The organism is Mesorhizobium sp. M0778, assembly GCF_040320105.1.
Lineage (GTDB): Bacteria > Pseudomonadota > Alphaproteobacteria > Rhizobiales > Rhizobiaceae > Mesorhizobium.
This window is the reverse complement of the sequence record NZ_JAMYPA010000031.1, coordinates 1-55,776: the sequence shown is the minus strand read 5'-3', so window position 1 is coordinate 55,776 and position 55,776 is coordinate 1. Positions and strand designations below refer to the sequence as shown.

General features: G+C 64.1%; 54 protein-coding genes and 1 pseudogene (1 of these 55 only partly in view). 36 read left to right on the top strand and 19 right to left on the bottom strand.

Annotation, left to right across the window (positions count from 1 at the left end; all coding sequences use genetic code 11):
- Window positions 1–685, top strand: the 3' portion of a protein-coding gene (locus NKI22_RS28920; RefSeq protein ID WP_352484924.1) for a sulfate transporter family protein. The gene continues 11 nt to the left of window position 1, outside the view; 685 of the gene's 696 nt are visible here — the last part of the coding sequence; the start codon falls outside the window, past its left edge; its stop codon occupies window positions 683–685.
- Here NKI22_RS28920 and NKI22_RS28915 read toward each other — a convergent pair.
- From NKI22_RS28915 to NKI22_RS28900, 4 genes are all read right to left on the bottom strand, one after another.
- Window positions 682–1,680, bottom strand: coding sequence for a proline racemase family protein (locus NKI22_RS28915; protein WP_352484926.1), 999 nt, complete (start codon window positions 1,678–1,680; stop codon window positions 682–684). The two genes, NKI22_RS28920 and NKI22_RS28915, sit on opposite strands and share 4 nt — an antisense overlap.
- Before the next feature lie 14 nt (window positions 1,681–1,694).
- Complete coding sequence (locus NKI22_RS28910; protein ID WP_352484928.1) at window positions 1,695–2,498, bottom strand: isocitrate lyase/PEP mutase family protein; 804 nt, start codon at window positions 2,496–2,498, stop codon at window positions 1,695–1,697.
- Between the two features lie 77 nt (window positions 2,499–2,575).
- Window positions 2,576–3,430: a hypothetical protein gene (locus tag NKI22_RS28905; RefSeq protein WP_352791987.1), complete on the bottom strand. Its 855-nt coding sequence runs from the start codon at window positions 3,428–3,430 to the stop codon at window positions 2,576–2,578.
- Between the two features lie 75 nt (window positions 3,431–3,505).
- Window positions 3,506–3,916, bottom strand: coding sequence for an SRPBCC family protein (locus NKI22_RS28900; RefSeq protein WP_023717927.1), 411 nt, complete (start codon window positions 3,914–3,916; stop codon window positions 3,506–3,508).
- An 81-nt stretch (window positions 3,917–3,997) separates the two neighbouring features.
- Here NKI22_RS28900 and NKI22_RS28895 point away from each other — a divergent pair, with 81 nt between their 5' ends.
- Window positions 3,998–4,582, top strand: coding sequence for a TetR/AcrR family transcriptional regulator (locus NKI22_RS28895; protein WP_352938426.1), 585 nt, complete (start codon window positions 3,998–4,000; stop codon window positions 4,580–4,582).
- A 31-nt stretch (window positions 4,583–4,613) separates the two neighbouring features.
- Here NKI22_RS28895 and NKI22_RS28890 read toward each other — a convergent pair whose 3' ends face one another.
- The 3 genes from NKI22_RS28890 to NKI22_RS28880 all read right to left on the bottom strand — a co-directional run bounded on the left by NKI22_RS28890 (window position 4,614) and on the right by NKI22_RS28880 (window position 6,324).
- Window positions 4,614–5,270: an HAD family hydrolase gene (locus NKI22_RS28890; RefSeq protein ID WP_352484934.1), complete on the bottom strand. Its 657-nt coding sequence runs from the start codon at window positions 5,268–5,270 to the stop codon at window positions 4,614–4,616.
- A gap of 13 nt (window positions 5,271–5,283) precedes the next feature.
- Window positions 5,284–5,769, bottom strand: a complete 486-nt coding sequence (dut, locus tag NKI22_RS28885) for a dUTP diphosphatase (RefSeq protein WP_023717930.1) — start codon at window positions 5,767–5,769, stop codon at window positions 5,284–5,286.
- 84 nt (window positions 5,770–5,853) lie between these two features.
- Entirely contained in the window at window positions 5,854–6,324 is a 471-nt protein-coding gene (locus tag NKI22_RS28880; protein WP_023717931.1) for an Lrp/AsnC family transcriptional regulator, read from the bottom strand.
- Between the two features lie 115 nt (window positions 6,325–6,439).
- Here NKI22_RS28880 and NKI22_RS28875 point away from each other — a divergent pair, with 115 nt between their 5' ends.
- From NKI22_RS28875 to NKI22_RS28865, 3 genes are all read left to right on the top strand, one after another.
- Entirely contained in the window at window positions 6,440–6,655 is a 216-nt protein-coding gene (locus tag NKI22_RS28875) for a DUF6356 family protein (RefSeq protein ID WP_023717932.1), read from the top strand.
- 5 nt (window positions 6,656–6,660) lie between these two features.
- On the top strand, window positions 6,661–7,461 hold the full coding sequence (locus NKI22_RS28870) for a class II glutamine amidotransferase (protein ID WP_352484936.1): 801 nt from the start codon (window positions 6,661–6,663) through the stop codon (window positions 7,459–7,461).
- 156 nt (window positions 7,462–7,617) lie between these two features.
- Window positions 7,618–8,991 carry an amidase gene (locus NKI22_RS28865; RefSeq protein WP_352959330.1) on the top strand — a complete coding sequence of 458 codons (1,374 nt, stop codon included), beginning with the start codon at window positions 7,618–7,620 and terminating at the stop codon, window positions 8,989–8,991.
- Here the strand turns inward: NKI22_RS28865 and NKI22_RS28860 are convergent.
- Window positions 8,985–10,061: an NAD(P)/FAD-dependent oxidoreductase gene (locus tag NKI22_RS28860; RefSeq protein WP_352791990.1), complete on the bottom strand. Its 1,077-nt coding sequence runs from the start codon at window positions 10,059–10,061 to the stop codon at window positions 8,985–8,987. The two genes, NKI22_RS28865 and NKI22_RS28860, sit on opposite strands and share 7 nt — an antisense overlap.
- A gap of 117 nt (window positions 10,062–10,178) precedes the next feature.
- Between NKI22_RS28860 and NKI22_RS28855 the strand changes: the two genes are divergently transcribed.
- The 3 genes from NKI22_RS28855 (at window position 10,179) to NKI22_RS28845 (ending at window position 13,379) form a co-directional block, all read left to right on the top strand.
- On the top strand, window positions 10,179–10,769 hold the full coding sequence (locus NKI22_RS28855) for a TetR family transcriptional regulator C-terminal domain-containing protein (protein ID WP_352716829.1): 591 nt from the start codon (window positions 10,179–10,181) through the stop codon (window positions 10,767–10,769).
- A 4-nt stretch (window positions 10,770–10,773) separates the two neighbouring features.
- Window positions 10,774–11,700: a haloalkane dehalogenase gene (locus tag NKI22_RS28850; protein ID WP_352484940.1), complete on the top strand. Its 927-nt coding sequence runs from the start codon at window positions 10,774–10,776 to the stop codon at window positions 11,698–11,700.
- An 86-nt stretch (window positions 11,701–11,786) separates the two neighbouring features.
- Window positions 11,787–13,379 carry a peptide chain release factor 3 gene (locus tag NKI22_RS28845; RefSeq protein ID WP_352817071.1) on the top strand — a complete coding sequence of 531 codons (1,593 nt, stop codon included), beginning with the start codon at window positions 11,787–11,789 and terminating at the stop codon, window positions 13,377–13,379.
- Between the two features lie 89 nt (window positions 13,380–13,468).
- On the opposite strand, the gene NKI22_RS28840 is transcribed toward NKI22_RS28845, so the two are convergent.
- Window positions 13,469–13,942: a VOC family protein gene (locus NKI22_RS28840; RefSeq protein ID WP_023717939.1), complete on the bottom strand. Its 474-nt coding sequence runs from the start codon at window positions 13,940–13,942 to the stop codon at window positions 13,469–13,471.
- 282 nt (window positions 13,943–14,224) lie between these two features.
- Here NKI22_RS28840 and ilvD point away from each other — a divergent pair, with 282 nt between their 5' ends.
- From ilvD to NKI22_RS28825, 3 genes and pseudogenes are all read left to right on the top strand, one after another.
- Window positions 14,225–16,069 carry a dihydroxy-acid dehydratase gene (ilvD, locus tag NKI22_RS28835; RefSeq protein WP_352548904.1) on the top strand — a complete coding sequence of 615 codons (1,845 nt, stop codon included), beginning with the start codon at window positions 14,225–14,227 and terminating at the stop codon, window positions 16,067–16,069.
- 28 nt (window positions 16,070–16,097) lie between these two features.
- A complete protein-coding gene (locus NKI22_RS28830) occupies window positions 16,098–17,372 on the top strand; it encodes an amidohydrolase family protein (RefSeq protein ID WP_031193659.1) in 1,275 nt (424 codons plus the stop codon).
- Between the two features lie 114 nt (window positions 17,373–17,486).
- Window positions 17,487–18,405: pseudogene (locus tag NKI22_RS28825) on the top strand (DMT family transporter).
- Here NKI22_RS28825 and NKI22_RS28820 read toward each other — a convergent pair.
- A complete protein-coding gene (locus tag NKI22_RS28820; protein WP_023717941.1) occupies window positions 18,402–19,304 on the bottom strand; it encodes a phosphotransferase family protein in 903 nt (300 codons plus the stop codon). The pseudogene NKI22_RS28825 and the gene NKI22_RS28820 overlap by 4 nt on opposite strands.
- Window positions 19,305–19,408: 104 nt before the next feature.
- On the opposite strand from NKI22_RS28820, the gene NKI22_RS28815 reads away from it, so the two are divergent.
- Window positions 19,409–20,041: a class I SAM-dependent DNA methyltransferase gene (locus NKI22_RS28815; RefSeq protein WP_023717942.1), complete on the top strand. Its 633-nt coding sequence runs from the start codon at window positions 19,409–19,411 to the stop codon at window positions 20,039–20,041.
- 18 nt (window positions 20,042–20,059) lie between these two features.
- Here the strand turns inward: NKI22_RS28815 and NKI22_RS28810 are convergent, their stop codons facing one another.
- Both NKI22_RS28810 and NKI22_RS28805 read right to left on the bottom strand, forming a co-directional pair.
- Complete coding sequence (locus NKI22_RS28810; protein WP_023717943.1) at window positions 20,060–22,513, bottom strand: GcvT family protein; 2,454 nt, start codon at window positions 22,511–22,513, stop codon at window positions 20,060–20,062.
- The gene (locus tag NKI22_RS28805; protein ID WP_023717944.1) at window positions 22,510–23,394 is read right to left on the bottom strand and encodes a phosphotransferase family protein; all 885 of its coding nucleotides are present in this window, start codon (window positions 23,392–23,394) and stop codon (window positions 22,510–22,512) included. The genes NKI22_RS28810 and NKI22_RS28805 overlap by 4 nt, the downstream gene beginning before the upstream one ends.
- 435 nt (window positions 23,395–23,829) lie before the next feature.
- Here NKI22_RS28805 and NKI22_RS28800 point away from each other — a divergent pair, with 435 nt between their 5' ends.
- From NKI22_RS28800 to NKI22_RS28770, 7 genes are all read left to right on the top strand, one after another.
- The gene (locus NKI22_RS28800; RefSeq protein ID WP_352548939.1) at window positions 23,830–24,606 is read left to right on the top strand and encodes a DeoR/GlpR family DNA-binding transcription regulator; all 777 of its coding nucleotides are present in this window, start codon (window positions 23,830–23,832) and stop codon (window positions 24,604–24,606) included.
- 66 nt (window positions 24,607–24,672) lie between these two features.
- Complete coding sequence (locus tag NKI22_RS28795) at window positions 24,673–25,599, top strand: LysR family transcriptional regulator (protein WP_023717947.1); 927 nt, start codon at window positions 24,673–24,675, stop codon at window positions 25,597–25,599.
- Window positions 25,600–25,797: 198 nt separating this feature from the next.
- Complete coding sequence (locus NKI22_RS28790) at window positions 25,798–26,952, top strand: ABC transporter substrate-binding protein (RefSeq protein ID WP_352817067.1); 1,155 nt, start codon at window positions 25,798–25,800, stop codon at window positions 26,950–26,952.
- Window positions 26,953–27,134: 182 nt separating this feature from the next.
- Window positions 27,135–28,133 (top strand): ABC transporter ATP-binding protein, encoded by a 999-nt coding sequence (locus NKI22_RS28785; RefSeq protein WP_023717949.1) that lies wholly within the window; start codon window positions 27,135–27,137, stop codon window positions 28,131–28,133.
- Window positions 28,134–28,147: 14 nt separating this feature from the next.
- Window positions 28,148–29,098: an ABC transporter permease gene (locus NKI22_RS28780; protein ID WP_023717950.1), complete on the top strand. Its 951-nt coding sequence runs from the start codon at window positions 28,148–28,150 to the stop codon at window positions 29,096–29,098.
- Entirely contained in the window at window positions 29,088–29,903 is an 816-nt protein-coding gene (locus NKI22_RS28775) for an ABC transporter permease (protein WP_023717951.1), read from the top strand. The genes NKI22_RS28780 and NKI22_RS28775 overlap by 11 nt, the downstream gene beginning before the upstream one ends.
- A gap of 25 nt (window positions 29,904–29,928) precedes the next feature.
- Window positions 29,929–31,356 (top strand): gamma-aminobutyraldehyde dehydrogenase, encoded by a 1,428-nt coding sequence (locus tag NKI22_RS28770; RefSeq protein ID WP_352495756.1) that lies wholly within the window; start codon window positions 29,929–29,931, stop codon window positions 31,354–31,356.
- Between the two features lie 49 nt (window positions 31,357–31,405).
- Here NKI22_RS28770 and nhaA read toward each other — a convergent pair whose 3' ends face one another.
- The 5 genes from nhaA to NKI22_RS28745 form a co-directional block, all read right to left on the bottom strand.
- Entirely contained in the window at window positions 31,406–32,599 is a 1,194-nt protein-coding gene (gene nhaA / locus NKI22_RS28765) for a Na+/H+ antiporter NhaA (RefSeq protein ID WP_352959328.1), read from the bottom strand.
- A 91-nt stretch (window positions 32,600–32,690) separates the two neighbouring features.
- Window positions 32,691–33,254, bottom strand: coding sequence for an ActR/PrrA/RegA family redox response regulator transcription factor (locus NKI22_RS28760; RefSeq protein WP_023676342.1), 564 nt, complete (start codon window positions 33,252–33,254; stop codon window positions 32,691–32,693).
- A gap of 63 nt (window positions 33,255–33,317) precedes the next feature.
- Window positions 33,318–34,643, bottom strand: a complete 1,326-nt coding sequence (locus tag NKI22_RS28755) for an ActS/PrrB/RegB family redox-sensitive histidine kinase (protein ID WP_023717954.1) — start codon at window positions 34,641–34,643, stop codon at window positions 33,318–33,320.
- Window positions 34,644–34,734: 91 nt separating this feature from the next.
- Window positions 34,735–37,314: an ATP-dependent helicase HrpB gene (hrpB, locus tag NKI22_RS28750; protein WP_352548909.1), complete on the bottom strand. Its 2,580-nt coding sequence runs from the start codon at window positions 37,312–37,314 to the stop codon at window positions 34,735–34,737.
- A 75-nt stretch (window positions 37,315–37,389) separates the two neighbouring features.
- Window positions 37,390–38,280 carry a DMT family transporter gene (locus tag NKI22_RS28745; RefSeq protein WP_023717955.1) on the bottom strand — a complete coding sequence of 297 codons (891 nt, stop codon included), beginning with the start codon at window positions 38,278–38,280 and terminating at the stop codon, window positions 37,390–37,392.
- A gap of 26 nt (window positions 38,281–38,306) precedes the next feature.
- Here NKI22_RS28745 and NKI22_RS28740 point away from each other — a divergent pair, with 26 nt between their 5' ends.
- From NKI22_RS28740 to dhaK, 14 genes are all read left to right on the top strand, one after another.
- Window positions 38,307–38,996: a PIG-L deacetylase family protein gene (locus NKI22_RS28740; RefSeq protein ID WP_023717956.1), complete on the top strand. Its 690-nt coding sequence runs from the start codon at window positions 38,307–38,309 to the stop codon at window positions 38,994–38,996.
- 210 nt (window positions 38,997–39,206) lie between these two features.
- Window positions 39,207–40,538, top strand: a complete 1,332-nt coding sequence (locus NKI22_RS28735; protein WP_023717957.1) for an ABC transporter substrate-binding protein — start codon at window positions 39,207–39,209, stop codon at window positions 40,536–40,538.
- Window positions 40,539–40,660: 122 nt separating this feature from the next.
- Complete coding sequence (locus tag NKI22_RS28730) at window positions 40,661–41,608, top strand: carbohydrate ABC transporter permease (protein ID WP_031211681.1); 948 nt, start codon at window positions 40,661–40,663, stop codon at window positions 41,606–41,608.
- Window positions 41,605–42,555, top strand: coding sequence for a carbohydrate ABC transporter permease (locus NKI22_RS28725; protein WP_023717959.1), 951 nt, complete (start codon window positions 41,605–41,607; stop codon window positions 42,553–42,555). Before NKI22_RS28730 ends, NKI22_RS28725 begins: the two co-directional genes overlap by 4 nt.
- Complete coding sequence (locus NKI22_RS28720) at window positions 42,552–42,752, top strand: hypothetical protein (protein WP_352640685.1); 201 nt, start codon at window positions 42,552–42,554, stop codon at window positions 42,750–42,752. The genes NKI22_RS28725 and NKI22_RS28720 overlap by 4 nt, the downstream gene beginning before the upstream one ends.
- 3 nt (window positions 42,753–42,755) lie before the next feature.
- Window positions 42,756–43,868 carry an ABC transporter ATP-binding protein gene (locus tag NKI22_RS28715; RefSeq protein WP_352483981.1) on the top strand — a complete coding sequence of 371 codons (1,113 nt, stop codon included), beginning with the start codon at window positions 42,756–42,758 and terminating at the stop codon, window positions 43,866–43,868.
- Complete coding sequence (locus NKI22_RS28710) at window positions 43,861–44,874, top strand: ABC transporter ATP-binding protein (protein ID WP_352817060.1); 1,014 nt, start codon at window positions 43,861–43,863, stop codon at window positions 44,872–44,874. Before NKI22_RS28715 ends, NKI22_RS28710 begins: the two co-directional genes overlap by 8 nt.
- A 67-nt stretch (window positions 44,875–44,941) precedes the next feature.
- Window positions 44,942–46,585: a dihydroxyacetone kinase subunit DhaK gene (locus NKI22_RS28705; RefSeq protein ID WP_352495751.1), complete on the top strand. Its 1,644-nt coding sequence runs from the start codon at window positions 44,942–44,944 to the stop codon at window positions 46,583–46,585.
- An 81-nt stretch (window positions 46,586–46,666) separates the two neighbouring features.
- Window positions 46,667–47,269, top strand: coding sequence for a dihydroxyacetone kinase subunit DhaL (gene dhaL, locus NKI22_RS28700; protein ID WP_352938443.1), 603 nt, complete (start codon window positions 46,667–46,669; stop codon window positions 47,267–47,269).
- Complete coding sequence (gene dhaM / locus NKI22_RS28695) at window positions 47,266–47,655, top strand: dihydroxyacetone kinase phosphoryl donor subunit DhaM (protein WP_172220312.1); 390 nt, start codon at window positions 47,266–47,268, stop codon at window positions 47,653–47,655. The genes dhaL and dhaM overlap by 4 nt, the downstream gene beginning before the upstream one ends.
- 22 nt (window positions 47,656–47,677) lie before the next feature.
- Entirely contained in the window at window positions 47,678–47,980 is a 303-nt protein-coding gene (locus NKI22_RS28690; protein ID WP_023717966.1) for an HPr family phosphocarrier protein, read from the top strand.
- Complete coding sequence (gene ptsP / locus NKI22_RS28685; protein ID WP_352817057.1) at window positions 47,964–49,580, top strand: phosphoenolpyruvate--protein phosphotransferase; 1,617 nt, start codon at window positions 47,964–47,966, stop codon at window positions 49,578–49,580. The genes NKI22_RS28690 and ptsP overlap by 17 nt, the downstream gene beginning before the upstream one ends.
- A gap of 7 nt (window positions 49,581–49,587) precedes the next feature.
- Window positions 49,588–50,010 (top strand): hypothetical protein, encoded by a 423-nt coding sequence (locus NKI22_RS28680; protein WP_023717968.1) that lies wholly within the window; start codon window positions 49,588–49,590, stop codon window positions 50,008–50,010.
- A 26-nt stretch (window positions 50,011–50,036) separates the two neighbouring features.
- Window positions 50,037–51,023: a dihydroxyacetone kinase subunit DhaK gene (dhaK, locus tag NKI22_RS28675; protein WP_352483976.1), complete on the top strand. Its 987-nt coding sequence runs from the start codon at window positions 50,037–50,039 to the stop codon at window positions 51,021–51,023.
- Window positions 51,024–51,305: 282 nt separating this feature from the next.
- Here dhaK and NKI22_RS28670 read toward each other — a convergent pair whose 3' ends face one another.
- Complete coding sequence (locus tag NKI22_RS28670) at window positions 51,306–52,103, bottom strand: DUF2259 domain-containing protein (protein ID WP_023717971.1); 798 nt, start codon at window positions 52,101–52,103, stop codon at window positions 51,306–51,308.
- A 171-nt stretch (window positions 52,104–52,274) separates the two neighbouring features.
- On the opposite strand from NKI22_RS28670, the gene NKI22_RS28665 reads away from it, so the two are divergent.
- Both NKI22_RS28665 and NKI22_RS28660 read left to right on the top strand, forming a co-directional pair.
- A complete protein-coding gene (locus NKI22_RS28665; protein ID WP_352817051.1) occupies window positions 52,275–54,182 on the top strand; it encodes a propionyl-CoA synthetase in 1,908 nt (635 codons plus the stop codon).
- Window positions 54,183–54,310: 128 nt separating this feature from the next.
- A complete protein-coding gene (locus tag NKI22_RS28660) occupies window positions 54,311–55,075 on the top strand; it encodes a metallophosphoesterase family protein (RefSeq protein ID WP_352495745.1) in 765 nt (254 codons plus the stop codon).
- A 103-nt stretch (window positions 55,076–55,178) separates the two neighbouring features.
- On the opposite strand, the gene NKI22_RS28655 is transcribed toward NKI22_RS28660, so the two are convergent.
- Complete coding sequence (locus tag NKI22_RS28655) at window positions 55,179–55,346, bottom strand: Thivi_2564 family membrane protein (RefSeq protein ID WP_352817048.1); 168 nt, start codon at window positions 55,344–55,346, stop codon at window positions 55,179–55,181.
- A gap of 111 nt (window positions 55,347–55,457) precedes the next feature.
- On the opposite strand from NKI22_RS28655, the gene NKI22_RS28650 reads away from it, so the two are divergent.
- Window positions 55,458–55,715 (top strand): hypothetical protein, encoded by a 258-nt coding sequence (locus NKI22_RS28650; RefSeq protein WP_352959324.1) that lies wholly within the window; start codon window positions 55,458–55,460, stop codon window positions 55,713–55,715.
- The last annotated feature ends 61 nt before the right edge of the window (window positions 55,716–55,776 follow it).

The following is a 55,776-nucleotide window of genomic DNA, read 5'->3' as shown; positions in this document are numbered from 1 at the left end:
CGCCGCCCGCGCCGCCTTGAGCCGGCTGTTCTCGCCCGAATTCCGTTCCGTGTTCGTGAAGACGCTGGGGCTGACCTTGCTGACGCTGGCGGCACTTTGGTTCGGGATCAAGGGCCTGTTCGACTGGCTGGCCTGGCCATGGATCGATGCATGGCTGCCCAGCCTGCCCTCCTGGGCCGGATGGCTGGGCGCCGTCGTCGCCGGCATCGGCCTTGCGCTGGGCTTGGCGCTGCTCATCGCGCCGGTGACGGCGATCATCGCTGGCCTGTTCCTCGACGACGTCGCCGAAGTCGTCGAGCGCACCGACTATCCCAACGATCCGCCCGGCCGCGCAGTGCCGGCGCTGCGCTCGCTGGTGCTGGCGATCAGGTTCTTCGGCGTCGTCATCCTCGGCAACATCGTCGCCCTGCTGCTTCTGCTGGTGCCAGGCATCAATATCGCCGCCTTCTTCGTCGTCAACGGTTATCTGCTCGGGCGCGAGTTCTTCGAGTTCGCCGCCATGCGTTTTCGCCCGGAGGCCGAGGCCAAGGCGCTGCGCAGGAAGCACGCGGTCACCGTGTTCCTGGCCGGGCTGGTTGTCGCCGCCTTCCTCGCCGTGCCGCTGCTCAACCTTCTGACGCCGCTGTTCGCCGCCGCCATGATGGTGCACCTGCACAAGGCGATCTCGGCGCGGGATGATGCTTAGCGCAGCAGAAAGCCGCGCCCCAGTTCGTCGTCGTCCTCGACAATGAATTCGGCCCGCCCTGAGTAGTAAGCGCGGCCGCCGACGCGGGCGATGATGGCGTCATGCGGCCCGGCTTTGGCCGTGCGCACGACCGCGCCGGAAAAGCGCGAGCCGGCGATGCTCTCGAACAGCCGTGTCCGGCCAATCTCGATCTGGCCCTTGGCGTGCATGGCCGCCAGCCGCGCGGTGACGCCCGAGCCGGTCGGCGAACGGTCGACCTCGGCTTCGGCGAAAACGCAGATGTTTTTGGTCGGCGTATCGGAGATCGCATCCTGTCCGTCGGTCAGGATGGTGCCGTAGAGAAAGGCGAGATCGGCATGGTCGGGATGCGACAGCGGCAATTCGGCCTTGAGCTTATTGGTCAGCGCCGTCGCTGCATCGACGAAATCGCGCACCCGGTTCCTGCCGAATTCCAGCCCGAACTGGCGGCAGTCGGCCAGCGCATAGAAGGCGCCGCCATAGGCGATGTCGAAGCCGACTGCGCCGTAGCCCGGCAGCTCGATCCGCTGGTCGCGGGCAAACAGAAACGCCGGCACGCTTTCGAATGACACCGCACCGGCCTTGCCATCCCTTACCTCGACCGCAGCCGAAATCAGCCCGCATGGCGCCTCGATATTGACCGTCGTCATCGGCTCGCGTGGCGCCACCAGCCGCTCGTCGACGGCATAGCGGCCGAGCGCGACGATGGCGTGGCCGCACATCGTCGAATAGCCTTCATTGTGCATGAACAGCACCGCGAGGTCGGCGCCCGGCAGGTCAGGCTCCACCAGCAGCGCGCCATACATGTCGTAATGGCCGCGCGGCTCGAACATCAGGATCTTTCTGAGATGATCGAGATGGTCGCGCACATAGGCACGCCTTTCGAGAATCGTGCCCTTGGGAATGTCGGGGTAGCCGCCGGTGACGATCCGCAGTGGCTCGCCGCCGGTGTGCATGTCGACGACGGTGAGCGTCATTCGCCGGGGCCTACCTAGGCTGAAGATTTGGCAAACAGCGCCTGCAGCTTGCCGAATGGCATGGCGGCGCGGGTGAAGCCGAACGTGCCGTCCTGCTGGATCTCGCGCGCCGCGGTCTCCAGCATGCCGAAGGCGAAATTGGTGAGCCATGGGCCGAGCGAGACGCGCTTTACCCCCGCCATGGCCAGGTCGGCGATGGTGAAGCCAGGCCGGGCCATGACGTTGACCGGCCTGGTCAGCGCCGAGCAGACGGTCCGCACCGTCTCGATGTCGCTCAGCCCTGGTGCATAGAGCACGTCGGCGCCGGCTTTCTCGAACGCCTGCAGCCTCTTGATCGTATCGTCGAGGTCGGGCTTGCCCCACAGGAAATTCTCGGCCCGCGCGGTGAAGACGAAATCGCGTTTCAGCGCCCGTGCCGCTTCCGCCGCCGCCGCGACGCGCTCGACCGCATGCGAAAAATCATAGATCGGCTTGTCGGGCTCGCCGGTATGGTCCTCGATCGAGCAGCCGGCGAGGCCAGCCGCCTCGGCGGCGAAGATCGTCTCGCCGGCACTTGTCGCGCTGTCGCCCTTGCCCTTTTCGAGATCCGCCGAAACCGGCAGCCCGGTCGCCGCCGACACTTCACGGCAATGGTGGATCATCGCCTCGAACGTCACCGCGCCATCGGGCAGGCCGCGCGAAAAGGCAAAACCGGCGCTGGTCGTCGCCAGCGCCTTGAAGCCGAACGAGGCCAAAAGCTTGGTCGTGCCGACGTCCCAGGAATTGGCCATCACGAAGATCGAGGCATGCAGGTCGCGAAAAATCTTGCCCTTATCCATGGATGCTCCCCTCCAGTGCAGAATGTGAGGCAAATTCTAGCCCGGCGGAACGCGCCGGGCAAACAAATGCGGTTGGCTCAGAAGCGTTTGGCGTTCTCTTCTGCCAATCGGTCCAGCGCGTCGGAATCCTTGACGTAGTGCGAAGCGTTTTTGTCCCAATGATAGGTGACGGAAATGTTGCGCGAAGACGCCGCTGGCGGCTGCTGGCCGTCGCAGCTTTCTTCGCCCGGTACCGTCGCGTCGGTCACCGTAACCTTGATGGCTGCATAGGGCTGGCCGTCAGCAATCGCCTGGAACGCCGCATTCTGCGTCCTTCGGTTGGTGCAGAGGTTTTCGTCGAACGTATAGATCATGTCGATCAGCTCGAACCTCTCGCTGCGGACCATGATCAGCGGCGTGATCCCATAGCCCTGACTCGAATTGAAATGCGTGCTCATGCTGATGATGGCGTCGTCACCAGGCCCGATCGGCAGCTTGCCCGGATCGCGAAGATAGGTGATGCGGTCGACAGCGACATTGACCGCGTCGAGCAGGGCCGGCTTGCCGGTGATGTCGTAGAGTGCCAGCACCGCATAGCCCTCGGCACTGTCAGGCGAGTCGCCGAGGTCGAACAGCATGGTCAGCCGCTCCTTGCCGCCGGCCTTGATGCCGAGCACGCCGGCGTTGGAAAGACCCGACGTCGCCGGCGGCGAGCCGTCGTAGTCCGGACCAGCGATGTGGCGCATCTCGATCGGCATCGAACCCCGGAAAAAGCCGTCCTTGTCCGCGGCCAGATCGGGAATGACCATCCTGGCGAGATCGAGATAGGTGACATCGCCGTGGCCAGGGACGGCGCTGCCGAGCTCCGGCAAGCTGACGGCCTCCGCTCTGCCCGTCCAAAGACAAGGCAGCAGCAGGCAGGCAAAGATGAAACGAAGCAGGGAGAAGGTCATGCGCGCGCTCGTTATGTCGGGCGCGCGCAAGCTAGAGCATTTTGCGGCCAAGGGGAAACACCTGGCGTTGCCTCACTATGTTGGCTTGGCTTCGGTCGCCAGGGTCTGCTGGAAAACCGGCACCAGGTGATCCATGGCGGCTGCGAGCCACGCGCCGAGTTCGTCGGGCAGAGTGTCGTGGATCCAGACCAGGCGGCTCCGGCCCTCGCCCTCGGCAAAGACCTGCATGGAAGTGTTATCGTGGGTGACCTCGTCGCCGAGCCATCCCCACACGATCCGCCGGCTCTGCTCGTCGCGAGCGATGAGCCGCTCTCGCACAATCTTGCCGTCGGCGAACATAAGGGCCCGCACGTCGCCCTCCTCCACCCGGCAGTCGACGAAAACGCCTGGGGCTATCCGTTGGGCGCCGCCGGCGAAGTCGCCGACCGTCGCCCATACGCTTTCCGGTGGAGCATCTACGATGATTTCCCTGACTATCGAAGCCATGTTCACTTTTCCTCCGCTGGTGGGTAGACCTGTCTGTCTACATGTGTAGATATACAGACCTGTCTGCTATACAGTCAAGGCATGTCCACAGCCCGAATCAACGATCGCCCCGAAAGCCTTGCGCGCCGCCGCATCCTCGATACGGCGACCGCGCTGTTTTGTCTGGAGGGGGTCCGTGCAGTCGGCATCGACCGCATTATCGCCGAAGCCGGCGTTGCCAAGGCGACGTTCTATCATCACTTCGCGGCCAAGGACGACCTCGTCCGCGCCTACATCGAGGAGGTCAGCAAGGGAGGATGGGCGGCCATCGCGAGACTTGGCCGGCGGCCACCTCGCCAGATGATCCTTGCCATATTCGATCTCATCGCCGATGCGGCGGATCAGCCGGGCTACCGCGGCTGCCCGTTCCAGAATGCCGCTGCCGAATACCCCGATCCCAGCAGCCCGGTTCGCCAGGCGATCGATAAGCATCGTCACTGGAAGTGGGGCATCCTAAGGGATCTGCTGATCGCGGACGCAAATTCCCATCCGGACCGCACCGCGGACGCGCTAACGGTGGCGGCGGACGGACTCCTTGTCGTCAGTCATCTCGACAGGCCGGCCAATCTGCGCAGTCTTATACGCGACACGGTCGACCGAGTACTTGGAGCGTCACGCCCGGTCTGAGATCGAGCGCGTACAGCCTGCGCAAAGGCGATTAGTGGATCGGCACCAGCCCGGCCAGTTCACGCATGTCGTCGAACAGGATGCCGCCGGCTTCGCTCAGTCCGTCGCGGTCGGAAAGCGGGTCGCCGTGGTAGGAATAGACGCGCATGCCGGCGGCGATGCCGGCTGCCGTCCCGGCGACGCTGTCCTCGATGACGATGCAATCGGCGGGCGCGAAGCCCATCGTCGCTGCCGCATGCAGGAAGAGGTCGGGGAACGGCTTGCCACGCGAGACCATGGTCGAGCTGAACAGCGCATGCTCAAACAGCGGCAGCAGCCCGGTCTGACCGAGTGTGATGTGCATTTTCGATACCCGTGCCGACGAGGCGACGCAGGTGGCGATGCCGGCGGCGTGCACGGTTTCGATGAACTCGCGAACGTAGGGGATGGCCTCGACGCCATGCGCGAACAGGTCCGGCAGGCCGGCGTTCCAGCGCTCGACAAAATCGGCGCCGAGGCTGACGCCGGTCGCCTCGACTTCCTTCTGCACCGAGACCATGCTGCGGCCGGAGAAATTCTTGCGGCAATATTCGAAGCTGGCCGGAAAGCCTGCCGCGCTCAACCATTCGGCGAGGCGCCGGTTGGCCAGGTTCTCGGTGTCGACCAGAACCCCGTCGCAATCGAAGATGACGAGCTTGGGGATCTTCATTTCGCCGCGCTCATCAGGCCGTGCCGGTCGATCCGAAGCCACCGGAGCCGCGCGTTGTGCCGCCGGCCAATGTGCGCTCCTCGACGGTCGCCTGCGTCACCGGGGCGAAGACGATCTGGGCAATCCGCATGCCGCGCGTTACCGCGAAATCCTCGTCGCCGAGATTGATCAGCAGCACCTTGACCTCGCCGCGATAGTCGCTGTCGATGGTGCCGGGCGTGTTGAGGCAGGTGAGCCCGTGCTTGAAGGCGAGGCCCGAACGCGGCCGGACCTGGCCTTCGACGCCCTCGGGAATTTCCAGGACCAGGCCGGTCGGCACCAGTGCGCGCTTCCCCGGCAGGATCAAGAGCGGCCTGTCGTCCGGGACGGCGGCGCGCAGGTCCATGCCGGCGGCGCCCGAGCTCTCATAGGCGGGAAGCGGCAATCCCTCGCCATGCGGCAGCCTGACGAAGCCGACAGCCGGACCGATGACGGAGGTGGGATAAAGTGCTGCGCGCATAAGGCTGATCCTATCGTCGCGAACGCCGGTCCAGTCAACTCGGCGACAATGCTATCAACGGCTTTCTTTCAGCGCAGTTCCGCCTCAGCGCAGTTCCATCGGAACGATCGTGGTCTCCTTGATCTCTTCCATGACGAACGAGGCCGAAACGTCCGACAACGCCACCTTGGCGATCAACCGCTGATAGAGCCGGTCATAGGCTTTGACGTCGGCGACACGGGCGCGCAAGACATAGTCGAGATCGCCGGACATGCGGTAGGCGCCGGTGATCTCGGCAAAGCCGGTCACCGCCGCCCGGAATTTTTGCAGCCAGTCGGGATCGTGATTCGAGGTGCGGATCAGGATGAACACGGAAAGGCCGAGCCCGAGCTTGTCGGCGTCGACCAGCGCCACGCGGCCGGTGATGACGCCGTCTTCCTCCAGCCGCTTGACCCGGCGCCAGCAGGCATTGCGCGACAGCGATATTCTTGCCGAGAGCTGGTCGACGGACAGCGTGCCGTCGCGCTGCAGCTCGGCCAGCAATCTCCGGTCTATTTCGTCGATTTCCGGCGTCATGTGGGATGTTTGTCCCAAAATTCAGCCTTTCACAAGGACAATTTGGGACCGATGAACCGAACACCCATGCCAGGATATTCATCGTCGGCTCTTCATGCCGGCAGGAGGGATCGACATGACCGCACGGCTCGCAAGACTTTTCACCTCTCACCCGGCCGCGGTCGGCGAGAGTTATTTCGGCCATATGGCTTTCGCCGCATGGTTCTCGTCGCGATTGTTCATGGCGGCTTTTGCCGCGCTCATTCATGCTTTCTTGCCGTTTCTGTTCGAGACCACGGCAAGCGGCATCATCCGTGAGCTCTACGAGCGGACGCATAACAGGGGACGTTAGGCGCTATGTGCCGGTGGGCCGCCTATCTCGGCGAAGCCGTCTTTCTCGAAGACATCGTCACGGCGCCCTGCCACTCGCTGATCGCCCAGAGCCACTGCGCCCAGGAAGCCAAATCGCCGACCAATGGCGATGGTTTTGGCTTGGCCTGGTATGGCGACCGACCGGAGCCCGGCCTCTATCGCGACATCCTGCCGGCCTGGTCGGACCCCAATCTGAAAAGCCTGTGCCGGCAGATCAAGTCAGGCCTGTTCCTCGCCCATATCCGGGCTTCGACCGGTGGCGCCACCAGCCGCATGAACTGTCATCCGTTCATTTCGGGCCGCTGGTCGTTCATGCACAATGGCCAGATCGGCGGCTTCGAAAAGATCCGTCGCGCGCTGGAGAATTCGCTCTCCGACGCCGCCTTCGACCAGCGTGAGGGCGCCACGGATTCGGAACTGTTCTTTCTGATGATGACCGAAGAGGACCTGGCAGGTGATCCGCAGGGCGCCGTATCGCGCGCCACCAGCCGCGTCATCGACGCCTCGCGCCGCGGCGGCTTCGAGCCGGCGCTGAAATTGACGGCGGCTTTTTCCGACGGACAATCGCTTTACGCGGTGCGCTATACGAGCGACGGCCACGCGCCGACGCTCTACACGTCCGCCTTCCGCAATGGCGGAGGCCGTTGCGTCGTGTCGGAACCCTTCGACCGCGACGGCAGCGACTGGCAGGCGATTCCGCCCTCGAGCTTCGTCACCATCGGCAGAGACGGCATGAGCATTCGTCCGTTTGTGCCCGCCGCGGCAAAGCTGGCGCTGGCCGTGTAGATTCCTCGCTACGCGTCGCAGGACAGCGCCGATTGCAGCAGGCAGCGCAATTCCGATCAAGCACCGCCTGTCCTCGAATGCTGAACTCGGCTTGAAGACGCGCCGTTGCCCGCCATTTGGTGAGGCTGGCGCCGCTGGCAAGCCGGAGTATTGGTCATGGACCTCGCCTTTTCCTCCGCCACAGAATTGGTTGCCGCCATTCGTGACCGCAAGATTTCCGCTGTGGAAGCGCTGGACGCGCATCTGGCGCAGATCGACAGGCACAATGAGGCGGTCAATGCCGTCGTAACCCTCGATCGGGAAGGTGCGCGGCAGCGCGCCGGCAAGGCCGACGAAGCGCAGGCGCGCGGCGAAGCCCTTGGGCCGCTGCACGGCGTGCCGTTCACACTGAAGGACACGCACGAAACCGCGGGCATGAGAACCACTGTCGGCTTCCCGGCCTTCGCCGACTATGCCGCGAGGGCAGACAGTCCAGTCGTTGCACGGCTGAAGGCGGCAGGCGGCATATTGGTGGGCAAGACGAACGTGGCGACAATGCTTAGTGACTGGCAGTCGAGCAATCCGCTGTTCGGCCGTACCGGCAATCCTTGGGACCTCCAGCGCACCGCCGGCGGCTCCAGTGGCGGTGCGGCGGCGGCGCTCAGCGCTGGAATGACGCCGTTCGAGGTCGGCACCGACATGCAGGATTCGATCCGGCTGCCCGCTGCCTTTTGCGGCGTCTACGGCCTCAAGCCGACCGAGCACCGCGTCTCGCTCGCCGGCGCCTTCCCCGATCCAGGCGGCGCGCCGCGCAGCGTCCGGCGGATCTCCTGCCTCGGACCGATGGCGCGCAGCGTCGAAGACCTGGTACTGATCTACCGCCTCATTGCCGGGCCGGATGGAAGCGACACCGACCTTGCGCCGGTACCGGTCGAAAGCATGCCGGAGTTGGATCTCAGGAATTTGCGCATCGCCATCGCGCCGTCCTTTCCGGGCTTTCCGGTGGTCGGCGAGATCAGCGCGGTGGTCGAAAGTCTGGCAAAAGAGCTTCAGGCCGCGGGCGCCATCGTCGAGGAAGCCAAATTGCCGGAGCTCGACCTGCACGACGACCTGGAGCAGGGCGGCGTCCTGATCGGCATGATGCTGGAGGCGGCGCAGCCCGAACCACCGGAGAAGCCGACGCCGGTCTCGCGCTGGTTCGAGGCGCTCGCCCGCCGCGACCGCTCCATCCTGGCGTGGGATCGGTTCTTCGACGGTTGCGACGCCTTGCTGTGCCCGGTCGCAATGGTCACCGCCTTCCCGCATTGCGAGCCGGGAACGCCGATCGAGGTCGACGATAGCGAGCAAAGCTACTGGATGCTGCCGGCCTATGGCGCGGTGTTCAACTACAGCGGCCATCCCGCACTGTCGCTGCCCCGCGGACAGGACAGCAATGGCCTGCCCATCGGACTACAGCTTGTTGGCAAACGCTGGTCGGAGTCGCGCCTGCTCGGGATCGCCAAGGCAATCGAGCCGCTGGCCGGCGGCTTTCGCCGCCCGCCCGGTTATTGAGTAAACCGCGCCAGCCCGTAGGGATCAAGCAGCGGATCGCGATCGCCGTCGAGGATCTCGCGGGCGGCGAACAGGCCGACGGCCGGTGCCAGCGTGATGCCGGAATGCATAACGGCGACGTAGACGCCGCCCCCGCCTTCGGCGCGGCCGATGATCGGAAAGCCGTCGACCGGCGTCGGCCGGTAGCCAATGGTGTGGAAATCGAGTTCCAGCCCATCTGCGCCGCGCAGCATGGCCTTCATCGCCGCAAACAGGTCGCGGGCGGTCGCCGCGGCATCCATGCCGGGATCGGCGCCGCCGAAATCCGAGCCGGCGATGATGCGGCCTTCCGCGGTCTGGCGCATATGCAGTCGGTCGCCGATCACCAGGCCGTTGAGCAGCTTTTGGTAGGGGCGCGAATGCACGATCAGGCCGGGCGGTGTCCCGATCGGCAGTTCTATCCCGGCTGTTGCCGCTAGTGCCGGAGAGCCGGCTCCGGCCGCGATCACCACCTCGTCGGCAACAATCCGCCCGGCGGATGTGTCGACACCGGAGACCTGGCCGTTGGCCCGCACAAGCGCGGTCGCGGTAACTCCTGTCAGCAGCCGCGCGCCGCGCCGTTCGGCGTCGGCCAGCAGTGCTTGCGTGGCGGCGACCGGCTCGGCGACACCTTCCTCGGCGACATAAAGGGCGAAGTCGGGAAGTTCGGTCAGATTGGGCTCGATGCGCGCAGCTCCGGCACGGTCGACACGCTCGATGCCGTAGCCCCAGGCGGAGTGCTCGGCCGCATAGGCCTCAAGTTCGGGACGTGGCAGGTCCCAGCACAGGCCGCCGCACCATTGCAACGGGATGCCGGGCACCTCGTTCGCCAGTCGCGTCCATTCGGCCATCGACCGAATGCGCAGCCGGAAATAGGGCTCCGGATTGCCCCAGCTGGCATTGATCCAGGCAAAGGAATTCGGCGTCGCGACGCCGCCGGCGCCGCTGCCGGCAATGACCGTCACCTTTGCTCCGGCCTTGGTCAGGTGCCAAGCGATGGAGGCGCCCATGATGCCGGCGCCGGTGACAATCACTTCTTTCGCCTCTGTCATGCTTCACTCCTCGTTCCAACGCCACCACCGCGATGCCATTGCCCGTGGGTTCTGCCAAGAGCGCGCGGTATCAAATATGCTTCTTGACTTTAATACGTACGTACGTATTGTATGGATATGGCTAGACATTCACTTCGCTTAAAGCTTCTCGACGCTGGTTTCAAAACCATCTGGAATTCCGGCTATTCGTCCGCCGGCATACGCGACATCGTCGCCGCGGCCGATGCCCGCCCGGGGTCCTTCACCAATCATTTTGCCTCCAAGGAGGCGTTCACCGGCGAGGTCCTGGACCGCTATTTCGCCTATGTGAGCGGCTTGGTGGAGCAGGCCCTCACCCGGGACGGCACGGCTCCGGTCGGCCGCTTGCGCCGCTATCTCGAAATCATCACGTCGAAACTGGAGGCGCATGATTGGGCACGGGGCTGCATGATCGGCAATCTCAGCCTCGAGACGGCGGCTCACAGTGAGGCGCTGAGGCTGCAACTCGTCGCCATTTTCGAACGCTGGCGCAAGCCCTTCGCCGAATGCATCGCCGAGGGCCAGGCGGCCGGCGACATCACCGACGCGTTCGATGCCGAGGATCTCGCCGATTTCCTTTTGAGCTCCTGGCAAGGCGCGATGCTGCGCATGAAGGTGGAGCGCAGTCCCGAGCCGCTCGAGCGTTTCAAGAACATCGTCTTCAAAACAGTCTTCGCAAAAGGGAGCTGATCCGATGAACCCGAAACTCGAAAAGCAGCAATCCCGCACAATGTTGCCGCGCTCGCAAGTCGCGGTACTCGATTCCACCATCTCCTATGTCGAGGCAGGCACGGCTGGCCCGACGGTAATCTTCCTGCACGGCAACCCGACGTCATCCTACGTCTGGCGCGACATCATCCCGCATGTGGCGCCGTTCGGCCGCTGCATCGCACCCGACCTGATCGGCTATGGCCAGTCCGGCAAGCCGGACATCGACTATCGCTTCTTCGACCACGTCCGGTATCTCGATGCTTTCCTTGAGGCGCTTGGCGTCGCCGACATGGTGGTCGTCGCGCAGGACTGGGGCACCGCACTCGCCTTCCATCTCGCGGCCCGGCGGCCGCAGCGGATCCTCGGACTCGCCTTCATGGAATTCATCCGCCCCTTCGAGAGCTGGGACGATTTCCACCAGCGTCCGCAGGCGCGCGAATTGTTCAAGGCAATGCGCACGCCTGGCGTCGGTGAGAAGCTTGTCTTGGAAGACAACGTCTTCGTCGAAAGGGTGCTGCCGGCCGCTGTGCTGCGCACTATGAGCGATGAGGAAATGGCCGCCTACCGGGCGCCCTTCCCGACACCGCAATCGCGCAAGCCGGTCCTGCGGCTGCCGCGCGACCTGCCGATCGAAGGCCAGCCTGCCGATGTCACCGCCATCAGTGAGCACGACCATTGGGCGCTCCGGGCTTCCTCCTACCCGAAGCTGCTTTTCTCAGGCGATCCCGGCGCCCTCGTCTCGCCGCAGGCGGCCCGGGAATTCGCGGCTGGGCTGAAGAATTGCCGCCTGATCGATCTCGGACCCGGCGCGCATTATCTGCAGGAGGACCATGCCGACAAGATCGGCACCGCAATTGCCGAGTGGATTCCCGAGATAGCCACTGAGAGCCGTGCGACCGAACCGGCCTGACGCCGGAGCATGGCCACTGCCGCCGGAGAGGTCGACAGCTCTGCACTCCGCTGCTAGAAGCCGGCCTCACACGGAAATCCTGAAAAATGTCCGAAATGATTACAGAAGCGGTATCGCGCCGCCGCACTTTCGCGATCATCGCGCACCCCGACGCCGGCAAGACCACGCTCACCGAAAAGTTGCTTTTGTTCGGCGGCGCGATCCAGCTTGCCGGCGAGGTCAAGGCCAAGAAGGACCGTATCCAGACCCGCTCCGACTGGATGAAGATCGAGCGCGAGCGCGGCATTTCGGTGGTCACCTCGGTGATGACCTTCGAATATGAGGACACTGTCTTCAACCTGCTCGACACGCCAGGCCACGAGGATTTCGCCGACGACACCTATCGCACGCTGTCGGCGGTCGACAGTGCGGTCATGGTCATCGACGCCGCCAAGGGCATCGAGCCGCGCACGCTGAAACTGTTCGAGGTCTGTCGGCTGCGCGACATCCCGATCATCACCTTCGTCAACAAGATGGACCGCGAAAGCCGCGACCCGTTCGATATCCTCGACGAGATCGAGCAGAAGTTGGCGCTGGACACAGCACCGATCACCTGGCCGATCGGCCGCGGCAAGACCTTTTCCGGCACCTACCATCTGGCGCTGAACGCGGTGCGCAAGGGCGACGCCGAAAAGGAGCGCACGCCGGTCCACGGCCCCGATTCCAACCGCGTTGCCGGCCTGCTGCCGGAGAACGAGCGCGAGGCTTTCATCGAAGAGCTGGAGCTGGCGCGCGAAGCCTGCCGCCCGCTCGACCTCGATGCCTTCCGCGAGGGCCATCTGACGCCGGTCTATTTCGGCTCGGCGCTGCGCAATTACGGCGTGCGCGACCTGATCCAGGCGCTCGGCGCCTATGGGCCGCCGCCGCGTGCGCAGGAGGCCGACAGCCGCAAGGTCGAGGCGACCGAGGACAAGATGACGTCCTTCGTCTTCAAGATCCAGGCCAATATGGACCCCAACCACCGCGACCGCATCGCCTTCGTCCGGGTCTGCTCCGGCAAGCTCGAGCGCGGCATGAAGGCCAAGCTGGTGCGCACGGGCAAGCCGATGAGCCTGTCGGCGCCGCAATTCTTCTTCGCCCGCACCCGCGTCACCGCCGACGAGGCGTTCGCCGGCGATGTGGTCGGCATCCCCAACCACGGCACGCTGCGCATCGGCGACACGCTGACCGAGGGCGAGGAGATCCTGTTTCGCGGCGTGCCGAATTTCGCGCCTGAGATCCTGCGCCGCGTTCGCCTCGGCGACGCTATGAAAGCCAAGAAACTCAAGGAGGCGCTGCATCAGATGGCCGAGGAAGGCGTCGTGCAATTGTTCTCGCCGGAGGACGGCTCGCCGGCCATCGTCGGTGTCGTCGGCGCCTTGCAGCTCGACGTGCTAAAGGAGCGGCTGAACTTCGAATACACGCTGCCGGTCGATTTCGAGATGTCGCGCTTTTCCGTCTGCCGCTGGATATCGGCCGACGACAGGGCCGAACTCCAGCGCTTCATCGAAGCGCATCGCGGCGACATCGCCCGCGACCTCGACAATGATCCAGTGTTCCTCGCCCAGCACGCCTTCTCGCTAAACTACGAAGCCGAACGCTGGAAGGCGATCCGCTTCGCGGCGGTGAAGGATTACCAGGTCCGCGACAGAGCGGCTTGATGCGGCGCTTTCCTTCTCCCCTTGCGGACCTGTTGCGCAGTCATGAGCAACAGGTCCCTTACAGGGGGAGAAGGGAAGATCGCGTTCGTTCACGCCTTGGCCGCCTCTTCGATCTTGGCGACGTCGATCTTGGTCATCTGCATCATCGCCTGCATCACGCGGCCGGCCTTTTCCCTGTCGGGGTCCAACAGCAATTTGGGCAGCTGCTCGGGAACGACCTGCCAGGAGAGGCCGAATTTGTCCTTCAGCCAGCTGCACTGGCTGGGCTCGCCACCGCCCGCGATGAGCCTGTCCCAGAAATAGTCGACCTCTTCCTGCGTCTTGCAGTCGATGGAGAGCGAGACCGCCTCGGTGAACTTGAATTGCGGGCCGCCGTTGAGGGCCTGGAACGGAACGCCGTCGAGCTCGAATGAGACCATCAGCACCTTGCCCTCACGATCGCCGCTGCCCTTGGGCCAGCGCATCACGCTCAGCACCTTCGAATTCTTGAAGATGGAAACGTAGTGGTTCATGGCCTCCTCGGCCTGGTCGTCGAACCACAGGCAGGTGGTGATCTTTTGCATTCTCTTGCTCCTCGGGCTGGTTTGTTTGCTTTCGAAACGGCCGGCTGGTGATTGATGCCCCGCTCCTGCCGTCTGCCCAAGGACGCTCGAGCAAAACACGATCCGACAGCACCTCTGACTTTTTTGCGGTCTGGACCGGCTGCGTCGTTGGCTGGCCGCTCGTTCCGCTACCTGGGGCAGCGCAAAATTGTGGCCAGACCAGAGCGTGGCGTCTATAAGACCTGCGGCTCAATTCCGGTTTTCCGCACCTTTGGGTGCGACGCAGACAGCAAGGACAGTTCAATGCCCGCCTACCGTTCCCGCACCACCACCCATGGCCGCAACATGGCCGGCGCCCGCGGCCTGTGGCGCGCCACCGGGATGAAGGATTCGGATTTCGGCAAGCCGATCATCGCCGTGGTCAATTCCTTCACCCAGTTCGTGCCGGGCCACGTCCATCTCAAGGACCTCGGCCAGCTGGTTGCCCGCGAGATCGAGAAGGCCGGCGGCGTCGCCAAGGAATTCAACACCATCGCCGTCGACGACGGCATCGCCATGGGCCATGACGGCATGCTGTATTCGCTGCCGTCGCGCGAATTGATCGCCGATTCCGTCGAATACATGGTCAACGCGCATTGCGCAGACGCCATGGTCTGCATATCGAATTGCGACAAGATCACGCCGGGCATGCTGATGGCGTCGCTGCGCCTCAACATCCCGACTGTCTTCGTCTCCGGCGGACCGATGGAGGCCGGCAAGGTGGTGCTCGCCGGCAAGAGCCAGGCGCTCGACCTGGTCGACGCCATGGTCGCCGCCGCCGACGACAAGATCTCCGACGAGGACGTCAAGATCATCGAGCGCTCGGCCTGCCCGACCTGCGGCTCGTGCTCGGGCATGTTCACCGCCAATTCGATGAACTGCCTGACCGAGGCGCTCGGCCTCTCGCTACCCGGCAACGGCTCGACGTTGGCGACGCACGCCGACCGCAAGCGCCTGTTCGTCGAGGCCGGCCATCTGATCGTGGATCTCGCCCAGCGCTATTACGAGCAGGACGACGACACCGCGCTGCCGCGCAGCATCGCCTCGAAGGGCGCCTTCGAGAACGCCATGACGCTCGACATCGCCATGGGCGGTTCGACCAACACCGTGCTGCATATCCTTGCCGCAGCACATGAGGGCGAGGTCGACTTCACCATGGAGGACATCGACCGGCTGTCGCGGCGGGTACCGGTGCTTTGCAAGGTGGCTCCGGCCAAGGCCGACGTCCACATGGAGGATGTCCACCGCGCCGGCGGCATCATGGCGATCCTCGGCCAGCTGGATAGCGCCGGGCTGATCAACCGCGACCTGCCGACGGTGCACACCGCGAGCCTCGGCGAAGCGCTCGACCATTGGGATATCTCGCGCACCACCAGCCAGAATGTCCGCGATTTCTTCCTGGCGGCACCCGGCGGCGTGCCGACGCAAGTCGCGTTCAGCCAGGACCGCCGCTGGGATGATCTCGATCTCGACCGCGAGAAAGGTGTCATCCGCTCGGCCGAACATCCTTTCTCAAGGGATGGTGGCCTCGCCGTGCTGAAAGGCAATCTCGCATTCGACGGCTGCATCGTGAAGACTGCCGGCGTCGATGAATCGATCCTGAAATTCACCGGTCCGGCAAGAGTGTTCGAAAGCCAGGACGCCAGCGTCAAGGCGATCCTGTCGAACGAGGTCAAGGCCGGCGATGTCGTCGTCATCCGCTATGAAGGGCCGCGCGGCGGCCCCGGCATGCAGGAAATGCTCTATCCGACCAGCTATCTTAAATCGAAGGGTCTCGGCAAAGCCTGCGCACTGATCACCGACGGGCGTTTTTCCGGCGGCACCTCCGGCCTGTCGATCGGCCACGTCTCGCCGGAAGCGGCGGAAGGCGGGCTGATCGGGCTGGTCAGGGAAGGCGACACGATCGAGATCGACATCCCCAACCGCACCATCCGGCTGGCTGTCGACGACGCGGAACTCATCGCCCGTCGCGCGGCGATGGAGGCGAAGGGAACGGCTGCCTGGAAGCCCGAGGAAAAGCGCAAGCGCAAGGTGACGATGGCCTTGCGCGCCTATGCGGCGATGGCAACCAGTGCTGCCAAGGGTGCGGTGCGGTACGTGCCGGAATAGGCATCATTCTTCAACGAGGTGGCGATAAATGGATTTCGACCTTGTGGTGCGCGGCGGGACGCTGCCCGACGGCAGGATCGCCGATATCGGCATCGTCGGCGAGACGATCGCGGCGATCGAGCCTGAGCTCAACATCAGCGCCGGCACGGCGATCGATGCCCATGGCAATCTGGTCTCGCCGCCTTTCGTCGATCCGCATTTCCATATGGACGCCACGCTTTCGCTCGGCATTCCCCGCATCAATGTCTCGGGCACGTTGCTCGAAGGCATTTCTCTGTGGGGCGAGCTGAAGCCGCTTCTGACCCACGAGGCGGTGCGCGACCGTGCGCTTGCCTATTGCGACTGGGCGGTGTCGATGGGCCTGCTCGCCATCCGCACCCATGTCGATGTCTGCGACGATCGCCTGCTGGCGGTGGAAGCGCTGCTCGACGTGAAGAAGACGGTTGCGCCGTATATCGACCTGCAATTGGTCGCCTTCCCGCAGGACGGGTTTTACCGCTCGCCGACGGCGCGCGACAACACCACCCGCGCGCTCGACATGGGCGTCGATGTCGTCGGCGGCATCCCGCATTTCGAGCGCACCATGGCCGACGGTACGCGCTCCGTCACCGAGCTCTGCGAGATCGCGGCCGAGCGCGGCCTGATGGTCGACCTGCATTGCGACGAGACCGACGATCCGCTGTCGCGCCACGTCGAGCAGCTTGCCTATGAGACGCAGCGGCTTGGATTGCAGGGCAGAGTGGCCGGCTCGCACCTCACCTCGATGCATTCGATGGATAATTACTACGTCTCGAAGCTGTTGCCGCTGATCGCCGAGGCCGGCGTTTCGGCGATCCCCAATCCGCTGATCAACATCATGCTGCAGGGCCGCCACGACACCTTTCCCAAGCGCCGCGGCTTGACGCGGGTCAAGGAAATGCTGGCGCACGGGATCCGCGTCGGCTGGGGCCAGGATTGCGTGCTCGACCCCTGGTATTCGCTGGGCACCGCAGACATGCTCGACGTCGCCTTCATGGGCCTGCATGTCGCGCAGATGTCGAGCCCGGCCGAGATGGCGTGCTGTTTCGACATGGTCACCAACGTCAATGCCGCCATCATGGGCCTCGACCACCTTGGCCTGGCCGTCGGCAAGCGCGCCAGCCTGATCGTTCTCGATGCCGGCAACCCGGTCGAGGCGCTGCGCCTGCGCCCCGAGCGTCTCTGGGTCATTGCCAGGGGCAAGGTGGTGGCCGAGCGCAGCCGGCAGGACACGCGGCTTTCGATCGCCGGAAGGCCGGGCACCGTGAACCGGCGCCACGCTTAGTCCAGCCGATTTCCGGCGCTGGTCTTACCGAATTCTCGATTTTCGCCTCGTCACGGCCGCTGCTAGCGACTACGACGCGGGTCACCGTATCCACGGCGAGGAACCGGTAACGGAATGGCGCAGCCTGCAGCCCAGAATTCGACGATCAGGAACGTGCTGCTGGCCGGCATCCTGCTGATGCTCGCCGGCGATTTCCTGTTTGCGCTGAACGACGCGATGGGCAAGTGGCTGGTCGCCAGTTTTTCCGTCGGCCAGGTCGTGCTGATCCGCTCGATCGGCGCATTTTTCATACTCGGGCGATGATTGCACATCAGGGTGCGGCCAAGCTGTTTCGCATGGAGCGGCCGGAGCTGCAGCTGCTGCGCGTGGTGATGACGACGCTCGACACGGCGCTGTTCTACGCGGCAGTCGTCTATCTGCCGCTCGCCGATGTGATGAGCTTCTACATGGCCGGGCCGATCTACGTCGCGGCGCTGTCGCACTTTTTACTCGGCGAAAGGGTCGGCTGGCGCCGCTGGGCGGCTATCCTGGTCGGCTTCTGCGGCGTGCTGATCATGCTGAAGCCGCTTCGGCGGCGTTGTCGCTGTCGTCGATGTTCGCGCTCGCCGGCAGCATTTCCTTTGCCTTCGCCATCATCCTCAACCGGCGACTGCGCGGCACCAGCGACACCTCGCTGGTCACCTGGCAAACCATCGGCACGCTGCTGGTCGGCGCTGCGTTGACCATCGGCAGTTGGAAGACGCCGTCCTCGCTCGATTTCGGCGCCATGCTGCTTCTGGGCATTGTCTCCTGCGGCGCGCATCTGATGATCACCAGGGCATTGAAGCTTGCGCCTGCCTCGACCTTGGCGCCGCTGCATTACAGCCTGCTGTTGTGGGCAGTGGTCTTCGGCTCGGCCTTCTTCGGCGATGTGCCTGGGCCACGCATCCTGGTCGGCTCGGCCATTGTCGTGCTGGCCGGCCTGTTCATCTTCCACCGCCAGAAGGTGGTCGACACGGTGCCGCCCGAAAACGTGCCGAAGGGTGTGAACTAACCCTGGCGCACCGCCGCGAGATGCCGTGAAAATTCCGGCGTCTCCATCAGTGCCTTGCAGCGCGCGAAGCGGCCGTCGGCGTAGGCGCGGAAATCGTCGACCGGATTGCCGTTGGCAAGCTGGATCAAGCCCCACAGCGTCCACAACAGGTCGCACATCGCCTTGTAGATGACGATGCGGGCGCGCTCCGCCGGTCTCGGCTCGCCGCCGAAATAGGCCAGCATCATCTCCTCGTCCTGCCCGGCGTCGAATTGCCCTTCGACGCTGAGGTCGCCGAGATCCCAGAGCGGATCGTTCATCCCGGAATATTCCCAGTCGACGATCCACATCCTGTCGCCCGTATCGAGAAAGTTTTCGCAGAGCGGATCGCAGTGGCAGGCGACGATTGGCAGAGGATGAGCCGCAAGTGCCGAGCGCACGGTTTCCGCTTCGCGGACCCCATCGTGGTAGCCGGCAGGCAGGGCGACGTCCTTGGTCGACAGCACTTTCAGATAATCATCGATCATCGCAAACAGTTCAAAGCGGAAGGGGAACACCGCGCCGGATGTGTGCAGTTTGCGAAAGGCCTTGCCGGCGCGTGCCGGGCTGCCCGGTCGGGTCTTGAATTTTTCCGGCGACATCGTCTCGGCGCCGGCGATGAAGCGGGTCACCAGCACGCCGGTCTCGGCATCGACATGCAGCACTTCCGGGCTGACGCCGGCCTTCGCCGCTTCCCGCGCCGCCACTGCCTCGTTGGCGCGGTTGATGTATTCCTCGGTACCCTTGCCGGGGATACGCAGGCAGAAATCCTTACCCCTGAAGACGAGGTTGGTCAGGCCGCCGAGCCGTTCCAGCGGGCCGTCATAACCGGCCAGCATCGGAATGGCCGCAAGTGCGGCGCGTGCCTGGTCGTCCGCCATGGCTTTCGCTCCTTTTCCAGTCTTTATTGTCGCGACGACGGTTCCACAGTTTTCGCCGTTTGGCTATGATCGCGTCGCAGATCGATACCAGGCGACGGAAAGCGATGACGGACAGCAAACAGCAGAGCGCGCTCGCCGCAGCCTATGCGGCGAAGCGACCGGAAGACGTCGCGGCGCTCTACGACAGCTGGGCCGGCACCTATGACGCCGACATGTCGGCGGCCGGCTATCGCCATCCGACCATCTGCCTTGCCTTGCTGGCCCGCCATCTGCCGCGCGGCGCCGCTCCTCTCCTCGATGCTGGCGCAGGCACCGGGCTCATCGGCGAATGGCTTGCCATCACCGGTTATCCGCAGGTCGAGGCGCTCGACATTTCGGAAGGCATGCTGGCGCAAGCCGCGCGCAAAGGCGTCTATTCGGCCCTTCATTGCCTGGCGCTTGGCGCGCCGCTGCCTTTCGTGGACGATGCCTATGCCGGGATCATCTCAGCCGGCGTCTTCACGTCCGGCCATGTCGGGGCCGAGGGTCTGGACGAGCTGATCCGCATCTGCCGGCCGGGCGGGGTGATCGTGCTGACGGTGAAGAACACGCTGTGGGATGCGGGTTTTGCCGCGCGGATCGCCGAGCTCGAGGCGCAAGGCACCGTCACCCGCGCCGAGGAGACGCCGCCCTATGTCTCGATGCCAGGCGAGGCCGATACGGTGCCCAGCCGGGGGCTGGTGCTCATCGTGAACTGAGGCTGAAACCGGAAGGCTCTAGGCCTTCACCTTTGCTCCCGCCGGATCGTAAAGCGGCTCGAGGTGGATTTTAGCCGGCGTCCGTTCCATCGCCACCACCAGCTCGTAATCGCCGGAGGTGAGGAAATCATCGCCGACGCCATCGGCATTGCGCACATAGCCGTAGCCGATGTTCTTGCCGACGGTGTAGCCATAGCCGCCGCTGGTGAGATAACCGACGGCCTCGCCATTGCGCAGGATGGTCTCACGCCCGAGCAGCACGATATCCGGATCATCGACTGTGAAGCCGGCAAAACGTTTCCTGAGCGCCGCGCCGTCGAGCTTTTCAAGCGCCCGCCGGCCGAGGAAATCGGTGTTCTTCCTGAGCTTCACCGCCCAGCCGAGGCCGGCCTCCTGCGGCGTGTCGTTGGGCGTGATATCGGCGCCCCAGGCGCGGTAACCTTTTTCCAGCCGCAGCGATTCCAGCGCCCGATAGCCGACCGGGCGAATGTCGTGGACAGCGCCCGCCGTCATCAGCGCGTCGAAAACCTCGCCCGTCGCCGCGATCGGCGCATGCAGCTCCCAGCCGAGCTCGCCGACATAGGTGACGCGCAGTGCCCGAATGACGTGGCCGGCAATGGCGATCTCGCGAACATGGCCGAACGGAAAGGCGGCGTTCGAGACGTCGGCATCGGTCACCGCTGACAGCACGTCGCGGGCGCGCGGCCCCATCAGCGACAATGTGCCGAACTCCTCGGTGACGTCGGTCAGCGTCACGTCGAACTCGCTGCCGATATGATCGGCAATCCAGGAGAAATCATGCGTGCGGAAACCGGTGCCGGTGACGATGTAGAATTTCTCCTCATCGAGCCTCGCCACGGTCAAATCGGCCTCGATGCCGCCGCGCGTGTTGAGGAGCTGCGTGTAGGTCAGCCGGCCGACCGGCTTGGCAACGTCGTTGGCGCAGATCCAGTCCAGCGCCTTCAGCGCGTCGGCACCGGTCATTTCGTATTTGGCGAAAGACGACTGGTCGAAAATGCCGATCTTTTCGCGCACGTGGCGGTGCTCGTCGCCGACGGGTGAAAACCAGTTCTGCCGGCCCATCGAATAGAGGTCCTTCGGCTCGATGCCTTCCGGCGCGAACCAGTTCGGCCGCTCCCAGCCAAGTTTCGAGCCGAACACGGCGCGATGTTTTTGCAGCCGTTCGTATAAAGGCGAAACGATGCGTGGCCGGCCGCTGACATATTCCTCGTGCGGGAAGCCGATCGTGTAGTGCTTGCCGTAGGCTTCCAGCGTGCGGTCTCGGACCCATTGCCGGTCGCGGTGCAGATCGGAAAAGCGGCGGATGTCGACCACCCACAGATCGAGCGGCGCCTCGCCGTCGACCACCCATTGCGCCAGCACCCAGCCGGCGCCGCCGCCGGATGCAATGCCGAAGGCGTTGAAGCCGGCGCCGACGAACATATTGGGGCATTCCGGCGCCACACCGAGGATGAAATTGCCGTCCGGCGTAAAGCTCTCCGGACCGTTGATCATCTGCTTGACGCCGACATTGGTGAGCGCCGGGACACGCTCGATCGCCTGGCTCATATGCTGCTCGAAATGATCGTAATCATCGTCGAACAGCCGGAACTCCCAATCGTCCGGCACATCGCCGCCGGGCAGACCGGTCGTCCAGGCCTGCGGGTTCGGCTCGTAGCCGCCCATCACCAACCCGCCGACCTCCTCCTTGAAATAGGTGCGGCGATCGGGGTCGCGAATCGTCGGCGCATCGGTCGCCAAGCCGTCGATCCTCCCGGTGATGATGTACTGGTGCTTCACCGGCTGCAGCGGCACGTTTATGCCGGCGAGCGCACCCACCTGCCGCGCCCATTGCCCGGCGCAGTTCACCACCTTGTCGCAGGCGATATCGCCCTTGCTGGTCTTCACCGCGGTGATGCGGCCGTCTCTCATTTCGAAGCCGGTGACCCGCACCTCCTCGAACAATTTTGCGCCGTGCATGCGCGCGCCCTTGGCCAGCGACTGGGTGATGTCGGAAGGGCTTGCCTGACCGTCGCTGGGCAGCCAAGAAGCGCCGACGAGGTCGCCGGTTTCCAGCAGCGGCCACATTTCCTTGACCTCGGCCGGCGACAGCAGATGCATATCCATGCCGAAGCTCTTTGCCGTCGTTGCCAGCCGCTTATACTCGGTCAAGCGGTCGGCATTGGTGGCTAGCCGCAGGCAGCCGGTCTTCTTCCAGCCGGTGGCAAGGCCGGTTTCGGCTTCCAGCCCTTTGTAGAGATCGACCGAATATTTGAGCACCCGCGTGATCGACGCCGACGAGCGCAGTTGACCGACCAGCCCGGCAGCATGCCAGGTCGAGCCCGAGGTCAGCTTGCCCTGTTCGAGCAGCACGATTTCGGCCTTGTGGTCGCGCGCCAGATGATAGGCCGTCGAACAGCCGATGATGCCACCGCCGATGACGACGATGCCGGCGTGGGCGGGCAAGGTCATGGCCGCATCCCGTATTTTGTCCTGTAGTTTTCCAGGGCGGCTTCGAGCCGCGCCAGGTTTTCGTCGGCGTAGGCGGCGTAGTCGACGCCGGGCGCATCGAGGTAGAGCTCGGAAACCATGCCCCACATCGCCTCGCGCAGCAGCGACGCGCATTGCATGGCGGCGTGCGAGCGCCGTATCGCTTCGTCCGGCTCCTTCATGAAGTAGGCGGTCAGGAAGGCGAAGGATTCCTCGTCGCTCATGCCGGCATTGGAAGCCGCGCCGGCAAGGTCGAACATCGCGGTGTTGAAGCCGGCATATTCGAAATCGATGAGCCATAGCCTGTGACCGTCATCGATTATGTTAGCCGGCAGAAGATCGTTGTGGCCGAAGACGATCGGCAGCAGTTTTTGCGCGCGCTCGAGCTCGTCCGCCAGCGTCAGCAGGCGTGGCAATTCGCCCAGCTTGCGGCTGCCGCCTTCCTCCAGCGTGCGCGCATAGTCGCGAATGACGTGGAATACCCAGAACATGAAGCCAGCGCCGGAGACATGACCGGGCATCTCCCGGTGGAAACCGCGCAGCAACGCGGCGACGCGGCCGAGATCGGCGCGCACGTCTTGCGCGACATAGGCCTTGGCGCCGAGATACTCCGTCACCATGACGCCGGGTCCGGTGTAGCGGACGGCCGGAGCGAAGCCTGCCGCGTGTGCTGCCCGCGCGGTCATCATCTCGCGCTCGCGAAAGACATGGTGGAACGGATAGTCCTGCCCGATGCGCACGACGTGCCGCCCGGCCGCGTCCTTGACCAGGTAATTGGCATTGCTCAACCCGCCCGGCAGCGGCGCAATGTCGATGCTGCCGGTCCAGCAAGGCAGCGCGCGGATGCGGTCTTCGACAGTCACGATCTCGTCCAACATTGGGTCAATTTTCCACGCATGTCATGGCTGGCCAGCGATGACAATCGGACGGAGGAATGGAGGCAACGCGAAGATCTCGTCGGTGCAGATCTCGGGATCGGTATCCCGCACCGCACCGACGAGCCCCTTTGTGCCGGGTTCTTCGACGCCGGCATCCGCCCCCGCGGATCCTAATTTTCGGTTCCCTCGCACCCGAGGATTTCCCAGGCGTTCAGGCAGGCAATTTTTCGTGCGGCTCAGCCGTCGGCCTCCGTTCCGAGCTTGTCACAGCGATAATGTCGCGCCAGGCTGGAGACGTTGTCAACGCGAAATTGTGGTGTTTTCTGCTTTTTTGCCCGAATTTTGCGAAATATCTTGGAGTAAGTGGCATTTATGCCGTAGAAACGGTCAATGGTGCAACAATTCGACCGGTTGGAACCGATGGGCCACTCGAAGCGGCATGGCGAAATCCTGCGCCTCCTCAAGGAGGAAGGCACCGTCACCATTGCCAGCCTGGCTGACCGGCTGGGCGTCTCGCTGGAGACGGTACGCCGCGATGTCAAGCCACTGACCAGCGATGGTTCCATCCTCAAGATGCATGGCGCCGTCGGCCTGCCGTCGATTGCCGGCGAAGCGCCGTTCGAGCGGCGCATGCGTGAGAACGCCGATGCCAAGCGGGCAATTGCCCGCATGGTCGCTGCCACCATCCGCGACGGCGAGTCGATCATGCTCGACACCGGCACGACCACGAGCTTCCTGGCCCGCGAGCTGCTCGGCCACCGGCGGCTGACGGTCGTCACCAATTCCTCCGACATCGCCCGCACGCTGGCCACCGTCAACGGCAACAAGGTCTATATGGCCGGCGGCGAGCTGCGCAGCGATTCCGGTGCTGCTTTCGGCGTCTCAGCCATCGAATTCGTCAGCCGCTTCTCCGTCAGCCACGCGGTGATTTCGACCGGCGCGGTCGATGCCATCACGGGTGTCATGGACTATGACCTCGAAGAGGCTGAGTTCGCCCGCATGGTGCTGTCGCGCGGCCAGCGTTCGCTTGTCGTCACCGACCACAGCAAATTCGGCCGGCAGGGTCTGGTTCAGGTCTGCGGCTTCGACGGCTTTTCCGAACTCGCGACCGACCGTCCGCCGCCGCATGACATCGCCGCCGCCCTTGCCCAGGCCGGCGCGCGGCTCAGCATTGCGGATGGCGGAAGCGAGGACTGAGCTCTATCGGGAGAACGGCACCAGCACCCACTTCCCAGCGCCGCCTCTGCCGTGTTTAGTCCGGCCATGGCTTTCACCATCCGCCAATTGCAGTTCTTCATCGCCGTCGCCGAGCAAGGCACGGTGTCGGGCGCCGCCCAGAATCTGTCGATCTCGCAATCCTCGGTCACCGAGGCGATCAAGGAGCTGGAGCACGATCTCGGCGTCGAGCTGTTCGAGCGCCACCCGCGCGGGCTGAACATCACCCACAAGGGCCACCAGTTCCTGCGCCATGCGAGGAAGATCCTTGCCGACGTTTCCGATGCGCGCCGCGCGTTCTTCGGCGAACAGATCGCGGCAAGCGGGCGGCTGCAACTTGGCGTCACCTCGCTGGTCGCCGGCTATGTGCTGTCCGATCTTCTTGCCCGCTACCGCCGCGCCTATCCGGGTGTCGAGGTCTCGGCGATCGAGGACAATGGCGACTATCTCGAGCACCTGTTGATCGGCGGCAAGCTCGACATTGCGGTCATGGTCACCTCGAACCTGCGCGACCGCACCGCGCTGCAGTCCGAAATCCTCGAAGTCTCGGCCTACCGGCTGTGGCTGCCGCTCGGCCATCCGTTGGCCGGTGCCGACATCATCGGCATCGGCGATATCGCCTCGGAACCGCTGATCATGCTGACCGTCGACGAGATCGAGGAGAATACCGGAAAGCTGCTGACGGCGATCGGCGCCAAACCGCACGTCGCATTCCGCACCCGCTCGGTCGAAGCGGTGCGCAGTCTCGTCGCCACCGGCGCCGGCGTGGCGCTGCTGCCGGACCTCGTCTACCGGCCATGGTCGCTGGAAGGCGACCGCATCGAATCGCGCGATATTTCGGGATCGTTGCCGGTCGTCCAGGTCGGCATGGTCTGGCGGCGCGGCTCCGGCCTGCCGCAGGCGGCGCGCGACTTCATCGGACTTGCCCAGTCGCAGCGCATGGTGCGCCAACGGCCCGAGAAGATCGGCCGGTGATGTATCGGAAAAACCGATATCGGCTTTCTGATAAATGAATTTGCGAAACCGGAAATTTCGCAGCACTTTTGAGCCAGGGAACAAAGCTGCCGCAGGAGCACGGCCCCTTAGAGCCGCGCATCCAACGTTTGAACGGGCGCATGACCTTTTCCGAAAACCGAAACCGGTTTCGAGGTCATGCAAAATGGGAGATCGACGATGAATTCATTGCTGAAATCATGCACTGCCTTGACGGTCGCGCTGACCTTCTCCGGCCAGGCCATCGCCCAGGTCAAGGAGCTGGGCAAGGGTGAAGGCGAGGTCAATATCGTCGCCTGGCCGGGCTATATCGAGCGCGGCGAAACCGACAAGGGCTATGATTGGGTCACCTCGTTCGAGAAGGAAACCGGCTGCAAGGTCAACGTCAAGACCGCCAACACCTCCGACGAGATGGTTTCGTTGATGAACGAAGGCGGTTTCGACCTTGTCACTGCCTCGGGCGACGCCTCGCTGCGCCTGGTTGCGGGCAAGCGCGTCCAGCCGATCAACACCGACCTCATCCCGAGCTGGAAGACGGTCGACGACCGGCTGAAGGATGCGCCCTGGTTCACCGTCGGCGGTGTCCATTACGGCGTGCCGTACCAATGGGGGCCGAATGTGCTGATGTACAACACCGAAGTGTTCAAGGAGGCGCCGAAGAGCTGGAACATCGTGTTCGAGGAAATGAAGCTACCCGACGGCAAGTCGAACAAGGGCCGCGTCCAGGCCTATGACGGGCCGATCCACATTGCTGATGCCGCCAACTACCTGATGGCCCACAAGCCGGAGCTCGGCATCAAGGATCCGTACGAACTGACTGAGGACCAGTACAAGGCTGCGCTCGACCTGCTGCGCGTCCAGCGTACGCTGGTCGGACGCTACTGGCATGACGCTGCCATCCAGGTCGACGATTTCCAGAACGAAGGCGTCGTCGCCTCCGGTTCATGGCCCTATCAGGTCAACACGCTGATCGCGGCAAAGAAGCCGGTCGCCTCGACCATTCCCGAGGAGGGCGTCACCGGCTGGGCCGACACCACCATGATGGAGGCCGATGCGGCCCACCCGAACTGCGCCTACATGTGGATTGAGCATTCGCTGTCGCCGAAAGTGCAGGGCGACGTCTCCGCCTGGTTCGGCTCGCTGCCGGTGGTGCCCGCCGCCTGCAAGGGCAACGAACTGCTCGGCGAAGAGGGCTGCAAGACCAACGGCTACGACAATTTCGACAAGATCAACTTCTGGAAGACGCCGGTCTCGAAATGCGCCACCCAGAACGACCAGTGCGTGCCCTATTACCGCTGGGTGTCGGACTATATCGGCGTCATCGGCGGACGGTGAGTTCGTCTCACCTACGAAGCTCGGCGCTGCCCCTCACCCTTACCCTCTCCCCGTGAAGAACGGGGGGTCGCCAGCGTTGGAGCGCCTCCCTTCTCCCCGTCCACTACGGGAGAAGGTGCCGGCAGGCGGATGAGGGGCAGCGCTACCCTGAATTTGATGAGCCTGACAGATCAGGACAACCCATGACCTTCGCCGTTTCTTTCCAAAAAGTCTCCCGCCATTTCGGCAGCGTGCGTGCCGTCGACGCGGTCGATCTCGACATCGTGCCGGGCGAGTTCTTCGCCATGCTCGGGCCTTCCGGCTCGGGCAAGACGACGTGCCTGCGCCTCATCGCCGGGTTCGAGCAGCCGACGGCGGGCTCGATCTCGATCTTCGGCGAACGCGCCGAGGGCGTGCCGCCCTATCGCCGCAACGTCAACACCGTGTTCCAGGATTATGCGCTGTTCCCGCATCTCAACGTGCTCGACAACGTCGCCTATGGGCTGATGGTCAAGGGCGTCGGCAGACCGGAGCGGCAAAAGGCGGCGGAAGAAGCGCTGGCGCTGGTGCGGCTTCCCGGCTACGGCGCGCGTCGCCCTGGCCAGCTTTCCGGCGGCCAGCGCCAGCGCGTCGCGCTCGCCCGTGCGCTGGTCAACCAGCCCAAGGTGCTGTTGCTCGACGAGCCGCTCGGCGCGCTCGACCTCAAGCTTCGCGAGAACATGCAGGAGGAGTTGAAATCGCTGCAGAAGGCGCTCGGCATCACCTTCGTGTTCGTCACCCATGACCAGGGCGAGGCGCTGTCGATGGCCGATCGCGTCGCCGTCTTCAACGACGGCAAGATCATGCAGATCGGCACGCCGGAAGACATCTACCAGCGCCCCAAGACCCGCTTCGTCGCCGATTTCGTCGGCTCGTCCAACGTACTGCCGCCGGATTTCGTCCAGCGCTATGCCGGCCAGCATCGCTGGGGCAGCCTGCGCCCTGAATCCATTCGCATCGGCCGGGCGGCCAAGGGCGACGGCGTTGCGGCTCGCCTGGTGTCGACCAACTATCTCGGCGCGACGATAAGACTGGCGCTCGATGCCGAAGGCTTGCGGCTGCATGCCATCGTGCCGGCGGGTGCTGCCTTGCCCAGGGAAGGCGAGGCGGTGGTGCTCACCTTCAACCGCGAGCATTTGCATCTGATGGACGAGCTGGGATGAGCCTGGACGCCGCCATGCCGCGGGCCACGACCCCCGCCATCCTGCCGGGAAGCGGCGGCCTGCGCGGCGCGCTCTCCGACCTCTTCTGGCGCCGGCCCCAACTCCTGCTTCTGCTCATGCTGCTGCCGCCGGTTCTTTGGCTCGGCATCGTCTATATCGGCTCGCTGTTCGCGCTGCTTTTGCAGAGCTTCTTCTCGATCGACGAGTTCTCCGGCCTCATCAACCGCGAGTTCACGCTGAAGACTTATGGCGACCTGCTGCAGGCCGCCAATCTCGACATCATCCTGCGCACGGTGACGATGGCGGCGCTGGTGACGTTTGCGTCGGCGGTCATTGCCTTTCCCATCGCCTATTACGCGGCGCGCTATGCGCGCGGCCGTTGGAAGGCGTTGTTTTATCTCGGCGTCATGCTGCCGCTGTGGTCGAGCTACCTGGTCAAGATCTATGCCTGGAAGCTGATCCTCGCCAAGGAAGGCATCCTGACGTGGCTGCTGGCCAAATTGCATCTTCTGTGGCTGCTTGATGCCTGGCTGTCGCTGCCGATCGTCGGCGGCAACTCGCTGTCGGTATCGTCCACCGGCACCTTCATCGTCTTTGTCTATGTCTGGCTGCCGTTCATGATCCTGCCGGTGCAGGCGGCCCTCGAGCGCGTGCCGGGCAATCTGGTCGAGGCTTCTTCCGATCTCGGCGCGTCACCCGGCCAGACCTTCCGCAACGTGCTGTTCCCGCTGGCATTGCCGGGTATCGTCGCCGGTTCGATCTTCACCTTCTCGCTGACGCTCGGCGACTACATCATTCCGCAGATCATCGGCACCTCGCGGCTGTTCATCGGCCAGGCCGTCTATTCGCAGCAGGGCACCGCCGGCAACATCCCGCTCGCCGCCGCCTTCACTGTGGTGCCGATCGTCATCATGGGCTTCTATCTCTGGGGCGCCAAGCGCATGGGGGCCTTCGATGCGCTCTGACCGCGGCCAATCCGCGCCGATCGGCCTGAAGCTCGCTGCCACCGGGGGCCTGCTTTTCCTGCATTTGCCGATTCTGCTGATCTTCGTCTATGCCTTCACCACCGAGGAGAAGAGCTTCGTCTGGCCGCCGCCGGGCCTGACCACGCAATGGTTCGCCATCACCTGGAACCGCCCCGACGTCTGGCAGGCGCTGTCGCTGTCTGTACGGGTCGCGGCGATCTCGACCGCCATCGCGCTGGTCCTCGGCACGCTGTGCGCCGCCGCCGTGTCCCGCACAAAATTCTTCGGCCGCGAAACCATCTCGCTGCTGGTGATCCTGCCGATCGCGCTGCCCGGCATCATCACCGGCATCGCGCTGCGCTCGGCGTTCGCGCTGGCCGAAATCCCGTTCTCGTTCTGGACGATCGTGCTCGGCCACGCCACCTTCTGCGTGGTCGTCGTCTACAACAATGCGGTCGCCCGTTTCCGCCGCACGTCCGGCTCGATGATCGAGGCGTCGATGGACCTCGGCGCCGACGGTTTCCAGACCTTTCGGCATGTCGTGCTGCCCAACATCGCAACCGCGCTGCTGGCCGGCGGCATGCTGGCCTTTGCGCTGTCCTTCGACGAGGTCATCGTCACCACCTTCACCGCCGGCCAGCAGCAAACGGTGCCGATCTGGATGCTCGAAGAGTTGATCCGTCCGCGCCAGCGTCCGGTCACCAATGTCGTGGCGATGGTCGTGGTGCTGGTGACGCTGCTTCCCATCCTCGCTGCCTATTACCTGACCCGCGACGGCGACCAGATCGCCGGTTCGGGCAAATGATCTCGTTCATAAGGGAGAGACTTCCATGGACACGCAGATGCTGATCGGCTCGAAATTCGAAAAAGGCACCGAGACCGAGGAACCGATCCTCAACCCGAAGACCGGGGCGACCATCGTCAACCTGCCCGAGGCCAGCCCGGCGCAGATCGAGGCAGCAGTGCTTGCCGCGGAAAAAGCGTTCGTCACCTGGTCCCGCACAACACCGGCGCAGCGCGCCGGCTATCTCCTGAAGATCGCCGATCGCATCGAGGCCGCGGCAAAGGATTTCGCGACGCTCGAGGCGCTGAACTGCGGCAAGCCGATCAATGCCGTGCTCAATGACGAGATCCCGGCGATCGTCGACTGCTACCGCTTCTTTGCCGGTGCGGTCCGCTCGATGCCCGGCCAGGTCGCCGGCGAATACATTCCCGGCCACACCTCGATGGTCCGCCGCGACGCCATCGGCGTTGTCGCGTCGATCGCGCCGTGGAACTATCCGCTGATGATGATGGCCTGGAAGCTGGCGCCGGCGATTGCCGGCGGCAACACCGTCGTCTTCAAGCCGTCGGAACAGACGCCGCTGACCGCGCTGAAGCTGGCGAAAATCCTTGCCGATATCCTGCCGGAAGGCGTCGTCAACGTCGTGCTCGGCCGCGGCGACAGTGTCGGCAACACGCTGATCAACCACCCGAAGGTCAACATGATCTCGATCACCGGTGACGTCGCCACCGGCAAGAAGGTGCTGCAGGCCGCCGCCAAATCGGTCAAGCGCACACATCTCGAGCTCGGCGGCAAGGCGCCGGTCATCGTCTTCGATGACGCCGATCTCGGTGCGGTGGTCAACGGCCTGCGCGCCTTCGGCTATTACAATGCCGGCCAGGACTGCACCGCCGCCTGCCGCATCTACGCCGGCAAGAAGATCTACGACAAGCTTGTCGCCGACCTCTCCGCTGCGGTCTCGACCATCAAGTATGATCGCCCCGACGATACCGAGAACGAGATCGGCCCGCTGATTTCGCGTCGCCAGCGTGATCGCGTCTCGAGCTTCGTCGAGCGCGCCTCTGAGCTCAAGCATATCGAGATTACCACGGGCGGCAAGCCGGGCGAGGGCTCCGGCTTCTTCTACCAGCCGACCGTCGTCGCCGGCGCGCTGCAGGAAGACGAGATCGTGCGCCGCGAAGTGTTCGGCCCGGTGGTCTCGGTCACCCGTTTTTCCGAAGTCGACGAGGCGGTGAACTGGGCCAATGACTCTGACTATGGCCTGGCGTCATCGGTGTGGACCAAGGACGTTTCGCGCGCCATGGCGACGGCCGCCCGCCTGCAATATGGCTGCACCTGGATTAACACCCACTTCATGCTGACAAACGAGATGCCGCATGGCGGGTTGAAACAATCCGGCTACGGCAAGGACATGTCGCTCTATGCGCTGGAGGATTACACAGCCGTCCGCCACGTCATGATTGCGCACGGGTAGGGTCCAGATGCGGGAGAAGGTGGCCTGAAGGCCGGAAGTGGCGGCGCGACTATTCTTCCGCCTCGTCCGTCCCGTCCGCCGCCGGCGCCACCAGCAGCACGGTGGCGCCGAGGAGCGCGGCGATGAAGGAGCCGGCGAGGATGCCGACCTTGACCGCGTCCTGCAGAGCGACGTCGCTGGCGAAGGCGAGCAGGCCGATGAACAGGCTCATGGTGAAGCCGATGCCGCAGAGCAGCGAAATGCCGATCATGTGCAGCCAGCCGGCATTGACCGGCAGATCGGCGAAGCCGAGCCGGATGGCAAGCGCAGAAGACCCGAACACGCCGACCAGCTTGCCGGCGACGAGGCCGGCGGCGACGCCGAGCGTCAGCGGCTCGGCCAGGGCGGCAGCGCTGAGACCGCCGAGCGAGACGCCGGCGTTGGCAAAGCCGAAAATCGGGATGACGAAAAAGGCGACGACTTTGTGCAGGCCGTGTTCGAGCCGGTGCAGCGGCGAATGGTCGAGATCGTGGCCGCTGCCCGGCGATATCTTCAATGGAATGGTGAGGGCCAGCGCGACGCCGGCAAGCGTCGCATGGACGCCCGATTTGAGCACCAAAACCCACAGAACGATGCCGAGCAAGACGTACGGCAGCAACGTCAGCACCCGCATGCGGTTGAGCACCACCAGCCGCGCGATGACGGCGAAGGCGGCGCCGAGATAGGCGAGCGACAGCCCGCTGGTATAAAACACCGCGATGATGAGCACGGCGCCGAGATCGTCGATGATGGCGAGCGCGGTGAGGAATATCTTCAGCGAGCCCGGCACGCGGCCGCCAAGCAGCGACAGCACGCCGAGCGCAAAGGCGATATCGGTGGCGGTCGGGATCGCCCAGCCGGACAGAGCGGCTTCATTGTTGCGGTTGATGGCGACGTAGACCAGTGCCGGCACCGCCATGCCGCCGGCGGCGGCGATGCCGGGCAGCACGCGGCGCGGCCAGGTCGAGAGCTGGCCGTCGAGCATCTCGCGCTTGATCTCGAGGCCGACCAGCAGGAAGAACACCGCCATCAGGCCGTCATTGATCCAGTGCGAGACGCTGAGCGGTCCGAGATAGGCGTGGAGGGCGGAGAAATAAGCCTCGCCCAGCGGCGAATTGGCGACGATCAGGGCCAGGGCCGCCGCAGCCATCAGGATGAGGCCGCCGGCCGCCTCGCTGTCGAGGAATTCGCGCAGCATGGAGACCAGCCGCTTTTCGTCCTGCATGTCGCCTCCGTCGTATCAGCGGCAAGGTCCGACACCGCCAAGCGATGATGCGCAAACAGCGCTGGCCGGGCAAGCCTGCAGTCAGAGCCTTTTAGCGCGGCGCGCGCTTGGCGAGGATACGCTGCAGCGTGCGGCGATGCATGTTCAGCCGGCGCGCGGTTTCCGAGACGTTGCGGTCGCACATTTCATAGACGCGCTGGATGTGCTCCCAGCGTACCCGGTCGGCCGACATCGGATTTTCGGGCGGTGCTGCGCGTTCGCCCGCCGTGCGGGTCAGGGCTGCAAAGATGTCGTCGGCGTCGGCCGGCTTCGACAGATAGTCGATAGCGCCGAGCTTCACCGCCGTCACCGCGGTGGCGATGTTGCCGTAGCCGGTGAGGATGATGGCGCGGGCATCGTCGCGCTTCTCGCGGATCGCGGCGACGACGTCGAGGCCGTTGCCGTCGGCCAGCCGCATGTCGACCACCGCATAGGCCGGCGGATTGGCGCGCGCCTTGGCAACCGCTTCCTCGACGCTCTCTGCCGTCTCGACGACAAAACCCCTGGTTTCCATGGCGCGGGCAAGCCGCGTCAGGAAGGGCTTGTCGTCGTCGACGATCAGCAGCGAGGTGTCCTCGCCTTCGACCATTGCGCCAATCGTTTCGTCAGTACTCATCGTGCTGAAAATCCTGCTGCCTGATTTTTACGCAAATATAGTTTCGCAACGCTATTGTCCAATTTAGGCCGTGTCGAACATGGTGGCCGAAGCCTGCTCGGGATTGAGGAAGACGCTGCGCGGCCACGATATCTGCACGATAGCGCCCTCGCCGGGCTCGCTCGAATTGCGGAAATCGAGCGTCGCGCCGGAGCGTTCGAGCAAGGTCTTGGCGATGAATAGGCCGAGGCCGAGGCCGCCGCCGGCTTCGGTGCCTTGTCGCGTTGACATATAGGGTTCGCCGATGCGGTCGATGATCTCGGGCGGAAAGCCCGGCCCGTCGTCGATGATCGTGAAGCTGACAACGGCCTCGTTCCAGCTCCAGCGCACGGTGACATTCTTGCGGGCGAAGTCGACGGCGTTCTCGACCAGATTGCCGAGGCCGTAGATGACGCCGGGATTGCGCCGGCCCACCGGTTCCGGGCCGATGCGCTCGCCTGGCCGAAGCTTAATCGAGATGCCGAAATCGCGGTGCGGTGCCGTCACTTCCTCGACCAGTGAGGTCAGCGGCAGGCGCGAGAGATGCACCTCGCTCTCGGAGGACAGGCTGGTCAGGCGCTTCAGGATTTCGCGGCAGCGCTCGCTCTGCGAACGCAGCAGCTTCACGTCCTCGCCGTATTTGGGATCTTCGCCAAGCGCCTTCTCCATCTCCTTGGCGACAAGCGCGATCGTGGCGAGCGGCGTGCCGAGCTCGTGCGCGGCGGCGGCGGCGAGGCCGTCGAGGGCCGAGAGATGTTGCTCTCGCTGCAGCACCAGTTCGGTGGCGGCAAGCGCGTTGGCAAGCAGCCGCGCCTCCTCGGCCACCCGGAAGGCATAGATCGCGGTAAAGGCGATGGAGCAGAACACCGCCATCCACATGCCGGCGACATAAATGAACGGCATCGCCAATGGCGCGCCCTCATGCCAGGGCAGCGGCAGGTGGTAAAAGACCAGCAGCGTCGCCGCCACGATCACCAGCGCGCCGAGCATGGCGGTCAGCCGTAGCGGCAGCGACGTCGCCGAGACGACGACGGGCACGGTCATCAGCAGCGAAAACGGATTGGTGAGGCCGCCGGTCATGTAGAGCAGGCCGGCAAGCTGCAGGCTGTCGAAGGTCAGGATGGCAAAGGCCGAGGGCGGGGTAAGCCGATGCGCCGCCGGATAGCGGAAGGTCAGCAAAAGGTTCATCCAGGCCGAACAAGCGATCAGCGCAAAACACATGCTGACCGGCAGCGGAAATTTCAGCCCGTAAGCGACGACAAGCACGGTCAGGCTCTGGCCGACGATGGCAAGCCAGCGCAACCTGATCAGCGTGTTGAGGCGCAGCCGCTGGCTTTGCTGGAAGTCGGGTGCGTGCAGGATGTTTATCATGGCCAATGATTATAGAGGGGAAACAGCCGGAGGTCTTTTCCGAAAAAGCGCCGAAGCTGGCCTTCCGTTCGGGATAACAGTCCGGGAATCATTAGGTACCGCGCGGTTTGGCGCGGCTCGTGGCGGCGGCGAGAAGCGGGTTCTCCGGCCAGACATGCCTGGGATAGCGGCCGCGCATGTCTGTCCGCACATCGGCCCAGGAGCCGCGCCAGAATCCGGGCAGGTCGCGCGTCGTCTGGATCGGCCGGCGCGCCGGTGACAGCAATTCGAGCGTCAGCGGCACAGTGCCGTTGGCGATCGCGGGATGCCGGTCGAGGCCGAACAGCTCCTGCACGCGGATTGCCAGTACCGGCCATTCGCCGTCATAGCGGATCGGCAGCCGACTGCCCGACGGCGCGTCGAAATGGGTCGGCGCCAATGTGTCGATCTTGCGCTGCAATTCGTGCGGTACCAGCGTCATCAGGCCTTGCGAAAGCACGCTGGGATCGATCGCGGCAAAGGATGCGGCACCGGAAAGGAACGGCAGCAGCCAGTCGTCGAGGCGCTCGACGAGCGCCGCATCGGAGACATCGGGCCATGGCGCACCGAGGCCGCGATGCAGCCAGCCGAGCCGCTGCCGCAACGTCTCCGCTTCCCTGCTCCACGGCAGCAGCGACAGGCCGTGTTCGCGCAAGGCGTCGAGAATGGCGCTGTCTGCGTCGGCACCGGTCGGCGCCGGCAGCATGCGTTCGGACAACGTGATGGCGCCGAGCCGAACCGTTTCGCGCACCCGCACCGCGCGCCTATCGCGGTCGAAGCTCACCTCGCGGCGAGTCTCGATCTTTTCCGCCAGCGCGGTGCGGATGTCGGCCTCGTCGAGCGCCGCCGCCGCGGTGATGCGGGCGTTCTGCGCCTTACCCTGCAGATCGGCGACGACGAGCCAGGTCTCGCCGGCCAGCGGGTCGGAGGCGTCGAGCATGGCGCCGGAGCCGTTGGCAAGCACGAAGCGGCCACGCTCGCCGCGAGCTTTAGCGACCCGGTCCGGCCAGGCATGGATGAGGAGAGCGCCGGCGGTGCTGCCCTCTCCCTTGAGGGGAGGGTCGATCCGCGTAGCGGACCGGGGTGGGGTCGGTTCGGGCACGCCATCGGCGACCCCGCGTCTCCCTCGTCTCGCTGCGCTCGGCTCGCTCGCCGACCCTCCCGTCGAGGGGGAGGGTGAAGCCTGCTTTGCCAACCTCTCGGCCAGCTGCCGGGCAGCGGTGGCACGCGGCGATCTTTCGGCATGAAAGCGCATCAGCCGCCGTTCGAGATCGGCACCATCGCCGCCAAGGCCGCGCTCGGTGAGCAGCATGGCCAGCATCGCCGCCTCGAGCGCCTGGCCGGTCCTTGCCGCCTCGGCGACCATGTGGGCGAGCCGGACCGGCAGAGCCAGCTTGCGCATCGCGGCACCGGCCTCCGTCAAGCGCCCTGCCGCATCGACGGCATCGAGCGCGCGCAGCAGCGCCCTTGCCTCGTTGAGCGCCGGAGCCGGCGGGGGGTCGAGGAAGGACAGGCTCGTCGGATCGGCAACGCCGAACGCCGCGCAATCGAGCAACAGGCCGGAGAGATCGGCTTCGAGGATTTCCGGTGGCGTGAAGGCCGGCAGTGCCGCTGTCTGCTCGGCCCGCCACAGCCGGATAGCGACGCCCGGCTGTGTGCGCCCGGCCCGGCCGGCGCGCTGGTCGGCGGAAGCGCGGGAAGCACGCACCGTCTCCAGCCGCGTCAGGCCGCTGGCCGGCTCATAGCGCGGCAGCCGCGACAGGCCGGAATCGATGACGACCCGCACGCCGTCGATGGTGATGGAGGTTTCGGCGATCGACGTCGCCAGCACGACCTTGCGACGGCCGGGCGGCGCCGGCTTGATCGCTGCGTCCTGCGTCCTGTTGTCGAGCATGCCGTAGAGCGGCACGATGTCGGTGTCGGCGCCGACCTTGCCCGCCAGCCGCTCGGCGGTGCGCTCGATCTCGCGCTGGCCGGGCAGGAAGACAAGCACGCTGCCCTCCTCCCCGGCAAGCGCCGAGCGGATCACCCTGGCCATGGCATCCTCGATGGTGACGCCGGCCGGCCGCTCGTCATAGCGGATGTCGACCGGAAAGGCGCGGCCTGCGCTCTCGATCACCGGCGCGCCGGAAAGCAATTTTGCGACACGCGCGCCATCGAGCGTCGCTGACATGACCAGCAATCTGAGGTCGGGCCTCAGCGCACCCTGCACGTCGAGCGCCAGCGCCAGCCCGAAATCACCGTCGAGCGAACGTTCGTGGAACTCGTCGAACAACACCGCCGAGACACCAGGCAGCTCGGGATCGTCGAGGATCATGCGGGACAACACGCCTTCGGTGACGACGACGATCCTGGTCTTCGCGGAAGTCCGGTTTTCCATGCGCATGGCATAGCCGACGGTTTCACCGGGCTCTTCGCCAAGCAGTTCGGCCATGCGGCGGGCGGCAGCGCGGGCGGCGAGGCGGCGCGGCTCGAGCAGGATGATCTTTCCGGCGCCGAGCCATTGCGCATCGAGCAGCGTCAGCGGAACCAGCGTCGTCTTGCCGGCGCCGGGCGGAGCCACCAGCACGGCGCTGTTATCATGGCTCAGCGCTTCATTGAGCGCCGGCAAGACCGCGGAGACCGGCAGGTCCGGCAAAGGTTTTGTCGTCATTGTCCTATGATGTGCAGCCAGTTGGCAGCGATCGCATATCAGCGGTGGCGGTCGCCGCGCAAGCTTGGTACCAGCTCAAAGTCGGGTCCGCGCAAACGGGTTCCAGCGCACCGTGCCGAGCCGCACCTCCTCGCGCACTATCGTCAGCAGACCGGAACCGCCGACCACGGCAAGCCCGACCAGCGACAGAAAATCCGGATATTCCCTGAAGAACAGTGCGCCTAGAACCACCGCCCAGACGATCTGCGAATAATGCGTTGGCGCGATGCGGTTGGCCGGCGCGTATTTGACCGCCAGCAGATGCAGCAACTGACCGCCGGCGGTAAAGGCGCCGGCCAGCACCAGCCACGCCCATTGCCTGCCATCCGGCAGCGAGAACGAGGTAGCCGCCGCACCGACGCCGTTGAAGAGCAGGCCGTAGCCGATCAGCACGCCGAGCATCGTCGTGCGCTTTTCCTGCGCGGCGAGCGAACGCATCAGGATGACATTGGTGGCGGCCAGGAAGGCGATGATGAACGCCGCCAGATGACCAAGATGCAACTCGCGAAACCCAGGCCTGACGACCAGCATCACCCCGGCAAAGCCAGCGACGACCGCCAGCCACCGCCATGGGCCGACCTTCTCTTTGAGGACGAGCGTGGCCAGGATGGTGACGAACAGCGGCGCCAGGAAGATCAGCGCATAGACTTCCGCCAGCGGGATGGTGGTGAAGGCGTAGACGCTGAGCACGCCGGAGGCGATGCCGGCCCAGGCGCGGGCCTGTACCGCCCAAGGCCGTGTCGTGCGCCAGAAATCGCGCCAACGCTCGCTTGGCGGCCTGGCAAAGAGCAGAAAGCAGCCGGCAAACAATGTCGAGAAGAAGCCGATCTCGAAGACGTTGAACTGCCCGCCCAGGCTTTTGACAACCGCGTCGCTGCACGAATAGCTTGCATAGGCGATGAGAGCGAGCAGAATTCCGTTGGGCACGTTTTCCATTTCCGGGAGGGATGAGAGTGAAGATATTGGCGCTTGGCGCGCATCCGGACGACATCGAGATCTTCATGTTCGGTACGATGGCCGCCTATGCCGCGCAAGGCGCAGAACTCTTTTTTGCCGTAGCCACGGATGGCGCCAGGGGCGGCTACGGCGATCCGGCCGCGCTTGCCCGCACGCGCCGCAAAGAGGCGACGGCGGCGGCCGGTCTGCTTGGCGTGACGCCGCGCTTCATCGATTTTCCCGATGGCGCGCTGGTGGCGGACGCCGCCCTGATCGCGGCGCTGAAAGCACTGATCGGCGAGATAGGGCCGGATCTGGCGATCACCCATGCGCCGAACGACTATCATGGCGACCACCGCGCGCTATCGGATAGCGTGCGCATCGCAGCGTCATTCTCGGTGCCGGTGCTGCATGCCGACACGCTCGGCGGCACCGGGTTTTCGCCAACGCATTACGTCGATACCTCCAGGCATTTCGATCTCAAGGCGGAGGCGATCCGGGCGCATCAGTCGCAGGATCCCGAGCGTTTCGTCAATGCGGCGCGCACGCTGAACGCCTTTCGCGCCGGCCAGTGCAACGGCCCAGCCGGAGCGTTCGCGGAGGCCTTCCGCTTCGAGCCGATCTTCCCCTTCGCCGACATCCGCGCCCTGCTGCCGCCGCCCCCAGCGATCCGTCCGGTGACGGTCAGCAACAAGACGGTGACCTAGGCGGGCGCCGCAACTCCGACATTGCTCCCCGATTCGACATGCTGCGGTGCAGCAACGAATTCGCTTGCCTTGTTTAGTAAAAATTGCATCACTAAACAAATTACTAAACATCCGACGTGTTGCCGCGCCGTTGTGTTTAGGCCCCGGAGGAGGGGTTTAGCGGGCTCTTGAAACCGTCATCCGGACGCGTTTCGCAAATGGGAGGAAGGCATGAAATCGACCTTGAAACTGGCGTTGGGACTGGCATCGACACTCCTCGCGTCGACAGCCGTTTCGAACGTCGCGCAGGCAGAAGATCTGACGCTTTGCTGGGCAGCCTGGGACCCGGCTAACGCGCTCGTGGAATTGTCCAAGGACTTCACCAAGGAAACCGGCATCGGCATGAAATTCGAATTCGTGCCGTGGACCAACTATGCCGACCGCTTTCTCAACGAGCTGAATTCGCACGGCAAGCTGTGCGACATGATCATCGGCGACAGCCAGTGGATCGGCGGCGCCGCCGAGAACGGCCATTACGTCAAGCTGAACGACTTCTTCGACAAGGAGAAGATCAGCATGGACGATTTCGTGCCGGCGACTGTCGTCGGCTACTCGGAATGGCCGAAGAACTCGCCGAATTACTGGGCGCTGCCGGCTATGGGCGACGTCGTCGGCTGGACCTATCGCAAGGACTGGTTCTCCAAGCCGGAACTGCAGAAGGAATTCAAGGAGAAATACGGTTGGGATCTCGGCCCGCCGACAACCTTCGACCAGCTGAGGCAGATCGCCGAATTCTTCCAGAAGCGCGAGATCGACGGCAAGACCGTCTATGGCGCGTCGATCTACACCGAGCGCGGCTCGGAAGGTATCACCATGGGTGCCATGGACGTACTCTACAGCTTCGGCTTTCAGTATGAAAATCCGAAAAAGCCCTACGAGATGGAAGGTTTCGTCAACTCCGATAAATCGGTGAAGGGCTTGGAGTTCTACAAGGCGCTCTATGATTGCTGCACCCCTCCCGGCGCCTCGAACAGCTACATGGGCGAAGGCGTCGACGCCTTCAAATCCGGCCAGGTGGCGATGCACATGAACTTCGCCTTCACCTGGCCAGGCCTGCAGAAGGACGAAAATGTCGGCGGCGACAAGATCGGCTATTTCGTCAATCCCAAGGGTCCCGACGGCGACCAGTTCGCCCAGCTCGGCGGCCAGGGCATCTCGGTGGTCTCCTATTCCGACAAGCAGGAAGCCGCGCTCAAATACATCAAATGGTTCGCCAACAAGGACGTGCAGTCCAAATGGTGGTCGCTCGGCGGCTATTCCTGCCTCAACGCGGTCGTCAAGGACCCGGGCTTCCCGGCCAGCCAGCCTTATGCGCAGACCTTCCTCGACTCTATGGCCATCGTGAAGGATTTCTGGGCCGAGCCGAGCTACGCACCGCTGCTGCAGGCATCGCAGAAGCGCTTCCACGACTATGTCGTTGCCGGGCAAGGCTCGGCCAAGGACGCGCTCGACGGCCTCGTCAAGGACTGGACCGAGGTCTTCCAGGACGATGGCAAGATGTAATCGGATGTAACCGGCTCCTCCCGAGCCCATGACCGAACCGTCCCGTGCCGCCCTTGGCACGGGACACAGTTCAGATAAATTCCATTCTCGAGACGATCCAAGTGACCGAAGCAGGACTGACTATGCTCAATCGGACGGCAGACAGCGTTGCCCGGGCTACGCCTGAGCCGTTGGCCCGCAAGGTCCGGGGCATCAGCGACAAGGGCCTCGCCTGGCTGTTCATCTCGCCGACGATCCTGTTGCTTCTCGCCATCAATATCTTCCCGCTGTTCTGGGCGATCTATCTGTCCTTCACCAACTTTCGCGCCAATCGCCCCAACGAGGTGGTGAAGAACCTTGGGCTGGCCAACTACAAGCGCATCCTCGCTGACCAGGACATCTGGATCGCCATGCAGACGACGGCGCATTTCGTGTTCTGGACCATCCTGCTGCAGACGCTGATCGGCTTTACGCTGGCCTGGCTGATCGACCGCAAGTTCCGCGGGCACGCCTTCTGGACGACGATCATCCTGGTGCCGATGATGCTGTCGCCGGCGGTGGTCGGTAATTTCTGGCGCTTCCTGTACGAGCCGCAGATCGGGCTGTTCGCCTACGCCGTTTCGTTCGTCACCGGCATTCCGGCAACCGAGATCAGCATGCTGTCCAACGTGTCGCTGGCGCCATGGTCGATCATCATCGTCGATACCTGGATGTGGACGCCTTACGTGATGCTGATCTGCCTCGCCGGCCTGCGCTCGATCCCCGAATACATCTACGAAGCGGCCGAGGTCGACCGCGCCTCCAACTGGCGGCAGTTCTGGTCGATCACGCTGCCGATGGCGCTGCCCTTCATCATGCTGGCGGTGCTGTTTCGCGGAATCGAAAACTTCAAGATGTTCGACATGGTCAATTTGCTCACCGGCGGCGGGCCGGGATCGACCACCGAAGTGGCCTCGATCACGCTGAAGCGGCAGGCCTTCGAAAGCTGGCGGACGGGCTATTCCTCGGCCTTCGCCATCATCCTGTTCGTCGCGGTGTTCGGCTTGGCTAACATCTACGTCAAGGCGCTCAACAAGGTGAAGCAGAGATGAGCCTGACGTCAGCCCATTCCGTTGTCGCACCCTCGGCCACGTCGAAGCGCGTCGCCGGCACGATCATCGTCGCCTACGCGCTGATCTCGATCGTGCCGCTGCTGTGGATCTTCGCCACCAGCTTCAAGACGCCGCCGGATTCGATCGCCTATCCGCCGAAGATCCTGTTCCAGCCCAGCGTTGAGGGCTACTGCAACCTGTTCACGACGCGGACAAGGCAGACGCCGGAATACATCAACTCGCTGGGGCCGGCGACGGGCCTTTGCGACGAGACGGTGCGCAAGCGCAACATGGTGATCGCCGGCCCCTCGAACTTCATGCCGCGCTTCGTCAATTCGCTGATCATCGCCTTCGGCTCAACCTTTTGCGCAGTGTTCCTCGGCACGCTGTCGGCCTACGGTTTTTCGCGCTTCAAGGTGCCGCTCGCCGACGACCTTTTGTTCTTCATCCTGTCGACGCGGATGATGCCGCCGATCGCTGTCGCCATCCCAATCTACCTGATGTATCGCGAGCTTGGCCTGTCGGACACGGCTCTCGGCATGATCCTGCTCTATACGGCGGTTAACGTGTCGTTGGCAGTGTGGCTGCTGAAAGGCTTCATCGACGAGATCCCGCGCGAATATGAAGAAGCGGCGATGATCGACGGCTACACCAGGCTGCAGGCGTTCTGGCGCACGGTACTGCCGCAGGCGACCACCGGTATTGCCGCAACCGCCATTTTCTGTCTGATCTTTGCCTGGAACGAATATGCCTTCGCTGCGCTACTGACCTCGGGCACGGCGCAGACCGCGCCGCCCTTCATCCCGACCATCATCGGCGAAGGCGGCCAGGACTGGCCGGCGGTCGCGGCCGGCACAACGATCTTCCTGGTGCCGATCCTGGTCTTCACCATCCTGCTTCGCAAGCAATTGCTGCGCGGCATCACCTTCGGCGCGGTGCGCAAATGAGCATGACCGCAAAACGCAAATCGCGCTGGCCCGTTTGGGCCAGGCGCGGGCTGATGGAAAACGTCGCCACGGCGATCATCGCCATCGGCTTCCTGATGCTGTTCCAGCCCTTCGCGCTGGCGCTCTACACCTATTCCTTCATCACCATGCTGGCCGGCACGGCGATGTTCATCATCGTCTCGAAATTTCCGGAGTAGACGATGGCCGAGATCAGGGTCGAACATCTGAGAAAGGCATTCGGCGATTTCGTCGCCGTGAAGGATTCCAACTTCGTCGTCGAGGACGGCGAATTCTTCGTCATGCTAGGGCCGTCGGGCTGCGGCAAGACGACGACGCTTCGTATGATCGCCGGGCTCGAACTGCCGACCGGCGGCAAGATCCTGCTTGGCGGCGAGGACGTCACCATGCGGCGTGCCCGCGAGCGCGACATCGCCTTCGTATTCCAGCTGTTCGCGCTCTATCCGCACATGAATGTGAGGAAGAACATCGGCTTTCCGTTGCTGGCGCAAGGCATGCCAGGCGCTGAAATCCGGGCCAGGGTGGAAGAGACGGCGAAGCTTTTGCGGATCGACCATCTGCTCAACAAATCCGTCTCCGGGCTTGCCGGCGGCGACCGCCAGCGCGTAGCGCTCGGCCGCGCCATCGTGCGGCGGCCAAAGTGTTTCCTGATGGACGAGCCGCTCGGCACGCTCGACACCGAATTCCGCGACCTGATGGTCCATGAGCTGCGCGAACTGCACAACCGCATCCACGCGACCACCGTCTATGTCACGCATGACCAGATGGAAGCGATGTCGATGGCCGACAAGATCGCGGTGATGAACCATGGCGTCATCGAGCAGTTCGGCACGCCGCGCGAAATCTACGACCGGCCGGCAACGATGTTCGTCGCCGACTTCATCGGCTCGCCGCCGATGAATTTCCTCGGCTTCGGCGGCGGCCTTTCAAAGGGCGCCAGGGAAATTGTTGTGCAAGGCGCGAAGGTGGCCGTGCCGGAGGTGCGGGAGGATATTGCGCCGGCCGAGATGGCGCTTGGCATCCGGCCGGAGCACATCCGTTTCGATGACGCTTCGAAGCTGCGCGGCGCCATTTATGGCACCGAATATCTCGGCACCACGCAGATTGTGGCAGTGGAGACGGCAGACGGCATCATCAAGGCCAGGGTACCGGCCGAAATCCGGCTCAATCCGGGCGATCATGTCGGCCTGGCGCTGAGCAGCGCGCGGCTGTCGCTGTTCGCAAAAGGATCCGGCCGTGCGGTGCGCACCGAAATCCATGACTCGGCTTCGCAGGGGAGAGCGCATCGTGGCTGACGTTCACATCAAGGGGGTGACCAAGGCCTTCGGCGAGCAAATCGCCATCGACAATCTCGACCTGCATATAGCCGACGGGGAATTCGTCGTGCTGCTCGGGCCGACCGGCGCCGGCAAGACGACGACGCTCAGGCTGATCGCCGGGCTGGAGCGGCCGGAAGCGGGCTCGATCCATATTGCCGGCCACGACACGACGACGCTGTCGCCGGCCGAGCGCGACACCGCTTTCGTCTTCCAGCAATATTCGCTCTATCCGCATCTGTCGGTCTACGACAACCTCGCCTTTCCACTGCGCTCGCCGGCGCGGAAAATGCCGGAGGACCAGATCCGCCGCCGCGTCGAGGAAGTGGCCAAGATGGTACGCATCCACCACAAGCTGAATAATCGCTCGATCAAACTGTCGGGCGGCGAGATGCAGCGCGTCGCCATCGGCCGCGCCTTGGTGCGCAAGCCGTCGATCTACCTGATGGACGAGCCGCTGTCGTCGCTCGACGCCAAACTGCGCGCCGATCTCAGGCTCGAGCTGAAGCGCATCCAGGCCGAACTCGGCGCCACAATGCTCTACGTCACCCACGACCAGATCGAAGCGATGACCATGGCCGACCGCATCGGCATTCTCGCCGACGGCGTGCTGGTGCAGATCGGTTCGCCGCGCACGATCTATTCTGAGCCGGCAAACCTTCACGTCGCGGCAAGGCTCGGCCAACCGGCAATCAATTTGTTGCCGGTCGGCTTGCTGCCGGATGGCGGCGCGCCGGCGGGAACCAAGACGATCGGTGCGCGTACCGAACATCTTTCGATCGAGAAGGCGGCGAACGGCCATGCCGACGGCGTCGTCGACTGGATCGAGCATCTCGGCGACCAGAACCACCTGCATGTGACGGTCGGGGGCAGGAAACTGGTGACGCTGACCGACCCCGACACCGACCTGGCGCAGGGCGACAGGATCATGATCCGCTATCGCTCGCCGCTGTATTTCGGCGCCGATGGGCGACGGCTGATGTGAGCGCTGCGCGAGTGTTTTCCTGGCACCTTTCAACCGGCAATTTCGGGCACCGGACTGGACCAATTCGATGAAGCATTTTTTCAATCGCAGGGATACGATCGTAACTGAGGCACTGGACGGCTTTCTCGGCACGACCGGCGCCGGCGATCTCGCTCGCCTCGACGGCTATCCCGAAATCAAGGTCGTCCTCCGTGCGGACTGGGATAAGAGCAAGGTCAGCATCATCTCCGGCGGCGGGGCCGGGCACGAACCCGCGCATGCCGGCTTCGTCGGCGTGGGCATGCTGACGGCGGCAGTATCAGGCGAGATCTTTGCTTCGCCGAGCGTGGAAGCAGTATTGGCCGCCATCCGCGCGGTAACCGGTCCCGCCGGGTGCCTGCTGATCGTCAAGAACTACACCGGTGATCGCCTCAACTTCGGCTTGGCAGCCGAGAAGGCGCGCGCCGAAGGCTTCCGCGTCGAGATGGTGATCGTCGCCGACGACATTGCCCTGCCGGATATTGCCCAGCCGCGTGGCGTTGCCGGCACCTTGTTCGTGCACAAGATCGCCGGCCACCTGTCGGAAGCCGGCAACGATCTGGCGACGGTTGCCGCTACGGCGCGGGCCGCGGCGGTGGACATCGTTTCACTCGGCATATCGCTGTCGTCCTGCTCGATCCCCGGCCAGAGCCATGACGAAAGATTTGGCGCCGACGACGCCGAACTCGGCCTCGGCATCCATGGCGAACCGGGCGTTGAGCGGATTGCGGTGCAAAGTGCCGAAAGGCTGGTTGCGATCATGTCGGAGCGCCTTGCCGCGCGGCTCGATCCCGCCAGTGACTACGCCTTGCTGATCAACAATCTCGGTTCGGTGCCGCCGCTGGAAATGTTGCTTGTCACCAATGCGGTGTTGGCTTCACCGCTGGCACGAAAGGTGACGCTGACGATCGGGCCCGGGCAGCTTATGACGGCGCTCAACATGAACGGCTTTTCCCTGTCGCTGATCCGGCTCGATGCGCCTCGCGAAGTAGCCTTGCGGGCGCCGGTCGGCCCTCACGCCTGGCTGCCGGCAAGAGCCGTTCGCCCAGTGAGCGTCGTGCCGGTGGCCAAAGCCACCGGCCCGAACAGCGCGTCAAAAGCCAGCCAGGATGCACGCACCGAGCAGTTGGTTGTCGCGGTCTGCGAACGGCTGATCTCGCTTGAAGGCGCGTTGAACGGACTGGATGCCAAGGCGGGAGACGGCGACACCGGATCGACTGTGGCGGCCGGTGCGCGGAGCGTGCTTAGCCGCCTTGAGACACTGCCGCTCGCCGACCCTGCCGCAACGCTCGCCACCGTCGGCGACATACTGAGTACCAGCATGGGCGGCTCCAGTGGCGTGCTGCTGTCGATCTTCTTAACCGCCGCCGCGCAGGCGTCGAAATCTGGCGAAACGCTTCCCAAGGCGCTTCTCGTCGGCCTGGATCGGATGTCCTTCCATGGCGGAGCGAGGGTCGGCGATCGCACGATGATCGATGCCCTGGAACCCGCCTTGAGGGCGTTGGATAGCGGCAGTCTGGAGGACGCGGCGGTCGCGGCGCGACGCGGCGCCGAGGCCACCGCGGCCATGCGCAAGGCCAAGGCCGGGCGGTCCGCCTATATTGGCAGCCAGCTCGACGGCGTGGTCGACCCCGGCGCCTTTGCCATCGCCGAGGTCTTCACTGCCCTCGCTGCGTTGCTCGAACCCGCTTGACTGGGGAAAAGAATGCTTCAATTGCCGGATATGCAATTTTCTCGTACTGCCGGCAGCGCGGAGGCCAGGAGCATGGGTGATATGGCGGCAGCGGATCTTTCCAGGCTGATCGAGGCGGCGGCAAACACCATCGCCGCCCATGCCGAAGAGCTGACCAGGCTCGACCAGGCGATCGGCGACGGCGACCATGGACTCAACATGAAACGCGGCTTCGAGGCAGTGCGGGCCGAGGCCGGCGCGTTCACGGCAAAGCCATTGCCCGAGGCGCTGAAGGCGATCGGCACCAAGCTGGTGATGACGGTCGGCGGAGCCTCCGGTCCCCTGTTCGGCACGCTGTTCATGGCGCTCGGCAAGGAGATTTCCGCCGCGCCGGGTCGCGCCGATCTGGCAGCGGCCTTCGGCAAGGCAATCGAAGCGGTAGCCGCCAGAGGCAAGTCGCAGGCCGGGCAAAAGACCATGCTCGACGTACTGCAGCCGGTGCATGAAGCGCTGGTGCAGGGAAAGACAGCAGGGGAAATCGTCGACATCGCCGACAATGCAGCCGACGCGACCGTGCCGATGAAGGCGTTGCGTGGGCGCGCCTCCTTCCTTGGCGACCGTTCGATCGGTCATATGGATGCCGGCGCACGCTCGACCGCGCTTCTGGTGCGGGCCGTCGCCGAAGCAATCGAGGCGCGCGCATGAGCAATGTCGGCATCGTCATCGTATCGCATTCGCCGCTGGTCGCCGAAGGCACCGCAGACATGGTGCGGCAGATGGTCGGCGACGAAGTGCCGCTTGCATGGTGCGGCGGAAACGGCCATGGCGGGCTGGGAACCAATGTCGAGGCGATCATGGGCGCCATCGACAAGGCGTGGTCGGAGGCGGGTGTCGCGATCCTCGTCGATCTCGGCGGTGCCGAGACCAATAGCGAGATGGCGGTAGAGATGATCGGCGAACCACGCGCCCAGAAGATCATCGTCTGCAATGCGCCGATCGTCGAAGGCGCGGTGATGGCGGCGACCGAGGCTTCCGGCGGCGCCTCGCTCAAGGAAGTGGTGGCGACGGCGCACGAACTGTCGCCGTCGTGAGTGAACGGGAACTTTGACAAGCATGTCCGCAGCAGCCGAAGCCAGCGTCCTGATCACCCATGAGGTGGGACTGCATGCGCGTCCTTCGGTGAAGTTCACCAAGCTTGCCAAGACGTTTTCGGCCGACGTCGAGATTGCGCTCGCCGCCAACGGGCCATGGTTCGACGCCAAGAGCATCGTCAAGGTGATGGCTGCGAAAGCGCCGAAAGGCACTGTCCTGCATATCAGGGCCAGAGGCGACGGCGCCGGCGAGGCCGTCGGGGCACTGGTCGAGCTGGTGCGGCGCGATTTCGACGAAGGCAAGGACCATGCCCGAACCGCTTAGGCTGCAGGGCATTTCGGCATCGGCCGGCTATGCCGAGGGGCCGCTGTTCGACCTCGACCAGGCTGCTGTGCGTTATGTCCGCAAGGCGACTGCCGCGGACGAGAAAGCGGCGCTTGAGGCCGCCATCTCCATTGCCGCAGGCCGGCTCGCGATATTGATCGAAACCAGCGACAGCGAGGCGGCCGGGATCCTCGAATTCCAGCTCGCCATGCTGGAGGACGACGCGCTGACCGGCCCGGCTTTTTCGCACATCGCCGAGGGCATGGCTGCTGATGTGGCTTGGCGAACAGCGCTCGACGCCGAGATCGCCGGCTACGAAACATCCGAGCAGGACTATTTCCGGGCGCGCGCGGCCGATATGCGCGATATACGCGACCAGGTGCTACGCGCGCTGACCGGGGGCGGCGACATTGCCGCGCCGGCGGGTGCGATCTTGTATGGCGAGGATATCGCACCGACGCGCTTCCTCGAGACCGACTGGAGTGCCGGCGGCGGCATCGCGCTTAAGGCCGGAAGCGCCGCAAGTCATGTCGCAATGCTGGCACGCTCGCGCGGCGTGCCCATGGTGGTGGGGCTTGGGCTCGTGGGGCGTGGGGTAGCCGGGCCTGGTGCTTCGCCGGCTCACCTTGCCGGAATCGCACTGCTCGATGCCGAACATGGCGGCATCGTGTTGGGGCCTTCGAAAGCGGAGATCGACGCGTTCCGGCGATCGTCGTCGTCTTTCGCGGCGCATCGCGGCAAAGCGGCAGCCTATCTGACAAGGCCGGCGGCAACGAAGACCGGCATAGCGATCGGGGTGCAGGTGAATATCGCCGTTCCGTCCGATGTAGACAGCATCGATGTCGCGACGTGCGACGGTGTCGGGCTGATGCGGACCGAATTCCTGTTCGGCAAGACGCTGCCGGACGAGGAGACGCAATATCACGCCTACCGCAAAGTGCTGGAATGGGCCAGCGACAGGCCGGTAACAATCCGTACCGTCGATGCCGGCGGCGATAAGCCTGTGCCGGGCCTGACCGTCGAGGAAGGTAATCCATTCCTTGGCCTGCGCGGGATCAGGCTGTCGCTGGCGCGCCCAGAGGTCTTTCGCGTGCAGATCCGCGCCTTGCTCCGCGCCGCCATGCACGGCAATCTGAAGGTGATGTTCCCGATGATCGCCGTTCCGGAAGAGTATGAACGCGCCACCGCGCTGTTCGCTGAGGAGCAGGCTGACCTTTTGGCGCGCGGCATCGCGCAAAAAATGCCGCCACTTGGCATCATGGTCGAGGTGCCTTCGGTGGCGATTGCGCCGGAGGCATTCGCCAGGGCCGCCTTCTTCTCGATCGGCTCGAACGATTTGACCCAATACGTGATGGCCGCCGCTCGCGATAACATTTCGGTCGCACATCTGAATTCCGTCAGGCACCCGGCCGTACTCCGGCTGATCGCGTCGGTTGCCGCCTTCGGGCGCGAGCATAATATCCCGGTCAGCCTGTGTGGCGATGCCGGCGGCGACCCCGCCTCGATCCCGGCGCTGCTCGAAGCCGGCCTGCGTGACCTCTCCGTCGCTCCCGCCCAACTCGCGATGGCCAAGGCGGCCATCGCGGACGTTTGGATCTAGGCCCGGCATGTCAGACAAGGCGTCGCAATCCGGCCCCGAAGAGGCGATCCGCGCCTACAAGACGATCCTGTCGCAGGTGATCGATCAGCGCCCGTCCGGCATGCGCCAGCGCCTCGCCGACGCGCTGGGCAAGCATCGCAGCTTCGTCACGCAGATTTCCAGCCCGGCCTATTCGACGCCGATCCCGTCGAAGCATTTGCCGGCTATCTTCTCCGTCTGCCATTTCAGCCCGGCCGAACGCGATCATTTCCTCGAAGCCTACCATCGGGCGCATCCGGGAAAGATGTCGCTGGCTGCAGGCATGCGCAAGACACGCCATGTCTCGCTGATCGTTCCCGATTTCGGCGACGACAAGCAGAACGCGGCGCTCGACCGGGCGGTCAATGATTTCATCCAGAAGATCACCAGCATCGCCGGCAAGGGCAGCTGACGCTGGGCTATTTCGGGAGGACAGCCATGAAGAAATTTCTGAATTCCGTCGACACGGTGCTGACCGAGAGCCTCGACGGCTTCGTTGCCGCGCATGCCGATATCCTGGCGCTTGGCGAGGAGCACAAATTTGTCCGCCGCAAGGTGCTCAAGCCGGGCAAGGTGGCGTTGATCTCCGGCGGCGGCTCGGGTCACGAACCGCTGCATGGCGGGTTCGTCGGGCACGGCATGCTGGATGCCGCCTGCCCCGGCCAGGTGTTCACCTCGCCGACGCCGGACCAGATGATGGCGGCGGCTGAAGCCGTCAATACGGGCGCCGGCTGCCTGTTCATCGTCAAGAACTACGAGGGCGACGTAATGAATTTCGACATGGCCGCTGAAATGTCGGAAGGCGTGATGCAAATCGTGACCAATGACGACGTCGCGGTCGAAAACTCGTCCTACACCACCGGCCGGCGCGGCGTCGCCGGTACGCTGGTGGTCGAGAAAATCGTCGGCGCGGCGGCCGAACAAGGCATGCCACTGGAGTCTTTGAAGGCGCTGGGCGAGCGCGTCAACGGCGCAACGCGCTCGATGGGCGTGGCGCTGACCAGTTGCACCGTGCCGGCGGCGGGCAAGCCGACCTTCGACATCGGCGACGGCGAGATGGAGTTCGGGGTCGGCATCCATGGCGAGCCCGGAAGGCGGCGCGACACGTTGAAGAGCGCCGACGCTATCGTCGAGGAGATCTGTACCGCGATCCTCGGCGATCTGGGCGACGGCGCCAAAGGCCGGGCGCTGCTCTTCGTCAACGGCTTTGGCGGCACGCCGCTGATGGAGCTTTATCTGATGTACAACAGCGCCCGCAAAACCTTCGAGAAGCACGGCGTGACGGTGACCCGGTCGCTGGTTGGGTCCTATGTGACTTCGCTCGACATGGCCGGCTGCTCGATCACGCTGAGCATGTTCGACGCCGAGACGGCAGTGTTTTGGGATGCGCCTGTGCACACCGCCGCGCTGCGCTGGGGCATGTAGCGGCGGAGAATGCCCCAGAAATAGTCGGTGATAAGACCGACAGCAGCAGCGTGGTGCATCGCCAGACTGTTGTCCTCCTCACCCTAGGTAAGATAAGGGACTCAGCGGGCTTGCGGAGTTGGGGCATGCGTTACAATTGGGATCGGGCGCCGACAGGTTTCGAGCGTCATGGGAAAATGCTGGCAGCCGCCTTGCTGATCGCCGGCGGGGTTGGCCTCATGCTCGCTGCGCTGCCGCTTTAGGAATCAACTCGAGTAGCAGATTATTTCTCAGCGGGTTGTCTCAACGCGCCTGCCCTGTCACGGCTATGAAACGGCGGTCACGCCCTTCAAATCCCTGGCTGAAACGCTGCACGAGTACGACAAGCACGCCTGCTTTGCGGTCGGGGGTGAATGCGTAAGATTCCGACAGGCTGTAAGAAGTCGGGCAATTCCTCGAACCCGGCACCGCCCTGTCCTCATGCAGCAGCTTGATCGGCTTGCCGTCCTGACCCTGCAGCGTCAGGCGAAAGCCGAGCGCCTTGCCGGTCGTTTCGCCTTGCTGCGTCCTGTCGAAACTCGATGAACAATCCGCCGTGCTGTCGGCAAGGATCTGGTCGAGCTGAATGGTCGAGATGCCAAGCTCGTCATAAGTCGGCCAAAGCCATTTCTGCGAAACCTGCTCGAGGCGCGCAATGTCGTTGTAGGCGACCATGTCGTCGGGAAAAGTGAATTTGTCGAAGCCCGTCCGCTCGCCGCGCAGTGCGATGGCATATTTGGCCAGCAAGGGCGCTGCCAGCTCGGCGGCCTGTGCCCTTGCCTGCGCAAGTGTCAACGTAGAATCCTCCGTCTCGTCGACGATGAGGATCGGCTTGCCGCCGACGAATTGATCGGTGCGGGTGTCGATGATTTCGATCTCCGACCAGCCCGAATCCGAAGCACCGGCATCGAGCGTGCCGTACTGCTCGAAGGCGAAATAGTTGCCGTCGGGCGAAAAGCCGATGATGCGCCGTGCCGCCGCATCGCCGGCCTGAGCAGCTGAAGCGAGTGCGAACGCCAGCGTCGCAACGACGGCAAATCCAAGCTCGTATCGCAGTTTCATCGCGCCCTGCCCCCAATGTCGAAAATTCGGCCGTATCAGCCCCGCAGGCCACGACGACCCTGCATTTGCGGCCGAATTAGACCGACGGCAAACGAAAAGCACAAATACATGGTTACAGAAAGCAGCATACGCTATTTCAAGAACAGCAAACATTCCTGGGGAGGAAGCTGGATGGCGTCACGCTACCACGAGGTCTATGATGGCTGGAAACGCGACCCGGAAAAATTCTGGGCCGATGCCGCCGGCGCAATCGACTGGTTCTCGCCCTTCGAGACCGTGTTCGATGCCAATGCCGGCGTCTATGGCCGGTGGTTCAATGGTGCCTCGTGCAACACCTGCTTCAATGCCGTCGATCGTCATGTGGCGGACGGCCGCGCCGACCAAATAGCGCTTATTCATGACAGCGCGATTTCGGGCACAATCAAGAAATTCACCTATGCCGAGTTGAAGCGCGAGGTGGTTGCACTGACCTCGGTACTCAAGAATCGCGGCATCCAAAAAGGCGATCGCGTCATCATCTACATGCCGATGGTGCCGGAAGCAGCCTTCGCCATGCTTGCCTGCGCGCGGATCGGCGCCGTGCATTCAGTGGTCTTCGGCGGTTTTGCCTCACATGAGCTCGCCACGCGCATCGACGATGCCAAGCCGAAGCTGATCATCTCGGCGTCCTGCGGCCTGGAGCCCGCGCGTGTCGTTGCCTATAAGCCGCTGCTCGACAAGGCGATCGAGATGTCGCGGCACAAGCCCGAAGCCTGCCTCATCCTGCAGCGCGACCAATTGCGCTGCGAGCTCAGGGAAAACTACGACATCGACTATGCCGACGCTGTGGCGCGGGAGCGGGCCGCGGGTGCCAATGTCGACTGCGTTCCGGTGCTTGCCACCGATCCGCTCTACATCATCTACACGTCCGGCACGACCGGCCAGCCAAAGGGCATCGTGCGCGACAATGGCGGCCACATGGTCGCGTTGAAATGGTCGATGGAAAACGAGTTCGGTGTGAAACCCGGCGAAGTGTTCTGGGCGGCTTCGGACGTCGGCTGGGTGGTCGGCCATTCCTACATCGTCTACGGCCCGCTGCTGCATGGCTGCACGACGGTGCTGTTCGAAGGCAAGCCGGTCGGCACGCCCGATGCCGGCACCTATTGGCGTGTGATCGCCGAGCATGGCGTGGTCGCACTTTTCACCGCGCCAACCGCCTTCCGCGCCATCAAGGGACAGGACCCGAGGGGCGAGTTCGTCCCGAAACACGATCTGTCCCGGTTCCGCACGCTGTTCCTTGCCGGCGAGCGCGCCGATGCGGAAACCATCAAATGGGCCGAGCAGAAATTGAACGTGCCGGTGATCGACCACTGGTGGCAGACCGAGACCGGTTCGCCGATGACCATCAATCCCGCCGGACTGGGCCTGCTGCCTGTCAAATACGGCTCGCCCGGCATGCCGATGCCCGGCTACGACATTCGCGTGCTCGACGATGCCGGGCATGCGGTCAAGCGCGGCACACTGGGCAACGTTGTGGTCAAACTGCCATTACCGCCCGGCTGTCTGCCGACGCTGTGGAATGCCGACGAGCGGTTTCGCCAAGCCTATCTCGAGGAGTTCCCCGGCTTCTACAAAACGGCGGATGCCGGCATGATGGACGAGGACGGCTATCTCTATGTCATGGCCCGCACCGACGACATCATCAACGTCGCCGGCCACCGGCTGTCGACCGGCGCCATGGAGGAGGTGTTGGCCGCGCATCCCGACGTTGCCGAATGCGCCGTCGTCGGCATCGCCGATGCGATGAAAGGCCAGGTTCCGCTCGGCTTCGTCGTGCTGAATGCCGGCGTCGACCGCGACGCGGGCATCATCGAAAACGAGGTGGTCGCGCTGGTGCGCGAACGGATCGGCCCGGTCGCCGCCTTCAAGACGGTGGTGACGATCAAGCGCCTGCCGAAGACGCGCTCCGGCAAGATCCTGCGCGGCACCATGCAGAAGATCGCCGACAAGGAGGCATGGGCCATGCCGGCAACGATCGACGACCCGGCCATCCTCGACGAGATCACCGCCGCGCTGAACGGCCGTGGCATCGGCGTGTAGGAGGCCGAAGCCGAGTTGCGTCCGAAGCTCCGGTATGGAACGACCGGCGCCAGACATGGTATCCAGGCGCTGCGTCTTCATGTTGTTTCGGAATCGAGACGCCCCCACAACCATGCGAGACGCCATTCGTGACCCTGTTCCAACGATCGAGAAAGCCCCCGACGGCGGCGCGCCAGCGGCTCGAGATGGATCTGCAGGACACGGTCGTCTATGCGATCGGCGACGTGCATGGCTGCTATAAGGAGCTTCGCTCCCTGGAGCAGAACATCCTGGTCGATTCTGCGTCTTTCGAAATGCGCAAGCTCATCATCATGCTCGGCGACTACGTCGATCGTGGCCCCCAGTCGGCGCGCGTGCTCGATCATCTGCTGGCGCCGCCACTCCAAGGCTTCCAGCGCATCTGCCTTGCCGGCAACCACGAAGTCGTGATGCTGAACTACCTCGACGGGATCATTTCGAGAGAGTCGTGGCTGGCGATAGGTGGCCTGCAAACGCTGTTTTCCTACGGCGTTGATCCGTCGCGCATGGCCGATCTCTACGGTTCAAGCGAGGAGGTCGACCGGCGCATTCGGGAGATCATTCCAGCCGGCCATGTCAGCTTCATGCGTGCGCTGCCGGTCATGGTCTATTCGGCCAAATTCGTGTTCGTACACGCCGGCATCAGGCCCGGCATCGAGCTGGCCGCGCAAGACGAGGACGACCTGCTCAACATCCGCTCGGAGTTCTTCGAAGCCGCGCATCTTCTCGAACGTTATGTCGTGCACGGGCATACGCCGGTCGACATTCCGAAGCTCGAGGGACGCCGGCTTGGCATAGACACCGGCGCCTTCCAAACCGGCCAGCTGGCCGCCCTCAGGATCGTCGACAACCGCGCGAGGCTGATATTTTCCTAGAGCGGGAAGGTCTCAAGCCGCCTGCTCATGAGTGGGTGTAAAGCGCTGGGTTTGTCTTGCTCGCTCGGACGCCAGCAGCGTCGCATATCCCAACCGTGATGGCTTAAAACACTGCGAGGTACTTCAGCAGCGAAATGATGCCAATAATGATCACGACAATCTGGGCAATCTGACGAGTGCGACCATCAAGCGGCAACCGATTGACCAGATACAGCACCAGAATTATGACAAGGAAAGTGACCAGAATGCTGATCAACGGAGTGCCGGCCATTGTCCCTCACTGTATGAAACGTAGAAAAAGCCAGCACACCCGCGTCGAGTGAAGATTGCCCATGCTTGTTCGAGCCGTAGCACAATTTGCGCCCGTGAGTATTTCGCCGGGATGACAACTGGCGAAGTGCGCCTGCGCCAGCGCGTGGACGCGCTGTTGCTACAGGCCGAATGGAACTGGTTTACACGCGGCGCTCGGCAACTCATGTGGCATTGGAGCCCTAATTTTGGCTGGGCGATGGACAGCCCGATCAGGGGTTGGAACGAATGCCTGCTCACTTTCGTGCTGGCGGCGGGATCGGCGCGCCACCCTATTGATCCGGGAATCCAGTTGTGTGCGTCAAGTTCTGCAAAAATGGCGTGGCAGTAGCTGTGACGTCGGCGTGTCCGCCGCGCAGCCCCCGTGTTTAGCGGAGCGGCGGACACACGGC

Bases quoted from the DNA above. Each gene is read 5' to 3' on its own strand.
- NKI22_RS28890 (WP_352484934.1), bottom strand. From the start codon at position 5,270: ATGAAGATCCCCAAGCTCGTCATCTTCGATTGCGACGGGGTTCTGGTC.
- NKI22_RS28840 (WP_023717939.1), bottom strand. From the start codon at position 13,942: ATGCAAAAGATCACCACCTGCCTGTGGTTCGACGACCAGGCCGAGGAG.
- nhaA (WP_352959328.1), bottom strand. From the start codon at position 32,599: ATGCAGGACGAAAAGCGGCTGGTCTCCATGCTGCGCGAATTCCTCGAC.
- NKI22_RS28655 (WP_352817048.1), bottom strand. From the start codon at position 55,346: ATGGCCGGCACTCCGTTGATCAGCATTCTGGTCACTTTCCTTGTCATA.
- NKI22_RS28815 (WP_023717942.1), top strand. From the start codon at position 19,409: ATGACGGACAGCAAACAGCAGAGCGCGCTCGCCGCAGCCTATGCGGCG.
- NKI22_RS28865 (WP_352959330.1), top strand. From the start codon at position 7,618: ATGGACCTCGCCTTTTCCTCCGCCACAGAATTGGTTGCCGCCATTCGT.
- NKI22_RS28680 (WP_023717968.1), top strand. From the start codon at position 49,588: ATGTCAGACAAGGCGTCGCAATCCGGCCCCGAAGAGGCGATCCGCGCC.
- dut (WP_023717930.1), bottom strand. From the start codon at position 5,769: ATGCGCGCAGCACTTTATCCCACCTCCGTCATCGGTCCGGCTGTCGGC.
- NKI22_RS28875 (WP_023717932.1), top strand. From the start codon at position 6,440: ATGACCGCACGGCTCGCAAGACTTTTCACCTCTCACCCGGCCGCGGTC.
- hrpB (WP_352548909.1), bottom strand. From the start codon at position 37,314: ATGACGACAAAACCTTTGCCGGACCTGCCGGTCTCCGCGGTCTTGCCG.
- NKI22_RS28830 (WP_031193659.1), top strand. From the start codon at position 16,098: ATGGATTTCGACCTTGTGGTGCGCGGCGGGACGCTGCCCGACGGCAGG.
- NKI22_RS28860 (WP_352791990.1), bottom strand. From the start codon at position 10,061: ATGACAGAGGCGAAAGAAGTGATTGTCACCGGCGCCGGCATCATGGGC.
- NKI22_RS28650 (WP_352959324.1), top strand. From the start codon at position 55,458: ATGACAACTGGCGAAGTGCGCCTGCGCCAGCGCGTGGACGCGCTGTTG.
- NKI22_RS28730 (WP_031211681.1), top strand. From the start codon at position 40,661: ATGCTCAATCGGACGGCAGACAGCGTTGCCCGGGCTACGCCTGAGCCG.
- ptsP (WP_352817057.1), top strand. From the start codon at position 47,964: ATGCCCGAACCGCTTAGGCTGCAGGGCATTTCGGCATCGGCCGGCTAT.
- NKI22_RS28720 (WP_352640685.1), top strand. From the start codon at position 42,552: ATGAGCATGACCGCAAAACGCAAATCGCGCTGGCCCGTTTGGGCCAGG.
- NKI22_RS28845 (WP_352817071.1), top strand. From the start codon at position 11,787: ATGTCCGAAATGATTACAGAAGCGGTATCGCGCCGCCGCACTTTCGCG.
- NKI22_RS28800 (WP_352548939.1), top strand. From the start codon at position 23,830: ATGGGCCACTCGAAGCGGCATGGCGAAATCCTGCGCCTCCTCAAGGAG.
- NKI22_RS28790 (WP_352817067.1), top strand. From the start codon at position 25,798: ATGAATTCATTGCTGAAATCATGCACTGCCTTGACGGTCGCGCTGACC.
- NKI22_RS28690 (WP_023717966.1), top strand. From the start codon at position 47,678: ATGTCCGCAGCAGCCGAAGCCAGCGTCCTGATCACCCATGAGGTGGGA.
- NKI22_RS28735 (WP_023717957.1), top strand. From the start codon at position 39,207: ATGAAATCGACCTTGAAACTGGCGTTGGGACTGGCATCGACACTCCTC.
- NKI22_RS28810 (WP_023717943.1), bottom strand. From the start codon at position 22,513: ATGACCTTGCCCGCCCACGCCGGCATCGTCGTCATCGGCGGTGGCATC.
- NKI22_RS28895 (WP_352938426.1), top strand. From the start codon at position 3,998: ATGTCCACAGCCCGAATCAACGATCGCCCCGAAAGCCTTGCGCGCCGC.
- dhaL (WP_352938443.1), top strand. From the start codon at position 46,667: ATGGCGGCAGCGGATCTTTCCAGGCTGATCGAGGCGGCGGCAAACACC.
- NKI22_RS28760 (WP_023676342.1), bottom strand. From the start codon at position 33,254: ATGAGTACTGACGAAACGATTGGCGCAATGGTCGAAGGCGAGGACACC.
- NKI22_RS28915 (WP_352484926.1), bottom strand. From the start codon at position 1,680: ATGACGCTCACCGTCGTCGACATGCACACCGGCGGCGAGCCACTGCGG.
- dhaK (WP_352483976.1), top strand. From the start codon at position 50,037: ATGAAGAAATTTCTGAATTCCGTCGACACGGTGCTGACCGAGAGCCTC.
- NKI22_RS28795 (WP_023717947.1), top strand. From the start codon at position 24,673: ATGGCTTTCACCATCCGCCAATTGCAGTTCTTCATCGCCGTCGCCGAG.
- NKI22_RS28755 (WP_023717954.1), bottom strand. From the start codon at position 34,643: ATGATAAACATCCTGCACGCACCCGACTTCCAGCAAAGCCAGCGGCTG.
- NKI22_RS28705 (WP_352495751.1), top strand. From the start codon at position 44,942: ATGAAGCATTTTTTCAATCGCAGGGATACGATCGTAACTGAGGCACTG.
- NKI22_RS28870 (WP_352484936.1), top strand. From the start codon at position 6,661: ATGTGCCGGTGGGCCGCCTATCTCGGCGAAGCCGTCTTTCTCGAAGAC.
- ilvD (WP_352548904.1), top strand. From the start codon at position 14,225: ATGCCCGCCTACCGTTCCCGCACCACCACCCATGGCCGCAACATGGCC.
- NKI22_RS28670 (WP_023717971.1), bottom strand. From the start codon at position 52,103: ATGAAACTGCGATACGAGCTTGGATTTGCCGTCGTTGCGACGCTGGCG.
- NKI22_RS28665 (WP_352817051.1), top strand. From the start codon at position 52,275: ATGGCGTCACGCTACCACGAGGTCTATGATGGCTGGAAACGCGACCCG.
- NKI22_RS28855 (WP_352716829.1), top strand. From the start codon at position 10,179: ATGGCTAGACATTCACTTCGCTTAAAGCTTCTCGACGCTGGTTTCAAA.
- NKI22_RS28785 (WP_023717949.1), top strand. From the start codon at position 27,135: ATGACCTTCGCCGTTTCTTTCCAAAAAGTCTCCCGCCATTTCGGCAGC.
- NKI22_RS28850 (WP_352484940.1), top strand. From the start codon at position 10,774: ATGAACCCGAAACTCGAAAAGCAGCAATCCCGCACAATGTTGCCGCGC.
- NKI22_RS28880 (WP_023717931.1), bottom strand. From the start codon at position 6,324: ATGACGCCGGAAATCGACGAAATAGACCGGAGATTGCTGGCCGAGCTG.
- NKI22_RS28775 (WP_023717951.1), top strand. From the start codon at position 29,088: ATGCGCTCTGACCGCGGCCAATCCGCGCCGATCGGCCTGAAGCTCGCT.
- NKI22_RS28900 (WP_023717927.1), bottom strand. From the start codon at position 3,916: ATGGCTTCGATAGTCAGGGAAATCATCGTAGATGCTCCACCGGAAAGC.
- NKI22_RS28905 (WP_352791987.1), bottom strand. From the start codon at position 3,430: ATGACCTTCTCCCTGCTTCGTTTCATCTTTGCCTGCCTGCTGCTGCCT.
- NKI22_RS28910 (WP_352484928.1), bottom strand. From the start codon at position 2,498: ATGGATAAGGGCAAGATTTTTCGCGACCTGCATGCCTCGATCTTCGTG.
- NKI22_RS28725 (WP_023717959.1), top strand. From the start codon at position 41,605: ATGAGCCTGACGTCAGCCCATTCCGTTGTCGCACCCTCGGCCACGTCG.
- NKI22_RS28780 (WP_023717950.1), top strand. From the start codon at position 28,148: ATGCCGCGGGCCACGACCCCCGCCATCCTGCCGGGAAGCGGCGGCCTG.
- NKI22_RS28820 (WP_023717941.1), bottom strand. From the start codon at position 19,304: ATGGCGGACGACCAGGCACGCGCCGCACTTGCGGCCATTCCGATGCTG.
- dhaM (WP_172220312.1), top strand. From the start codon at position 47,266: ATGAGCAATGTCGGCATCGTCATCGTATCGCATTCGCCGCTGGTCGCC.
- NKI22_RS28715 (WP_352483981.1), top strand. From the start codon at position 42,756: ATGGCCGAGATCAGGGTCGAACATCTGAGAAAGGCATTCGGCGATTTC.
- NKI22_RS28770 (WP_352495756.1), top strand. From the start codon at position 29,929: ATGGACACGCAGATGCTGATCGGCTCGAAATTCGAAAAAGGCACCGAG.